Genomic DNA, 56739 nt, shown 5'->3' with positions numbered 1-56739 from the left:
CGTCGCCGGGGGTGACCATGTCGGCGCACTCGCCGTCGGGGCCGGTGACCTCGGGGATCGCGCCGGCGCGGGAGACGATCAGCGGGGTGGCGCAGGCCATCAGCTCGGCGGTGGGCAGCGAGAAGCCCTCGTAGAACGACGGCACGCAGGCCGCCTCGGCCGAGCCCATCAGCTCGACGAGCTCGTCCTGGCTGACGCCGTGGACGAAGCGCACGGAGTCGCCGATGGAGAGCCGCTCGATGAGCTGCTCGGTGCGCCCGCCCGGCTTGGGCTTGGTGACGAGCACCAGCTCGACGTCGCGCTCGGTGCGCAGCTTCGCGAACGCCTCGAGCAGCGTCGCGATGCCCTTCATCGGGGCGTCCGCGCTGGCCATCGCCATGATGCGCCCCGGCACGCGGGGCCGGTCGGCCGGCGGCGGCACGAAGGCGTCGTCGACGCCGAGCAGGATGGTCTGCATCCGGGCGGGGTCGACGCCGAAGTCGGTGGCGATGTCGCGGCGGCTGGTCTCCGAGGGCGTCATGATACGGCGCGCGGCCCGGGCGACGCGGCCCTGCATGCGCAGGAAGCCGTACCAGCGGCGCAGCGTGATCTTGCGCCACGGGTTGCGGGTGGCGGCGAGGTCGATGCGGCGGTCGAAGGTGATCGGGTGGTGCAGCGTGGTGATCAGCGGCATCGTCTGCTCGACGTCGAGCATGCCGTAGCCGAGCACCTGGTTGTCGTGGGCGACGTCGAACTCCTCGCGGCGCTCGCGCAGCAGCCGCGCGACGCGCGTGGAGAACGTCTTCGGCTCGGGGAACCCGGCCGCGCACATCGTCGCGAACTCCTCGACGTCGACGCGGTCGCGGAACTCGCGCAGGTGCGGCACGCGGAACGGGTCGGGCTCGCGGTAGAGGTCGAGGCTCTCGACCTTGGTGAGGCCGACGCCCTCGTCGAGCTCGGGGTAGGGCTGACCGGAGAAGACCTCGACGGAGTGCCCGAGGGCGACGAGCTCGCGGCTGAGGTGCCGGATGTAGATGCCCTGCCCCCCGCAGTGCGGCTTGGAGCGATAGGACAGCAGGGCGATCCGCATGCGGGCTGGATCCTCCAGAGGTCGTGTGGCGGACGAGGACGGACCCGGAGCAGGTCCGACCGAGGTGGAACGCGTTCCTATTATGGACCAGTCTTCGCTAGCCTAGTGGCGACATCTGCGAGGTCGGCCACCGGCGTCCGTCCTGCGGGCGGCCCGGTTCGCCCGCCTGGCACTTCTCAGCCATCACCAGACCCGACCAGCATCCTGACCTCGTAACGGAGCATCGTGAGTCCCTCCCGCACCCCCGGCACCACCGCGGACGCCGCCAGCGCCGCGCCGGCCCCGAGCGCCGACGACCTCGGCTCGACGGCCCAGCGCGAGCGCCGCAAGCGCATCCTCGACGCCACCATCGCCCTCGCCTCCGAGGGCGGCTTCGACGCCGTCCAGATGCGCGCCGTCGCCGAGCGGGCCGACGTCGCCCTCGGCACGCTCTACCGCTACTTCCCCTCCAAGATCCACCTGCTCGTCTCCGCCCTCGGACGTGAGTTCGAGAAGGCCGAGGTGGGCCTGCGCGACAAGCCGGTGCCCGGCGCCAACGCCGCCGAGCGGGTCATCAACATCCTCAAGATGCTCAGCCGCGGCCTGCAGGCCGACCCGCACCTCACCGAGGCGCTGACGCGCGCGTTCATGTTCGCCGACTCCTCGGCCACCGCGGAGATCCACCGCGTCGGCATGTCGATGACCGCCATGCTCAGCCGCGCCCTGCACCCCGACCTCACCGACGTCGGCGACCTCACCGACGAGGACGTCGCGATCACCAAGGTCATCGGCGACGTCTGGCTCTCCGCCCTGGTCGGCTGGGTCACCGGACGCTCCTCGGCCGCCGACACCGGCAACCAGATCGAGGTCGCCGTCACCCTGCTGCTGCGCGACTGAGCGCGCGTCGCTCCAGGCCTACTCCAGGAACGCCGCCGTGGTGCCGCCGAGCTCCATCGGCGGCAGCCCGAGCTTGCGGTGGTCCCAGGAGCGGACGCGCTCGGGCACCAGGCGGATCGCCGCGCGGTTGTGCGCCATGACCTCCACGATCGGGCGCATCTCCTCGGTGTAGGGGCCGTTGCAGCGCTCGAAGATGTCGACGCACACCCGCCAGACGACGTCCTCGTCCTCGACGACCTCCGCGCGTCCCTCGATGGCGACGCCGCGCAGCTGGTCGTAGGTGTGCCCGGCCTCGACGAGGAACGAGCAGCGCGGGTCGCGTCGGACGTTGAGGGTCTTCTGGGCCTTCTTCTTGGTCTCGAACCAGATCTCCTGCTCCAGCACGGCGTACCACATGCCGACGAGGTGGATCTGGCCCTGCGGGCCGAGGGTGCCGAGGGTCGAGGAGCGCTGCTGGCGCAGGAACTCCCAGACCTCGGCGTCGTCCATGACGACCTGCGAGCGCTGGTTCGCCACGGCGCTCAGCCGCCGAACGCGTGGGTCGCGGTGACGCCGCCGTCGACGGCGAGCTCGGCGCCGTTCACGTAGGCCGACTCGTCGCTGGCGAGGAAGACGTAGACCGGGGCGATGTCGCCGGGGGTGCCGACGCGCCGCAGCGGCACCTTCGAGGCGCCGAACTCCATGGCGGCGTCGCCTCCGTGCACGCGGGTCATGGGGGTGTCGATCATGCCGGGGTGCACGGAGTTGACCCGGATGCCCTTCGGTCCGAGCTCCATGGCCGCGCACTTGGTCATGCCGCGGATGGCCCACTTGGTGGCGGCGTAGGCGGTGCAGCCGGCCATGCCGGCCAGGCCTTCTACCGAGGAGGCGTTGATGATCGAGCCGCCTCCGTTCTTGCGCATCGTGCGGGCCACGGCCTGCATGCCCAGGAAGGTGCCCATCTGGTTGATCCGCCACAGCAGCTCGACCTCGGCGGCGTCGTGCCGCTCGATGTCACCGAAGCGGAGGATGCCGGCGTTGTTGGCCAGCACGCTCACTGGGCCGAAGCGCTCCTCGGTGGTGGCCACGAGCGAGGTCCAGGACCCCGCGTCGCTGACGTCGTGGTGCACGAAGTGGGCCGCGTGCCCCAGCTCCTCGGCCAGCGCCTGGCCCTGCTCCTTCGCGACGTCGGCCAGCACGACGCCGGCGCCCTCGGCGACGAAGGCCCGCGCGATCTCCGCACCCTGCCCCATCGCCGCACCGGTGACGATCGCGACCTTGCCGGCCAGCCGGCCACGGTCGTCCTTCTGCCGGGTCATCTCCTGCTCCATCCCCTCACACGCTCAGCTTCATGATCGAGTCGGCGGCGAACCCCTCGGCGAGCTCGCGGCCCTCGAAGAACCCGCCGAGCTGCCGGTCGAGGTCGTCGGCGGTCCAGGCCTCGCCGGCGGCGTCGAAGCGCTGCTCGACGACGGGCGCGGCGACCAGGGCCACCATGCCGCCGTAGACGACGAAGACCTGCCCGGTGACGTTGTCGGCGGCCGGGGAGGCCAGCCACGCCACCAGCGGTGCCACGTGCTCGGGCGAGTACGGGTCGATCGCCAGGCCCGAGGTGTCCTCGCCGAAGACCTGCGCGGTCATCGCGGTGCGGGCGCGTGGGCAGATGGCGTTCGCGCGGACGCCGATGCGCTCGAGGCCGCGGGCCGTCGAGAGGGTCAGCGCGGCGATGCCGGCCTTGGCGGCGGCGTAGTTGGCCTGGCCCGGCGAGCCGCCGAGGAAGGCCTCGGAGGCGGTGTTGATCACCCGGCCGTAGACCGGGCCGCCCTCGGACTTCGAGCGCTCGCGCCAGTACGACGCGGCGTTGCGCGAGAGCAGGAAGTGGCCGCGCAGGTGCACGCGGACGACGGCGTCCCACTCCTCGTCGGACATGTTGAAGAGCATCCGGTCGCGGGTCATGCCGGCGTTGTTGACGACGACGTCGAGCGAGCCGAGGCCCACCGCGGCGGCCACCATGGCATCGGCGGTGCTGCGCTCGGCGACGTCGCCCTCGACGACGACGGCCTCGCCGCCGCGCGAGCGGATCTCCTCGGCGGCCTCGTCGGCCGCGCCGGGCAGGTCGTTGAGGACGACGCGGGCGCCGGCGTCGGCCAGCGCGAGGGCCTCGGCACGGCCCAGGCCCGCGCCGGCACCCGTGACGACGGCGACCAGGCCGTCGAGCGAGGTGGTCATCGGGGGATCAGTCCTCCAGCCGGATCGCCGCGCGCGGGCAGGCCGCGACGGCCTGCCGCACCGACTCGAGCGTCTCGGGCGTGGTCTCCTCGGCCTTGACGACGAGGTAGTCGTCGTCGTCGAGCTCGAAGACCTCGGGGGCGAGCGCCTCGCAGAGCGCGTTGGACTCGCACAGGTCGAAGTCGACCGTGATCCTCATGGTGTCCTCCTCGGGGACATGGGACTCAGCCACCCTCGCTGGAGTGGCCCGGGAAGACCTTCGCGGTCGGGTCGATCGCGACGGTGGCGTTGTTGACGGCGGTGGCGGCCTCGCCGAAGCCGACGGCGATGAGGCGGACCTTGCCGGGGTACTCGGTGATGTCGCCGGCGGCGAAGACCCGCGCGAGGTTCGTGCGCATCGCGGAGTCGACCACGACGTGCCGCTTGTGCACCTCGATCCCCCACTGCTGGATCGGGCCGAGATCGGCGACGAACCCGAGCGCGGCGACCAGCGCCTGGCAGGGCAGCGTGGTGGTCTCGCCGTCGACGACGACGTCGACCTCCTCGAGGTGCTCGGCACCGCGCAGCTCGGCGACCTCGGCGCGGGTGATGATGCGCGTGCGCGAGGCCGTGACCTCCTCGACGGTGCGCGCGTGGGCACGGAAGGCGTCGCGGCGGTGCACCAGCGTGACCGAGGCGGCCACCGGCTCGAGGTGCAGCGCCCAGTCGAAGGCGCTGTCGCCGCCGCCGACGATGACGACGTCCTTGCCGGCGTAGGGCGCGAAGCTGGGGACGAAGAACTCCAGGCCGCGGCCCAGCCAGCCCTCGCCGGCGGGGAGCGGGCGGGGGCTGAACTTGCCGATGCCCGCGGTGATGAGCACGGCGCCGGCCCGGATCTCGGTGCCGTCGTCGAGGGTGACGGTGACGCCGTCGGCGTCCTCGACGAGGTCGCGGGCGGTGCGGTCGAGGAAGTAGTCGGGCTTGGCGGTGGCGGCCTGTGCCACCAGGCCCTCGACGAGGTCGCGGCCCTTCACCGACGGGAAGCCGGCGACGTCGAGGATCTGCTTCTCGGGGTACATGGCCGTGATCTGGCCGCCGAGCTCGGGGAGGGAGTCGACGACGGCCACGCGGTGGCCGCGGAACCCCGCGTAGTAGGCCGCGTAGAGGCCGGTGGGACCGGCGCCGATGATGAGGAGGTCCGCTGTGGTCTGGGTCACGGCGGGGATCCTTCCTGCACCGATGGGTGGCGGCAAGGGACCGCGCGCCGTCGCGAGACGGGCGGCCCCGTAACTGGAACGTGTTCTAGTTACGGGGCGACGCTAGGGCACGACGGGCGCCGTGTCCACCGTTCCGATCAGGTGCGTCAGCGCACCTTGACGCGGGTCCACGAGCCCGCGGTGCGCGACTCCCCCACGTAGGCGGCGGTGACGACGCGGCCGCGCCAGCTGCGCGGCACCCGCACCGTCGCGGCACCGCTGCGCAGGACGCGGCTGGTCATCAGCCGGCTGCCGATCCGCACGGCCACCTTGCCGCGAGCGGCCTGGCCGAACTGGCGCCGGACGGTGACCTTGAGCGTCCCGCCGCGCACGGTGGCTCGCGTGATCGACGCCTGACGGTCGACGCGGAAGGTGCCGATCAGCGGCGACTGCGAGGACGGCAGCGTGCAGGTCATCGGGGCCAGGCCCAGCCCGGAGATCGGAGTGAGGGCGAAGGTCTGCGGCAGCCGGATCGGGTAGCGCCCCGGCGCCGGCGCCGTGAAGCCGCCGACCTGGCCCGACACCGGGACGCTGAGGTCGCCGGAGGCCGGGAGGGTCGTCGTCCCGGCGGTCAGGCCGTTGAGCGGCAGGACGGTCGAGCCCGCCCGCAGCACGAAGTCGGTGAGGGAGACGCCGACGCCGTCCAGGCCGAGGCCGGAGAGGAAGCTCAGCAGCGCCGCGGGCAGCGAGGTGACGGCGTCGACCGACACCAGGTCGCTGGGCACGATCGCACCGGTCGGGAACCGGCGGGTCAGGGCGGTGGTGTCGACGGCCACCGGCACGTCGACGGAGCCGATGAGGGTGTCGCAGCGATAGGTCGCTCCGGCGTCGGCGGCCTGGGCGCCGGACGCGGCGCCGAGCAGCAGGCCGGTGCCCAGCAGCGTGGTGGCCAGGGCCGCGGCGAGCGAGGTCCTGAGGGGTCGCGGGGTCGTTCGGGGGGTGGTCGTCATGACCGGCTCCTTGCATCCTGCACGGGATCCTCGGGCGGATCCTGGGGGGTCGTGCCGACGGCCGCGGGGGACGAGCCGTCCCTGCTCCTGTCGGCCGGCCGGGCGCGGATCGGAGGAGAACCGGCCGACGAGATCAGGGAGCGGGGCTGGAGCCGAGGCTCGCGCTGGGGCTGGAGCTGGGGCTGGAGCTCGGGCTCGCGCTGGGGCTCGACCTCGGGACGACGTAGACCAGGCGGCCGTCGGCCAGCCGGTAGACCGTGCCGACCCGCTCCCCCGTGCCCACCACCTGCGAGCCCGTGGGCGGGACGTCGCCGGTGACGCCGCCGGGCGGCACCGTGACCTGCGCGTCCTGGCCGGTGCGGGCCGGGGAGTCGACGCCGCCGGCGAGCGCGCCGGTGAGGTCGAGCGAGGTGAGCGCGGCCAGCAGGAAGCCGACCGAGAGCACGATCCCGAGGTCGAAGAGGTTCACCAGTCCGTCGAGCGGGTCGCCGGCGCCGTCGCGTCGGCTGCGCGCCCGCGGGGTCACGCGGATCATGCGGGCTCCTCGGCGGGCTCCACCGCGGGCTGGGCCCGCGGCGGCAGGGGCGGGGCCTCGTCGGCGGTCAGGACGGCGGCGACGAACTCCAGGTCCGACCAGTCCTGGCCGTAGAGCCGCTCGCGCACCAGCGACACCGCGAAGGCGATCGCGCCCACGCCCAGGCCGATCACGGTGACCGAGAACGCGGTGCGCAGGTTCTCCGCGAGCGTGGCGACGTCGCCGCTGGCCAGGCCCTCCAAGGCCGGCGAGAGCGGGATGAGGGTGCCCATCAGGCCCAGCGCCGGACCGAAGCGCACCAGCAGGCGGGTGCGACCCAGACGGCGCTGGGCGTCGAGGTCGAGGTCGGCGAGCTCCTTGGCGAGCACGGGCTCGGCGGCGCTCGGACCCGCCACCGCCGCGAAGGTCTCGACGACCGCGGCCATCCGGGCGGTCCGGGCCAGCGGTGCGAGCGCGGCCGCCGCGGCCTCGCGGTCGTCGGCCTCGAGGTGCGCGCGGGCCTCGACGGCGCAGCCGGCCACCGTCACCAGGCGTCCGGGACGGCGCCGCCACAGCTCGGCGGCGAACGCGCCGAGCTCGACGAGCGTGGCCAGGACGGCCGCCACCGCCAGGACGAGCACCGGGCCCTCCAGGCTCGCGGCGACGTCGTAGACGAACTGGTGGACGCCGTCCATCAGGGCTGCTCCTTCACGGGCTGGCGCGGATGCCGGCGCAGCACGCCGGCGGTCTCCCGCAGGACCCCGAGCCCGATCAGGCCCAGGACGATCATCAGGTGCGCCACCCACGGCGGCAGGAGGAGCGCCGAGCCCACCGTGCGCGGCACCTCGGCGGCGGTGGGCGCGGCGGCCGGCTGCGCGCCGAGCAGGACGCCGGTGACGCGGTACTGCTGCGGCCCGGTGGGCGTCGCCGAGGGAGTGCGGACCAGCGGGATCTCCCCACCCGCGCTCAGCGCGGAGAGCTGCCGGCCGCTCGGCGCGGTCGGGACGCTCGCCAGCCGCCCGAGGGGTCGGCCGCCGCCCGTCACGACGCCGCGCGGACCGCCGACCGAGGGCTGGCCGGTGGGGTGCGTGCTCGGCTGGTCCGTGGGCTGGTCGCTGGGCTGGTCGCTGGGCTGGGTGCTGGGCGGCGCGCTCGGAGTCGGGGTCGGCGTCGGGGTCGGCGTGGCGGCGTCGACCTCGACGCTCACCGGGGCGGCCCGGCCCCAGGAGCCGTCGGGGCCCCGCACCTGCAGGCCGATCGGATAGCTGCCCGCCTTGGCCCAGGAGTGCTCCACCGAGAGGCCGCTGGCCTCGGATCCGTCGCCGAGGGTCCACGCCGCGGTGAGGCCGGACGGCGCATCGGCGACGTCGGCCTTCAGGGTGTAGGAGTCGGGCGCGGTGCGCGTGGGGGCGACGTCGACGTCGAGGAGGCGCCCGGAGGTGTGCAGCACGATCGTGAGGGCGCCGGTGGTCTGCTCGAAGCCCTGCCGGTTGGCGTCGGGCGAGAGGTTCGCGTCGTCGCCGCCGCGCAGCGGACGGACGTAGGTGACCCCACCCGGCTGGGCGGAGACCGCGGGCAGGAGGCCTGAGGCGAACCCGCCCGTGAGCTCGCCGCGCCCGAGCGGGTGGACGACGCCGTCGGGTCCGGAGACCTCGGCCCAGGTGACGGCGCCGGGCGAGGGTCCACCGGCGGCGGCCAGCAGCGCCCGCACCGAGACCCAGCCGTCGCCGCCGGCCGAGCGCTGCGCGCCCGACTCCTCGCGCAGCGTGTAGGGGGCGCCGGAGACGTCCTGGAGCGCGGGATCGGCCAGCTCTGCGGCGGTGAAGGTGCGCGTCGGTCCGCCCACCACCCGCAGCACGACCGACCCCGGCGTGGCCGCCGGCGCGGGCGCGGCGCCCAGCGGCATCAGCAGCAGCGCCCCGACGAGGGTCAGGAGCGCGGCAGCGGCGCGCGACGGCGTCAGCCCGAGACGGATCACCGGGCAGTTCTACCTGGCCGGTCCACATCCGCGCAGACCGATGGCGGCATCGACGGCTCGCTTCACCCGATGTTCACCTGCACGGGCGACCTCACAGCGGATGCAGCGCGACCTCGCTGGCCTTGACCACCAGATGCACCGCGAGCCCGGGCACCAGGCCGAGGTCGGCGACGGCGCCGGCGGTGACGTCGGCGCTGAGGCTGCCGCCCTCGGGCCGCGCGTCGTGCGGTTGGGCGACGACGCGGACGAGGTCGCCGTGGGGGTCCAGCCGCAGCACCCGCGCGGCGATCACCGTGCGCGGGCTCCCGCCAGGGGGGTCGAGGTGCACGGCGACGGCGCGCGGGGCGAACACCGCGACCGCCCGCTCGCCGGGCGCCGGCGCGGGACCGCCCGGCGCGGGCGTCGCGTGGACGTGCAGGGCGCCGTCGCGCACGCCGTCCTCGGTGGCCACGCCCGCGACGAGGTTGAGCCCGGCCAGCCGGGCGGCGAAGGCGCTGCGCGGGCGCTGCAGCACCTCGCGGGCCGGACCGTCCTCGACGATCCGGCCGGCCTCGAGGACGACCAGGCGGTCGGCGAGGGTCAGCACGTCGAGGACGTCGTGGGTCACCAGCACCGCGGTGCGCTCGGCGAGCACGCGGCGCAGCACCTGGCGGATCTCGGGGGCCACCGAGACGTCGAGGGCCGCGAGCGGCTCGTCGAGCAGCAGGAGGTCGGGGTCGGCGGCCAGGGCCCGGGCCAGCGCGACCCGCTGGGCCTGCCCGCCGCTGACCTCGCGCGGACGTCGCGCCTCGAGCTGATCGACGCCGACCTCCCGCAGCCAGGTGCGCGCACGCTCGCGGGCCGCCGCTCGGCCGGCGCCGGCGTGCCGGGGGCCGAAGGCGACGTTCTCCAGCACGCTCAGGTGCGGAAAGAGCAGCGGGTCCTGCGCCAGCAGCCCGACCCGACGCGCGTGCGCCGGGAGCCCCGCCACCTCGCGCTCGCCCAGCCGCACCGAGCAGCCGTCGGGCCGCAGCAGGCCGGCGGCGGTCTCGAGCAGCGTCGACTTGCCGGCGCCGTTCGCGCCGACGATCGCGACGGTCTCCCCCGGCGCGACCTCGAGCAGCAGGTCGACGTCGCGCTCGGGCACGCGCACCTCGGCGCGCAGCGATGGCGCGGCGCTCACACCGTGCTCCGTCCGGGCCGCGCCACGGCGATCACGACCACCGCGACGACCACGAGCACCAGCGCGAGCGCCACCGCGGCGTCGGGGTCGGTGACCCGCTCGAGGTAGATCTGGATGGGCAGCGTGGTGGTCGTGCCCTGCAGGGAGCCGGCGAAGGTGATGGTGGCGCCGAACTCCCCCAGCGCCCGGGCGAAGGACAGCACCGCCCCACCCAGCAGCCCCGGCAGCACCAGCGGCACGGTGATGCGCCGGAAGACCGCTCCGGGTCGCGCGCCGAGCGTCGCGGCGACCACCTCGTGGCGCTCCCCCGCGGTGCGCAGCGCACCCTCGAGCGAGATGACGAGGTAGGGCAGGGCGACGAAGGTCTGGGCCATCACCACGGCGGTGGTGGTGAAGGCGACCTCGACGCCGAGCACCTCCAGGCTCGAGCCGAGCAGGCCGCGGCGTCCGAAGGTGTAGAGCAGCGCGAGGCCGCTGACCACGGGCGGCACCACCAGCGGCAGCAGCACCAGCGAGCGCAGCGCGTCGAGCCCGCGCACGCGACCGCGGGCCAGCACGGTGGCCATGGGCACGCCGAGCACGACGCACAGCAGCGTGCTGATCGCGCTGGTGCGCAGGCTCAGCCACAGCGCGTCGAGCGCGGACTCCGAGGTGACCAGCGAGCCCAGACGCGTCCACTCGACGCGCGTGAGCATCGCTCCGAGCGGCAGCAGCAGGAACAGCGTGCCGAGGGCCGCCGGAGCCCACAGCCAGCCGGGGACGGCGCTGCGGGCTCGGGCGTCGCTCACGGGGGCGAGACTACGGTCAGCCGAGGATCAGCCGAGGATCAGCCGGTGATCACGGCGCGCCGAAGCCGGCGTCGGCGAGGACCTCCTGGCCCTCGGCGCCGCGCACGAACGCGACGAACGCCTGTGCCACCGTCGCGCGGTCCCCCGCGCCGGACAGGACGCTGATCGGATAGGTGTTCACGGCGTCGGCCGACTCCGGGAACGGCACGCCCTCCACTGCGTCGCCCGCGCCCTTGACGTCGGTGACGTAGACCAGGCCGGCGTCGGCCTCGCCCGAGGTGACCTTGCCGAGCACGTCGGTGACCGACTGCTCCTCGCTGACCGGCGTGATCGAGACGCCCGCGGCCTTCTCGACCTTCTCGGCCGCGGCCCCGCAGGGGACCTCGGGGGCGCAGAGCACGACCTTGACCCCCGTGCGGGCGAGGTCGGAGAGGTCCGCGATCCTGGCCGGGTTGTCCGGCGGCACGGCGATCTCGAGGGTGTTGGTGGCGAAGTCCTCGGGGTCGGTGGCATCGGCGCCCACCTTGTCCATGTTCTTCTGATCCGCCGAGGCGAACACGTCGGCGGGCGCACCGGAGGCGATCTGCTCGACGAGGTCGGAGGATCCGCCGAAGCTGAAGCGCACCGTGACGCCGGGGTTGGCCTTCTCGAACCGCTGGCCCAGCTCGGTGAACGAGCTCGTCAGCGACGCCGCGGCGAACACGGTGAGCGTCACCTGCTTCTGCGAGCCCGCGGAGCCGGAGTCCCCGGAGTCGTCGGAGCCGCCGCAGGCGGCGAGCCCTCCGGCGAGCAGCAGGGCTGCGGCGGCGGCCAGGACCCGGCGGGCGGGACGGGCGGGGCGGACGGGCGTGCGGCTCATGGGCGCTCCACGACGACGTTGGTGGACTTGACGGAGGCGAGGGCTCGCACGCCGGGAGCCAGGCCGAGCTCCTCGGTGGCCTCCCTGCTCATCAGCGAGACCAGGCGGTAGGGACCGCAGGCCAGCTCGACCTGGGCCATGACCGAGTCGGAGACGACGCGGGTGACGATGCCGGGCAGCCGGTTGCGCGCGCTCACGGCTCCGGCCCGGGGCACCGAGCCCGGGTCGGAGAGCAGCGAGGAGGCGAAGGCCGCGAGGGTCTCGCCCTCGACGACCGTGCGTCCCTCCCGCTCGACGGCGGCCAGGCGGCCGGCGTCGATCCAGCGGCGGACGGTGTCGTCGCTGACGCCGAGGATCTCGGCGGCCTCGGACGCGCGGTAGTCGGGCATGGACCCCAACCTAGCCGCATCTGCGGCATGAATGCGGCTATCTCACCCGCAGGTGCGGCGCACGGCGCCAGATCCCGCCCGAAGGTCACGGAATGATCACGGGGAGGTCACGACCACCGTGACCTCCCCGCGGGCGAGGGGGCGCCCCCACGTCAGTCGCGCCCTCGCGTGGAGCACCGTAGGCGGGTCGTGTGTCACGGATGTTTCGTCGAGGGCCGCTGAGGCGCGCCTCACTCCCAGAACACGCGATCGACGACGCCCGACGCCTGCCGGGTCAGCCGCAGGTGGTCGTCGAGCATCTCCTCGGTCGCGCCCGCGGCGTAGCCCAGGATCCGCGCCACGGCGGCGCGCTCGCGCGGGTCGCCGGGCAGCTGGTCCGACGGCTTGCCGCGCACCAGCGTCACGGCGTTGCGCACCCGGCTCACGTGACGCCACGCGTCGGCGAGCAGGGCGGCGTCGTCGGGCGCGATCAGGTCGGCGTCGAGCGCGGCCTCGAGGGCCGGGAGGGTGCGCGGCGTCCGCAGCCCGGCCACCTCGCCGGCATGCCGCAGCTGCAGCAGCTGGACGCTCCACTCGATGTCGGCCAGCCCGCCGCGGCCGAGCTTGAGATGGGTGGAGCGGTCGGCGCCGCGGGGCAGCCGCTCCTCGTCGACGCGGGCCTTGATCCGGCGGATCTCGCGGACGTCGGCCTCCGAGATCCCGCGCTCGGGGTAGCGCAGCGGGTCGATGAGGGCGGTGAACCGCTCGCGCAGGTCGGCGTCGCCGACGACGGCGTCGGCCCGCAGGAGCGCCTGGGCCTCCCACACCTGCGACCACTTGGCGTAGTAGGCGGCATAGGCGTCCAGGGTGCGCACCAGCGGCCCCTGCTTGCCCTCCGGGCGCAGGTCGGCGTCGACGACGAGGGCGGGATCGGCACCCGGCAGGGCCAGCTGGCGTCGCAGCTCGTGGGCGACCGCCTGCGCGTACCCGGCCGCCACCTGCGGCTCGACGCCGGGCCGCGCCTCGTGGACGAAGAGCACGTCGGCGTCGCTGCCGTAGGAGAGCTCGAAGCCGCCGTAGCGGCCCATCGCCACCACCGCCATCCGCGCCGGGACGGCCGCGAGGCCCCGCTGGGCGCGGACCTGCTCCCCCACGACCTCCAGGCTGGCCTCGAGGGTGGCGTCGGTGAGGCGGGAGAGGCCGGCGCCGATGTCGGCGACGTCGGTGAGGCCGAGCAGATCGCCGGTGGCGATGCGGAACAGCTCGCGACGCCGCACCGCGCGCAGGGCGCGCACGGCGCGCTCGGGATCGCCGCGCCGCCCGGCCGCCGCCCGCATCTCCTCCAGCACGCCCTCGGCGTCCAGCGGCGCCAGCGAGCCGGCGAGGAGTCGCACGCCCTGCGGCTCGCGCTCGAGGAGCGCGGTGGCGTACCGCGAGCGCGAGAGCAGCGCGGCCAGCCGCTCGGCCACCTGGCCCTCGTCGCGCAGCATCTGGAGGTACCAGTGGGTGTCGCCCAGGCTCTCGCTGATGCGCCGGAAGCCGAAGAGCGCGGCGTCGGGGTCGGGGCCGTCGGCGAACCACTGCAGCATCACCGGCAGCAGGGTGCGCTGGATGCTCGTGGTGCGGCTGACCCCGCCGGTGAGCGCCTCGAGGTGCCGCAGGGCGGCCTGCGGGTCGTGGTAGCCCAGCGCCGAGAGCCGCTCGGCGGCGGCCTCCAGGGAGAGCCGGGCGTCGGGGCCGGGGATGCGGGCGACCGCGGCCAGCAGCGGCCGGAAGAACAGCTTCTGGTGCAGCCGGCGCACCTCGCGACGCTGGTCGGCCCACGCCTTCTCCAACGCGGCCGCGGAGTCCTTGGCGAAGCCCATCGAGCGGCCGAGCCGGCGCAGGTCGTCCTCGTCGCGCGGCACGACGTGGGTGCGACGCAGGCCGAAGAGCTGGATGCGGTGCTCGAGGGTGCGCAGGAAGGCGTAGGCGCGGTGCAGGGCCTCGCCGTCCTCACGGCCGACGTACCCGCCGCGGGTCAGCTCGGCCAGCGCGCTGAGCGTGGTGGGCGCGCGCAGGCTCTCGTCGGCGCGCCCGTGCACGAGCTGGAGCAGCTGGACGGCGAACTCGACGTCGCGCAGGCCGCCCTCGCCGAGCTTGAGCTGGCGGTCGGCGTCCTTGGCGATGTGCTCGACGACGCGGCGGCGCATCGCCTGGGTCTCCTCCACGAAGCCCTCGCGCTCGGCGGCACGCCACACCAGCGGGGCCAGCGCCTCGCAGTACGCGCGCCCCAGGGCGAGGTCGCCCGCGGCGGGGCGGGCCTTGAGCAGGGCCTGGAACTCCCAGGTGCTGGCCCACCGCTCGTAGTAGCCGACGTGGCTGGCCAGGGTGCGCACCAGCGGTCCCGCCTTGCCCTCCGGACGCAGGGCGGCGTCGACCTGCCAGATCTCGCCCTCGCGCGTGGGCTCGGAGCAGATCCGGATGACGTGGCTGGCCAGCTGGGTGGCGCAGCGGTGCGCGGCGGCGTCGTCGAGCGGGGGCTCGCAGGCCCGCGGCTCGTGGACGAAGACGACGTCGACGTCGGAGACGTAGTTGAGCTCGTGGCCGCCGCACTTGCCCAGCGCGATGACCGCGAGCCGGACGCCGGCGGCCGCCGCGCCCACGCGCAGCCGGGCGATGGCCAGCGCCGCCTCGAGGGTGCCGACGGCGAGGTCGGAGAGCTCGGCGGCGACGTCGTCGACGCCGACGTGGTGGGCGAGGTCGCGCGAGGCCAGCCGCAGCAGCAGGCGTCGGTACTCCACCCGCAGGGCGTCGACGGCGTCGTGGTCGGCGAGGTCCCCGAGCCGTCCGGCCACCGGCTCGTCGGCGTCCGGGTCGGCGCCCACGACCTCGAGCAGGCACGCCCGCAGCCACGCGCGGCTGGGCCGGGTGCTGCCGAGGGCGGGATCGGTGAGCTCGCGCCAGTGCCGCGGATGGCGGTGCAGGTGCCGGCCCAGCGCCTCGCTGGCCCCCAGGACGCTGAGCAGCCGCATCGCGGTGCCCTCGTCGTCGACGACGGCGGCCGTGAGCGCGGCGCCCTCCCCCGGCTCGGCCTCCTCGGCGGCCCCGCGCAGCGCGACGAAGGCCGCCAGCGCGCGGTCGGGGTCGGCCGTGCGCCCCAGCAGCGCCAGCAGCGGCTCGGCGGCCTCGCCCAGGCCGTCGAGAAGCGGGAGCGCGGCGTCGGAGTCGACGAAGCCCAGCCGCAGCAGCTGGGTCTTGGTGGTGCCGCGCCGGCTCGTCGGGCTCATCCGGCGCGGCGCGCTCGTCGGGCGGCGGCCAGCGCGGCCAGGCGCGCGGCGAGGGGCGCCCACTCCTGCGCGAGCTCGTCCTGCGCCTGGGCCACCTCAGCGCGCCACGGCTCGGTGCCGGGCCAGCCGTCGAACACCGCGGCGTCGGCCTCCGGGTGACACTGCACGCCCCACGCCGAGGGCGCGTAGCGCACCGCCTGCACCTCGCCGCCCGGCCCGGTGGCCAGGCGCACGGCGCCCGGAGGCAGCACCTCGACGACGTCGTCGTTGAAGTGGACCGCCGAGGTGGCGGGCAGTGCGCCCAGCAGGGCGTCCTGCGCGCGATCCGGCTCCCAGCCGACCGGCACGACGCCGCTCTGGCGGCCGCGCGGGTTGCGCACGACCCGGCCGCCGAGCGCCGAGGCGATCAGCTGGTGGCCCAGGCACACGCCGAGCAGCGGGACGCCGTCGGCCACCGCCGCGCGCACCAGCGCCTTGGTGGGCCCCAGCCAGGCGTGCTCGGCGTCGTCGTCGGCGCCCATCGCGCCCCCGAGCACCACCACGGCGTCGTGCCCGGCGAGGGCGGCGTCGCCCGCGGGGATGGGGTCGCCCCGATGGCCGCGTCGCACGTCGAGCTCGCACCCGGCCGCCTCGAGCCCGCGCCCCAGCAGGGCCGGCGGACAGGCGTCCTCGTGCTGGACGACCAGGACGGTGGGAGTGGTCACCGGCGTCAGATGATCGGGAGCATCCGGTCGCGCTCGAACGCCGAGACCTGGCCGCGGTACTCGTCCCACTCGGCGCGCTTGTTGCGCAGGAGGAAGTCGAAGACCTGCTCGCCGAGGGTCTCGGCCAGCAGCTCGGACTCCTCGGCCACGGCGATCGCCTCGTTGAGGTTGCGCGGCAGCGGCTTGATGCCCAGCGCCGTGCGCTCGCGCTCGGTGAGCGACCAGACGTCGTCCTCGGCCTCGGCCGGCAGCTCGTACTCGTGCTCGATGCCCTTCAGACCGGCGGCGAGCACCGCGGCGAAGGCGAGGTAGGGGTTGCAGGCGGCGTCGACGGTGCGCAGCTCGACGCGGGTCGACTGGCCCTTCATCGGCTTGTACATCGGGACCCGGATCATCGCCGACCGGTTGTTGTGGCCCCAGCAGATGTAGGACGGCGCCTCGCCGCCGAACATCATCCGCTTGTAGGAGTTGACCCACTGGTTGGTGACCACGGAGATCTCGTTGGCGTGACGCAGGACGCCCGCGATGAAGCGGCGGCCGATCTTCGAGAGCTGGTACTCCGCGCCGGCCTCGTAGAAGGCGTTCTCGTCGCCCTCGAAGAGGCTGACGTGGGTGTGCATGCCCGAGCCCGGGTGGGTCGTGAAGGGCTTGGGCATGAAGCTGGCCCAGATGCCCTGGCTCAGCGCGACCTCCCGGATGACGGTGCGGAAGGTCATGATGTTGTCGGCGGTGGAGAGCGCGTCGGCGTAGCGCAGGTCGATCTCCTGCTGGCCCGGGCCGGCCTCGTGGTGGCTGAACTCCACCGAGATGCCCATCGCCTCGAGCATCGTGATGGCCTCGCGACGGAAGTCGGCGCCCTCGGACTGCGCGGTGTGGTCGAAGTAGCCCGAGCGGTCGACCGGCACGGGCTCCTCGCCGGCACCCGGCATGTCCTTGAACAGGTAGAACTCGATCTCGGGGTGGGTGTAGAAGGTGAAGCCCTGCTCCGCGGCCTTGCCGAGCGTCCGCTTCAGCACGTGGCGCGGGTCGGCGAAGGACGGCGAGCCGTCGGGCATCTCGATGTCGCAGAACATGCGCGCCGTGGCCGGGCCGTCGCCGCTGCGCCAGGGCAGGATCTGGAAGGTCGCCGGATCCGGCTTGGCCAGCATGTCGGCCTCGAAGACCCGGGCGAAGCCCTCGATGGCCGAGCCGTCGAAGCCGATGCCCTCCGAGAACGCGCCCTCGAGCTCGGCCGGCGCGACCGCGACCGACTTCAGCGAGCCGAGCACGTCGGTGAACCACAGCCGCACGAAGCGGACGTCACGCTCCTCGAGAGCGCGGAGAACGAAGTCTTCCTGCTTGCCCATGCTGCGAACCCTAGCGGTGCCGCGAGGCGCCCAGGACGGTCAGGCTCGGGTCAGCCTCCGGCGCGCACGCGCAGCAGCGTGCCGCTGCGGTGGACCAGCATGGCCGTGGCGCTCTCGGTGGTGATCACCAGGCGCAGCAGGCCGGTGCCGCAGTCGCTGCGCAGGCTGCTGGCGACGCCGCGCCAGCTGGGCAGGTGGTGGAGGTGGCGGTCGATGCGGACCCGCTGGTCGACCAGGGCCACGGCGCGGCCGCAGGTGCCGCCGCCCTGCTGGGTCAGCAGCACCCGGACCCGCGCCGCGGAGGCGGTGCGGCGCGCCATCGCGTAGGTGCACGCGTTGCGGCCGGTGACGTCGTCGTGACTGCCGCTCTCGGAGGTGCAGGAGGTCAGGTAGGTCGAGAGCGCCATCTGGAAGCCCGAGCGCAGCCCGCTCACCGGGACGGCCGCGACGGTGAGCGAGCGCCCCTTCGTGATCGCAGGGCTCGCGAGGTCCGGGCGGAAGTCCTCGCTCACGCCCTGTCCCGCACGGCTCACCCGCAGCTGCGCGGCGTCGCCGAGGAAGATGGCGTTGGTGTTGCCGCCGTAGCGCGTCGGACGCGGACGGCCGGTGCGGATGGCGATCTCGCAGTACTGGGCGCCCCCGACGCGGGCCGCGTAGACGAAGCCCGGCTGCAGCAGCGCGGTCTGGCCGCGGGCGATGTTGCGGGCGATGGTCATGGTGCGCCGGACCTTGTCGCCGGTGCTCCAGCAGACCGCGGAGGTGACCGCGACGAGGTGGGAGTCGCTGGCCTTGGCCGAGACGCGCAGTGGCAGGGTGCCCTCGACGACGACGGGCTCGCCGCGCCTGGCGGAGAAGCCGACGGTGAAGATGGTGCCGCGGCCGTTGCGCCAGGCCGCCCACGAGCGGCGGGAGGGCTCGGTGTCGATGACGTAGCCGCTGCTGGCCCGGCCGACGCTGGAGGCCTCCTGCGCGGGGATGGCGGTGCGGCTCACCGCGGCCTGCGCCGGCAGCGTCGTGGCGATGAGCGCGGTGATCACCACCGCGCCGAGTGCCGCCATCGCGCGACGCGTGCGCGTCGTCGCTCGTGCCTGCTCCTGCGCGCGCCGGACGGCGCCGCTCCCCTGCTCCACGTCCCGAGTCCTCCACGGCTCACAGCTCATCGACGCGGTCCCTCACCGCGCCGAGCGCTCGTTCTATCAGGAGAGCCCCGCGAGCACCCAGCTTTCGCGGTGGAACCACACCGGGGTGTGACCCCTCTCGCACGACGTGCGAGGGAGCCACACCCCGGTGCGGTTCGCCGACGACCTCAGCAGGCGACGGCCTCCTGGGTGTAGACGACGCCGTTGTAGGTCTTCTGCGAGGTGCCGATGAAGGGCTGGCTGACGGCCGCGAACGCGCGCGGGGCGACGACCTTCTCGCCCTGCGGGCTGTAGCCGGTGGTGCGACCGACCTTGACCGCGACGGTCAGGGCCGACTCCGCGGTGCCGGCGAAGCAGACGTGCGCGGCCTTGCCCGCGGCCGCCTGGGTGGCGCTCACCGGCGAGCCGACGCCGATGCCGCTGTAGTGCAGGGCGATCAGCGGCTGGGCCTCGAGAGCGCCGGCGAACGGGGCGTCGACGCTCATCACGAGGCCGCGGGTGCGGGCGGTCGGCACGGCGAAGACGGCGGTGCCCTCGACGACCTTCTGGGGCTCCGCGCTCCAGGCGGAGGACGCCGGGGTGCCCTTGGTCCACGAGGTCAGGCCGATCTCGCAGCCCTCACAGCCGGTGACCTCGAGGGTCAGCGTGGTCGTGGGGGCGGCGGCCGCGCGGGCCGCGGCGGGGGTCTTCTCGTGGGCGGCCGAGGCGCCGAGGGCGGACGGCGCGACGGTGGCGGCCAGACCCAGGGCGGGGGTCAGGACGGCGGCGAGGACGGCGCCACGAGAGCGTTACAGCGACATGGTGGTTCTGCTTTCTCCGAGAGGGCCCCGATGGGGCCGAATGGGGTTGAGGGCAGGGCCGTCCCGCCGAGGCGGCACGTCGGCGCACCGGACGTCCTCGTCCAGGCACGCCACGGGCGCCCGCCAGGGAGGACGGGCGCCCGCGTGCGGGGGGAGGTCCGAGCGTGGCTCGGGCCTCGGGGTCGTTCAGCAGGGGACGGCGGCGTCCTGCGTGGCGAGCTGGCCGTGGAAGGCGCGCTGCGTGCCGCCGATCCACGGCTCGGTGACCGAGGTGAAGGCCACGGGGGTGACGATGGGGTCGCCCGGGGGGTTGGTGGCCGGGATGCGGACCACGGTGATCGGGAGCGTCAGGGTCTTCTCCGCGGTGCCCGCGAAGCAGCCGGTGCCACCGCGGGCGGCCTTGGCCTGGGTCGCGGTCACCGGCGAGCCGACCTGGCGGCCGCTGTAGCGGAAGGCGACGACCGGCACCGCTCCGACGCCGCCGTCCCACGGGGCGTCGACGGTGATGCTGAGGCCGTAGGTGGCGGCGGTGGGCACCGTCCAGGAGGCCTTGCCGTCGACGACCTTCTGGGCCGAGCTGTTGTAGACGCCGGTGCGGTGCTCGAGCTCCTGGTGGAGCTGGAGGGTGCAGCCGTCGCAGCCGGTGACGGCCAGCGTCACCTTGGTGGTGGCGCCGGACGCGGCGGCGCTGGAGCTGCTCGTCGCGGAGGCGGCGGCTCCCGACGCCGAGGTCGCGGCGGTGGCCGCGAGGCCGAGAGCGGGAGCGAGGGCCGCGACGGCGAGGGCCGGCGCGAGGGAGCGGAGCTGAGGCATGAGGAGGTCCTCCCGAGAGGGTCCGGCATGGGCGCCGAGCCGTTCACCAGCAAAGACGCCGCCTGATCGGATTCGGTTGCACCGATCGTCGAGGAATTCCCGCGGATGCTCGGGCTCAGTCCTCGGGCAGGCGGTTGCGCTCGATCTCGGCGACGGTGGGACGTCCCTGGTTGCAGAAGACGTCCATCTCGACCGAGCGGTCGCCGCGGCCGAAGATCGCGTCGACGTCGTCGTCGGGCCCCGGCTCGAAGCTCACCACCCGCCACCCGGACGCCGGGGTGGCGCGCACCCCGCGGGCGTAGGCGCCCTGGCACTCCACGACGAACGTGCCGAACTCCCCGCCCAGCGAGCGACGCACGACGTCGGCGTCCGCGTCCGGGCTCGGGGCCGGGGCGCCGAGCTGCGCCTCGCGGACGGCCTCGTTGTCGCCGATCGGCCCACGGTCGCGGAAGCCCGCTCCGAGGCCCGCGACCGCGACGACGCCGACGGTCACCGCGAGCGCGGCGGCGAGGAGCCAGGCGAGGATCAGGCCGAGCGAGCGGCGGGAGGGCTGGATGGGCAGGGTGGGCATGACCCCAGGGTGCCGTCCTCGCAGGCTGCGCGCCGCCAAGGGAGGGTTAAGGCGCGGCTAAGGTCCGCGGCGGCAGGTTCGAGACCGCTCCCCCGGCGGCTAGGTTCGCCCCGTGCCCCAGGTGCTGGTGATCGAGGACGACCCGCGGATCCGACCGCTGCTGATGCGCTCGCTCGGCGAGCGCGGCTACGCCGTCGCGTCCGCGGCCACCGGCATGCAGGGGCTCAGCATGGCCGTCGAGCAGCGTCCTGACTGCGTGATCCTCGACCTCGGCCTGCCCGACGTCGACGGCACGCAGGTGCTGACGATGCTGCGCGCCGTCAGCGACGTGCCGGTGATCGTGGCCAGCGCCCGCGACGACGACCCGTCGCTGGTGGGCTGTCTCGACGCCGGCGCCGACGACTACGTCGTCAAGCCGTACACGACCGCGCAGCTGGAGGCGCGGATCCGGGCGGTGATGCGCCGCACCGGCGGGCTGCGCGAGCGCACGCCGCGGCTGGAGGTCGACGGCCTCGTCCTCGACCCCGCCGCCCGCCTCGCCACCCTCGACGGCACGCCCCTCGACCTCGCGCCGCGCGAGTTCGACCTCCTGCGCTACCTCGCCGAGCGCCCCGGCGAGGTCGTCACCAAGCGCGAGCTGCTCAGCGAGGTCTGGCAGCAGGCCTGGGGCGGCTCGGACAAGACGATCGACGTCCACCTGTCCTGGCTGCGCCGCAAGCTCGGCGAGACCGCCGCCGAGCCGCGCTTCCTGCACACGGTGCGCGGCGTCGGCGTCCGGCTCGGCGCCCCGCCCTCGGGAGCCTGAGTGCGGCGCGACCTCATCGCGACCGTCGCCGCCGCCGTGGCGATGGTGCTGCTGGCGATGCTCGTGCCCCTCGGCGTGCTGCTGCGCTCCTACGCGCTGGAGGACCGGATCTCCCGGGCGGCGCTCGAGGTGCAGGCCACCGAGACGGTCGTCAGCGGCCAGGACAAGGGCACCGTCGCGGTCTACCTGGAGCGGATCAACGACCACTCCGGCACCGCCACCACCGTGCTCTACCCCGACGGCACCGCCGTCGGACCCGACCCCGGCGAGGACGCCCGGGTGCGCGAGGCCCGCCAGAACGGCCAGGCGCGCCTCGACGACGTCGACGGGGGCGCGGAGCTGCTCGTCCCGGTGTCGCTCGGCGGCAGCACCGCCGGCTCGGACCGGACCCCGGTGGTCCGGGTCCGCGTCACCGAGCCGGGCCTGGAGTCCGGCATCCTGCGGGTCTGGGTGGTGCTGCTCGTGCTCGGCCTGGTGCTGCTGGTCGGCGCGCTCGTGCTGGCCGACCGCATCGGACGCGGCTTCGTCCAGCCGATTCGCCGGCTGGCCGCCTACGCCGGCGCGCTCGGCGACGCCGCCCGTCCCGAGGCCCCCGTCGCCGCTGGGCCGTCGGAGGTGCGCGAGCTGCAGGCCGCCCTGGTGCGGCTCGTCGAGCGCATCGACGCGCTGCGCGAGCGCGAGCGGCGCCAGGTCTCCGACCTCTCCCACCGGCTGCGCACCCCCGTGACCGCGCTGCGCCTGCGCATCGAGGGCGTCGCCGACCCCGACGAGCGCGCCCGGCTGGCCGCCGACCTCGACGACCTCGAGGCGATGGTCGACCACGTCGTCCGGCAGGCCCGGCGCACCGAGCGCGAGGGCCTCGTCGTCGGCTGCGACCTCCTCGCCGTCGCCCGCGAGCGCACCGACTTCTGGTCCGCCCTCGCCGAGGACCAGGGCCGACCGCTACGCCTGGACGCCGACCTCGCCGAGGCACCGGTGCCCGTCGACGCCGCCGAGCTCGCCGGAGTCCTCGACGTGCTGCTCGACAACGTCTTCACCCACACCCCCGACGGCACCGCCGCCGTGGTCACCGTGCTCCGCGAGGCCGGCGAGGTGGTGCTCCGCGTCGACGACGCCGGCCCCGGCCTTCCACCCGATCTGGACGCCCGCGCCCGCGGCGCCTCCGGCGCCGGCTCCACCGGCCTCGGACTCTCCATCGCCGACGCCTGCGCCGCCGACTCCTCCGGCTCCCTCCGCCTCTCCACCTCTCCGCTCGGTGGGGCTCGGGTGGAGCTGGTGTGGGGGGCAGGTGCGCCGGCAATTACCCGGCTGACCGGGTAACTGTCTGCTTGGCACGCGAAATGTCGCGTGCCAAGCAGACAAGTCGCGTGCCAAGTCACTGCGGATAGAGCGCGCGACGCATGCGTGCCACCGTCGCCTCCGGTCGACTGAGGTCGGCGCTGACGAAGCGAAGACAGCGCCAGCCCTTCAGCTCCCGGACGAGATCCTCACGGTCCTTCTCCTCGACGACCACCTGGGTGGCGTCCATCCCGGGCCGCAGCGGCTTCTGGTACTTGATGACGCCGTCGTACTCGGCCCACACCTTCCGCTCGGCCCAGGCCTCGTCGAGGTAGGCCACGATCTGGCCGGTGTGGTCGCGGACGGGCACCTGCAGCTGCGGCTCCGGGATGCCGTAGCGCCACCAGAGCAGGAAGAGACGGCTCTCACCGACGCTCTCGCACCCGGGGCGAGCGAGGCGCCGGACGAGCTGGCCGTCGAAGGAGCCGGGCCACGAGTCGGTGTCGACGAAGGCGTCATGGAGCTCCTCGACCGTCAGCAGACGCCGATGGATGAGCTCGTTGGCCATCACCACGGCCGCCTCCAACGAGCCGATCGTCGTGCACTCGGCGACCGCACGCGCGGGCGTCGTGACCGGCACCCCGTCACGCTCGACGACGTGCTCGGGCACGAGCAGCCCTCGGTGCTGCACGACGCCGGCCGATCGGCGTCCAGCCCGAAGGTCGAGCCGCGTCAGGTGGACCCTCGACAGGTCGTGGCCCCATCCCGAGGCCCCGTGCTCGAGGGCGGCGCTGAGATGCGAGAGGACCGCGTCGCTGTCGGAGCGCTCGAGCGTGGCTCTGGCCCGCAGCCGGTGACGATCCTGCTCGGAGAGCTCGGCCCAGAGGGGGCCGCCGACGTATGCGCCCTGGCGGATGCGGACCAGCTCCCCCGTGCTGAGCAGTCGCATCAGAGCACTGCTGGTCATGCCGAGATCAGCGAGCTCGCCGCGGCGTTGGAAGAGGCGCGGCTGGAGGGATCGGGGCGGGGTGACGAGGAGTCGACGCTGCATGCGGACCACCGTCGTCGTCGGATGGCACCTGACGGGAGGGGGCTGAGTGGATCTGGGGAGGACGTGGAAGAGGGTCGGCCTGTGGACGACTCCCGCCCCTGGCCGGCGGCGCCTGACTCGCCGGCCGAGGTGACTTGGCACGCGAACTGTCTGCTTGGCACGCGACATTTCGCGTGCCAAGGAGACAGTTACCCGGCCAGCCGGGTAATTGCCGGCGAACCCCGGCTCAGACCCGCACCGACGCACCACACGCGACGGAGGAGCCCGAGCGCTGGGCGGTGAAGCGGAAGGTGTCGGCGCCGGAGGTGTTCGGGCGCCAGCGGTCGAGCTCGAGCTCGCCGTCGGAGTCGGCGCGGAGCACCTGGTTGGCGACGACGCGGCCGTCGTGGCGCAGGACGACGCGCCAGGAGGTGCCGGGGCGCAGGCCGTCGACGTCGACGGAGACGTCGTAGCCGCGGCCCTCGCGGTCGACCTCGAGGGTGTAGTCGCCGGTGCTGCACAGGCCGCGGCGCTCGGTGTCGGCGGAGGCGGGTCCGGCGACGAGGACGGCGGCGGTGCCCGCGCCGGCGACGAGGGCGGCGGCGGTGGTGGCGACGAGGATCTTCTTCACGGCTGTCTCCTGGTGAGGTGGTGTGGACCTGATGAGGAGACGTTCCCGCGGCGGGCGCTAACCGGGCGCGAGCGCTGGGCTAAGACCCGGCAAAGGTGAGCGGCACCCGCGCGAGGTCGGCCAGCCAGGCGGCGGCGGAGGCGTCGGAGGGCATCCGCCAGTCGCCGCGGGGCGACATCGTGCCGCCGGCGCTGACCTTCGGGCCGTTGGGCAGGGCCGAGCGCTTGAACTGGCTGGCGAAGAAGCGGCGGACGAAGACCTCCAGCCACGACGCGATGACCGGCAGGTCGTAGGCCACGCGGCGGTCCTCGGGCAGTCCCGCGGGCCACGCGCCGGCCTCGGCGTCGCGCCAGGCGTGCCAGGCCAGGAAGGCGATCCGGCTGGGCGCCATGCCGTGGCGCAGCACGTGGAAGAGGGTGAAGTCCTGCAGGGCGTAGGGGCCGACGGTGTCCTCGGTGGCCTGCGGCCGCTCGCCCTCGCGGGTCGGGACGAGCTCGGGGGTGATCTCGAGCGCGAGGATCTCGTGCAGCAGGGCGGCGGCGTCGGCGTCGACCTCGCCGCTGTCGGCGACCCACCGGATGAGGTGCTGGATCAGGGTCTTCGGGACGCCGGCGTTGACGTTGTAGTGCGACATCTGGTCGCCGACGCCGTAGGTGCACCAGCCCAGCGCGAGCTCGGAGAGGTCGCCGGTGCCGACGACGATGCCGCCGCGGTGGTTGGCCAGGCGGAAGAGGTAGTCGTAGCGCAGGCCGGCCTGCACGTTCTCGAAGGTGACGTCGTAGTCGTCGGCGCCGGCGGCGTAGGGGTGGCCGAGGTCGGCGAGCATCTGCTCGGCGGCGGGCCGGATGTCGACGGTCTCGAAGGTGACGCCGAGGCTCTCGGCCAGGCGCGTGGCGTAGGAGCGGGTGACGTCGGTGGTGGCGAAGCCCGGCATGGTGAAGGCGTGGACGTCGCTGCGGGGGCGGCCGAGGCGGTCCATCGCGCGCACCGCGACGAGCAGGGCGTGGGTGGAGTCCAGGCCGCCGCTGACGCCGATGACGGCCTTCGGCGAGCCGATCGCGCGCAGCCGCTGCTCGAGGCCGGCCACCTGGATGCTGTAGGCCTCGTAGCAGTCGAGCGCGAGGCGGGCGGGGTCGTCGGGCACGAAGGGGAACCGGTCGACGTGACGCCGCAGCCCGACGTCGCCGGACGGTGCGCCGAGGGTGAAGGGCACGGTGCGAATCGTGGAGACCCGCGCGTCATGCGTGCGGCGGTTGTCGTCGAAGGTGCCCTGGCGCATGCGCTCCTGGCGCACCCGCACGAGGTCGACGTCGGCGACGGTGCGACGGGAGCCGGAGGGGAACCGCTCGCCCTCGGCGAGCAGGTCCCCGCACTCGTAGACCAGCGTCTGGCCGTCCCAGGAGAGGTCGGTGGTCGACTCCCCCTCGCCGGCGGCGGCGTAGACGTAGGCGGCGCTGCAGCGGGCGCTGGCGCTGCGCACCAGCAGCCGGCGGTCCTCGGCGCGGGCCACGGTGATGGGGCTGCCGGAGAGGTTGGCCAGCACCGTGGCGCCGGCCAGCGCGGCCTCGGCCGAGGGCGGGATCGGCACCCACATGTCCTCGCAGACCTCGACGTGCAGGCGCAGGTCGGGCAGGTCGTCGGCGACGAAGACGAGGTCGGGACCGAAGGGCAGGTCGCGGCCGGCCTCGCCGAGGCCGGGGATCGTGACGGTCTGGCCGCGCCGGTCGTCGCCGGGGGCGAAGTGGCGGCGCTCGTAGAACTCGCGGTAGGTCGGGAGGCTCGACTTCGGGGCGATGCCGAGGATGCGTCCGCGGTGCACGACCACCGCGCAGTTCAGGACCCGCGTGCCGACCCGCAGCGGAGCGCCGACGACGGCCACGGGCAGCAGGTCCCGAGATGCCTCGACGAGCCCGGCCAGCGCGGCGAGGACGCCGTCGAGCAGGACGTCCTGCAGCAGGAGGTCCTCGATGGCGTACCCGGAGAGGCACAGCTCGGGCAGGACGGCGACGGCGACGGCGTCGTCGTGGCAGGCGCGGAGCTCCTCCAGCACGGTGGCGAGGTTGCGCGCCGGGTCGGCGACGGCGACGGGCACGGTGCAGGCCGCCACGCGGGCGAAGCCCTGGGCGTAGGCGGAGAAGAAGTCCACGCAGCGCAGTCTAGGGAGCGCCCGCACTAGCCTGCGCTGCATGCCGCGCCTGCTCCTGGTCCACCACGCGCCGACGCCCAGCACCCGGGCGCTGGCCGACGCCGTGCTCGCGGGCGCCCGGCACCCCGATCTCGCGGCGCTGGTCGAGCCCGGCGACGACGCCCTGGAGGTCGTCGAGCGGGCCGCGCTGGAGGCCGACGCCGACGACGTGCTGACCGCGGACGCCGTGCTGCTCGGCACCCCGGCGAACCTCGGCTACATGTCGGGGGCGCTCAAGCACTTCTTCGACTCGGTGTTCCTCACCGTCGGCGGCGCGCTCGACGCCGACGGCGCGCCGGCGGGCGGCCGTCAGGTGCGGCGCCCCTACGGCCTGTGGGTGCACGGGCGGTACGACGTCACGGGCGCGGTGCGGGCGGTGACGTCGATCGTCGGCGCGCTGGGCTGGGTGCAGGCGGCGCCGGTGCTCGACCTGCTCGGCGACGTCGAGGACGACGCCCTTGCCGCGGCCGGCGAGCTCGGAGCGACGCTCGCCGCGCACGCGCTGAGTGGATGACCTCGTACGACCCTCAGAATGGTAACGATTCGGTAACGACCGCTTCGGTGGCGCCTCCTCCCGCCGATCCCGGACCGCATGACCCACCGGGGAACCACCGTCGTCGCGCGCCCGCGGCACCGCGCGCGTCGTGCCGCGCTCAGCCTCACCACCACGCTGGCGCTGGTCGCCACCTCGCTGGGCGTGCTCCTCGCGCTGCCCACGCCGGCCCAGGCGGCCGACCGCGGCTTCACCGAGCGGTTCAGCGTCAACGACACCGGTGACATCACGATGGTGGGCAACACGGTGATGACCTGCGCGGAGGGCACCCCGGGCTGCCTCACCGCGCAGAACGCCGGTCCCCGCACCACGCAGAACGCGAGCGTCAACAACAACGCGTTCGCGATGACCTACGTGGACGTCGACTCGAACCCCGACACCTTCGACTCCAGCACCTCCAGTCTCGCGCTGCCCGACGGCGCTCAGGTGCTCTTCGCCGGGCTGTACTGGGGTGGCGAGGTCGAGGCCGGCGCGAACGGCCTGGCCGCTCCCGACCGCGACGCCCGCGGCCGCGTGCTGCTGCAGACCCCCGGCTCGGACTCCTACCGCAAGGTCGAGGCCTCCACCGTCGACGACGGCCTGATCATCTACCAGGGCTTCGCCGACGTGACCTCGCAGGTGCAGGCCGCAGGCAACGGCGCGTACACGGTGGCCAACGTCCAGACCGCCACCGGCAACGACCGCCTCGGCGGCTGGTCGCTCGTGGTCGCCTACCACGACCCCACCCAGCCCGCGCGCAACCTCACGGTGTTCGACGGCCTCACCTCCATCGACGGCACGAACCCCGGGTCGATCACCGTCGACGGCTTCCAGACGCCCACCTCGGGCCCCGTGCGCAGCACCGTCGGCTTCGTCACCTACGAGGGCGACCTCGGCCTCGTCGGCGACTCCGCGAGCCTCAACGGCCTGACCCTGGCCGACTCCCAGCACCCATCGACGAACTTCTTCGACTCCCGCAGCAGCCGCGACGGCGTGCTCGCCACCGACGGCACCCCGGCCTACACCAACGGCCTGGGCTACGAGCACGCGATGCTCACCGTCGGCAACACCTTCATCGGCAACGACGACACCAGCGCGACGATCCGGCTCACGACCGCCGGCGACGTCTACGCGCCCGGCGTGGTCACCTTCGCCACCGAGCTCTACTCCCCCGACGTCACCCAGACCACGACGGTCGAGGACCTCAACGGCGGTGTGATCGAGCAGGGCGACCGCCTGCGCTACACCGTCTCCGGCACGAACGCCGGCCAGGACGGCGCCGCCCAGCTCCTCGTGCGCGACCCCGTGCCCGCCGACACCACCTACGTCCCCGGCAGCCTGCGGGTCGCCCCCACCGACGGCGACCTCGTGGCCTCCTCCGACGCCGCGGGCGACGACCTCGGCGAGTACGAGGCGGGCGCGAACCGCATCGTCGCCCGCCTCGGCGACGGCGCCACCGGCACCGCCGGCGGCGTCCTGGCCTCGGGCGGGAGCTACCGCCTGACCTTCGACGTCACCGTCAACGGACCGCAGCCCGCGATCGCCGACCAGACCACGCTCACCAACCGCGCGACCGCCACCTACGTCGCGGCCACGCTCGGCACGCCCTTCACGGTCCTCAGCAGCGTCGACGCGATCGTCGCCGCCCCGGACCTGCGCATCGCCAAGTCCCACACCGGCAGCCTCGTGCGCGGCGCGAACGTCACCTACCGACTCGCGGTCCGCAACGTCGGCCACGCCGGCACCCAGGGCACCGTGAGGGTCACCGACGCCCTGCCGAGCGGACTGACCTACGTCGACGCCAGCGGCATCGACTGGACCTGCGGCCACGCGCCGGTCAGCGGGGTCGACACCGTCACCTGCACCACCACCGACCGGCTCGAGCCCGGCGGCACCTACCCGCCGGTGCTGGTGACCACCCGCGTCGCCGACCCGGCCCCGGCCGCGGTCGCGAACACCGGCACGGTCACCGGCGGCGGCGACGGCGTCCCGGACGACAACTCCGACACCGACACCTCGACGCCGGTCTCCGTCACCGACCTCGCTCTGACCAAGACCGCCACGCCCACGACCATCCCGGTCGGCGGCACCTCGGTCTTCGACCTCAAGGTCACCAACAACGGCCCCTCGGCGTCGTCGGGCTCCACCGTCGTCGACACCCTGCCCGCCGGGCTGGTCTTCGTCAGCGCCGACTCCGCCTGCTCCGCCGACGCCACCAGCACCCAGGTCACCTGCGCCGTGGGCCCGCTGGCCGTCGGCGCCAGCACCACCGTGCACGTGACGGCGAGGGCCGCGCTCGGCACGGCCGGCAGCAGCCTCACCAACACCGCGACGGTGACGGCCCAGCAGCCCGACCCCGACCCGGTCGCGAACACCGCGAGGTCGACCGTCGCGGTGAGGCCGGTCGACCTCGCGGTCACCGACCGCGTCGAGGGCTCGCCGGCCACCCTGACCGCCGGCTCGACCTACACCTGGCTGCTCGACGCCTCGAACCTCGGCGGCTCCCCCGCCGCGGACTCGGTGCTGCGCTTCAACCTGCCGGCCTCCGTCAGCGTGGCGGCGTCCTCGCTGGACCAGCGCTGCGCGCTCGACCCCGCCACCGACGCCACGCGCCTGGTCTGCCAGCTCGGCACGCTCGCGCCCGGGTCGGCCGCCTCGCAGATCCGGGTCACCGGCACCGTCGCGTCCTCGGCCACCGCCCCGGCGACGATCGACTCGACGGCCACCGTGGCCACCAGCGAGCCGGAGACCGACCTGTCGAACAACACGGCCTCGACGTCGACGCCCGTCGCCGCGGTGGTCGTGGTGCCGAAGATCGCCGGCCTCTCGGTCACCAAGACCGTCGACAAGCCGACCGCCCACGCCGGCGACGTCCTCACCTGGACGATCACGGCCGCCAACTCCGGCCCGGCCGCCGCGGCCGGCGTCGTGCTCACCGACCGGCTCCCGGCCGGGGTGACGGTCACCGGCATCGGCAACGCCGTCGGCGCCCCGTCGGCCTGCACCCGCACCTCGACGACGATCACCTGCCCGCTGGGCACGATCGCCGTCGGCGCGAAGAAGGTCGTCACGGTGCGGGCCACCGTCGACCCGATCTCGAGCACCGACACCGGATCGCACACCCTGCTGACCGCCGACGTCGAGTCGAAGGTCACCGTCCCGGCGGGAGCCACCGCCCAGGGCACCGCCGCGTGCCCGAGCGGCTACACCGCCGTGGACGGCTCAGTGCGCCTCGACGCGATCGACACCCGGTACGGAAGCCTCACCGACGCCCTCGTCCTCGCCAGCGGCCCGACCGCCGACGGCGCCGGGTGGACCGGCAAGGTCAAGAACCCGACCCGCACGAGCGTCCAGGCCAGCGTGCTGGCCGTGTGCCTCGGCACGTCGACGAGCACCCGCGAGACGCGTCCGCACTCGCTCGGCGGCTCCAGCACCCCGAAGGCCAGCCTGACCTGGACCACCGGCACCCGCAGCAGCGGTCTCGACTGCCCCGCGGGCGCCCTGCCCGTCGCGCCGTCGTGGTCGCTGGGCGGCACCGGCCGGGTGCGCGTCAGCCAGCCGGGCACCACCGACTGGGGCTTCGTGGCCGACGTGCCGAGCGGCACCTCGAGCTACACCGCCGGCCTGGGCGTGCGCTGCCTGAGCCCGAGCCTCGAGGCCCGCGACGGCCACGACCACCTGCTGCGCACCAAGTCGATCGGCGGCACCTTCAAGGTGGCCCCCGGCCGCACGGTCACGGCCTCCCTCACCTGCGCGACCGGGTCGGCCGACCTCGTCGGCTCCTGGGGCGGCGACAGCGGACTGGCCTTCCTCGGCGAGGACACCCTCGACGCCGGGCGCACCTTCCGCTTCGCCAACATGACGTCGTCCTACCTCGACGCCCGGGTCGGCCTGCGGTGCGTGGAGTCCAAGACGAGCACCGGCTATCGCACGGCGACCCTGGTCAACACCGCCACGGTCACCACCACGAGCCCCGACGCCACCACCGCCGACGACACCGCCACGGCCACCACCGTCGTCGACGACTCCGACTCCGCCGGCAGCGGCGGGGGCGGCGGGAGCTGGGGCGGAGGCGGCTGCGGCCGCGTCGTCGCCGGCTCGCGCGACGGCAGCCGGCTGAGCCTGCACGTCACCAGCGACCGCGCCCGCACGGCGCGGGTGCGGGTCTACGCCGCCTCCGGCGCGCACCGCGGCGACCTCCTGGCCAGCACGACGGTGCGGCTGGCCTCGGGGCCGCAGCAGCTCGCGGTGCCGGTGGCCGACGTCGCCCGCCGCGCGGTCCGCGACGACCGGATCACGCGGGTGCGCGTCGAGCTGCGCCTGCCCGACGGCCGCACCCAGACCCGGACGGTGACGCTGCGCTGACGCGGGACTGACGCCGCGCAGGGCCCGCGCAGCACCCGGGTCCGGTCCGCCTCGACTGCGGACCGGACCCACCGCCCGGCTACCCTTCGGGGCGTGGAGGAGAGGAACCAGCACGACGACGCCGTCGTCGCCGCGACCCCTCGTCCTCGTCCCCGCAGGAGCCGGGCGTCAACCGTCACGGCCGTGGTCGTGGGCCTGGTGACTCTCGTGACCCTGCTCGCCGGCTGCAGCCAGGAGCAGGGCAGCAACACCGATCCCGACCAGGTCGACGCCGTCACGGCGCCGAAGGTGGGCCTGTGCCGCCAGCTGCAGCCCGCCGACCTCGAGCTCCCCGTCAACGCCTCGCGCACCGTGTCGTGCAGCGGGAGGCACACCGCGGTCACCATCGCCGTCGGCCAGGTGCCCGGCAGCCTCGCCGAGGACGGCCCCGACTCCCCCGCGCTGATCGGCTGGGCCTCGCGCACCTGCACCAAGCAGTTCGCCTCGCACGTCGGCGCCGAGGAGTCCACCGGCATGCGCACGGTGCTCGGCTGGACCTGGTTCCGCCCCTCGCAGAAGGCCTGGGACGACGGTGCCCGCTGGTACCGCTGCGACCTCGTCGGCGGCAGCGCCGACAGCCCGGCGCTGCTGCGCCTCCCGGCCCAGACCCGCGGCCTGCTCGCCGGCGTCCCCGGCGACGACTGGATGGCCTGCGCCCGCGGCACCTCGGTGCAGCGCGGCTCCAAGGTCCCCTGCACCCGCACCCACGACTGGCGTGCGGTCTCCACGATCAAGCTCGGCGAGCCGCGCGACCCCTACCCCGGCGACGACGTCTCGCAGCGCCGCACCCGGCAGTTCTGCGCCGACTCCGTGGCCGCTTGGCTGCGCTACCCGGCCTCCTACGACTACGCCTTCACCTGGTTCGGTCAGGCGGAGTGGGAGCGGGGCAACCGGCGCGCGATCTGCTGGGCCAAGACCACTCACTAGCCAGCCACCAGCCAGCCCGGAGTCACCGTGCCACCCATCCGTCCACTCGTCCCGCTCGTGCCCGCCCTCGTGCTGGGGCTGGTCCTGACCGCCTGCGGCGGCGGGGACGACGGCGGCGGAGCGGCCCAGCCGGCCCCCTCGGGCTCGGGCTCCGCCTCCTCGGGTGCCTCCGCGGGCGCCTCCGCCCGCGCGAGCGCCTCCCCGAAGCCCACCCCGCCGCCCCGGCCCGCGGTGTCGGTGTGCCGGGCGCTGACCTACCAGCGGGCGATCGCCGCGAGCGACGACACCCGCACGGTCACCTGCTCGCGCCCGCACACGGCGGTGACGATCGGCGTCGGACGGCTGCCGCGCTCGGGCGGCTCAGGCGGCTCGGTGCTCGACCCCACCGGCGAGGAGGCCCAGGGCCGCATCGCCGCGGGCTGCGCGCGGGCCCAGACCCGCTACCTCGGCGGCGACGCCGCCGACCGCGACCTCTCGATGCTCCACGTCGTGTGGTTCGTGCCCACCGCCGAGCAGCTCGACGCCGGCGCCTCCTGGTACCGCTGCGACGTCATCGCCCTGGCCGGCGACAAGCGGCTGGCGCGCATCTCCGGCGGCCTGCGCGGCATCCTGGACGACGCGAAGGCCCGCGAGCCGTACGCCGTCTGCGGCACCGCGCAGCCCGGCACCTCGGGCTTCGAGCGGGTCGCGTGCTCGCAGAAGCACTCCTGGCGCGCGATCGACACCGTGGCCCTCAAGGCCCGCAGCGGCGGCGCCTACCCCGGCGAGGCCGCGGCCAAGGCCGCGGGCCAGGACCGCTGCGAGAGCGTCGCGAAGGAGCAGGCCGACAACCCGCTGCGGTTCCAGTGGGGCTATGAGTGGCCGACCGCGGCCCAGTGGGACGCCGGCCAGCGCGTCGGCCTGTGCTGGACCACGGCCTGAGCGGTCCGGCCTGAGCGGTCCGGCTCAGAAGCCCAGGCGGCGCAGCTGACGCGGGTCGCGCTGCCAGTCCTTGGCGACCTTGACGCGCAGGTCGAGGTAGACCGGCGTGCCCAGGATGGCCTCGATCTGGCCGCGGGCGTTGCGGCCGACCTCCTTGAGGCGCGAGCCCTGGTGACCGATGACGATGCCCTTCTGGGAGTCGCGCTCGACGAAGAGGCTGGCGTGGATGTCGAGGAGCGGCTTGTCCTCGGGACGGTCCTCGCGCAGGCCCATCTCCTCCACGACGACGGCGATGGAGTGCGGCAGCTCGTCGCGGACGCCGTCGAGCGCGGCCTCGCGGATGAGCTCGGCGGCGATGGTCTCCTCGGGGCTGTCGGTGAGGTCGCCGTCGGGGTAGAGCGGCGGGCCCTCGGGCATGCGGGCGACGAGGAGCTCGGTCAGCAGGTCGATCTGATCGTCGCCCACCGAGCTGACGGGCACGATCTCGGCCCACTCGGTGCCGGTCTCCTCGCCCAGGCGTGCGATGTCGAGCAGGTGCTCGGCGATCCGCTCGGGCGAGGCGAGGTCGGTCTTGGTGGCCACGGCGATCTTCACGGTGCGCCGCACCTTGGCCAGCTCGGTGACGAGGAAGCGGTCGCCGGGGCCGATGCGCTCGTTGCTCGGGAAGCACACGGCGACGACGTCGACCTCGGCCCAGGTGGTCTTCACCAGGTCGTTGAGCCGCTCGCCGAGCAGGGTGCGCGGACGGTGGAGGCCGGGGGTGTCGACGAGCACCAGCTGGGCCTCGGGCCGGTGGACGATGCCGCGCACCACGGTGCGGGTGGTCTGCGGCTTGTCGCTGGTGATGGCGACCTTCGTGCCCACCAGGGCGTTGGTGAGCGTGGACTTGCCGGCGTTGGGGCGGCCGACGAAGCAGGCGAACCCGCTGCGGAAGCCCTCGGGGACCCCCGTCGTGCCAGACAGGCCAGGGAGCTCGGTCACGGCGCGTCGGCCTCCTTGCGGGCCTGCTCGTAGTCGGCCCAGATCTCGGCCTGCGACTTGCCGGCCAGCGTGCCCGCGCGCCAGATGGGCGCGGGGTCGACGGCGCGGGGCTGGCGTCCGGCCACCCCGCGCCAGTAGCCCATGACGTCGAAGCCGGTGGCGGGCAGCCGGACCTCGCGCATCAGGTGCTTGCGGATGGCGCGCATCTGCGCGGACTCCCCCGCCATCCAGAAGTAGCCGGGGCCCTCGGGGAGCGTGAGCCCCTCGACGACCTCGGCGAGGCGGCTCGCGCCGTCGCCGGGCTGCGGGAGCCAGGTGACGGCGTCGGCGGCCAGACCGGCGGGCAGGTAGCCCTCGGGGATCTCGGGCACCTCCACCCACAGGCGCGGCGCGAGGTGCCCGGGCGCGGACTCCGCGATCCGGGCCATCGCCGGGAGCGCGGTGAGGTCGCCGACGAGCACCAGCCAGCCGGCGTCCTCGGGCAGCGCGAAGGAGCCCTTCGGCTCGGTGACCGTGACGGTCTCCCCCACCACGACGCCCGGCTCGTCGGCGCCGTCGGCGGCCAGACCGCGCTGGGCCCACTCGGTGACCAGCCCGACGTCGTGGACCACGACGTCGAGCACCAGCGCGGCGCCGTCCCAGGAGCGCACGGTGTAGTAGCGGCTCTGGAACTGGCCGGGGACGGTCAGGCCGACCCACTCGTCGGGCACGCCGGTGGAGGCGAAGCCCTCGGCGAGCGCGGGCCCGCCGAGGGTGAGTCGCAGCAGGTGCGGGGAGAGTCGCTCACGACGCAGGACCTGCGCCTCGAAGGTCCTGGCCCGGGTGCTCACTCAGCGCAGGGTAGTCACCACGAGGGGCGCAGGGGGAATCCGTCGTTCCCCTCCTCGTCGGTGCGCACCGCCAGCACCTGGTGGAGCTGGATCTCGTTGCGCTCGAAGGCGATGCGGCTGCCGGCCATGTAGAGGCCCCAGACGCGGGCGGTGCCCTCGCCGACCTCGGCGACCGCGGCGTCCCAGTTCTCGACCAGGTTGCGGCACCACTCGCGCAGCGTCATGGCGTAGTGACGACGCAGGTTCTCCTCGTGCATGACCTCGAAGCCGACGTCCTGGGCGGCGGTGATGATCGTGCCGGAGCCGGTGAGCTCGCCGTCGGGGAAGACGTAGCGGTCGATGAACTGACCGGTGGCCTCGGGACGGTTGTGGGGGCGGGTGATGCAGTGGTTGAGCAGCCGGCCCTCCGGACGCAGCCGGTCGCGCAGGAAGGAGAAGTAGGCGGGGTACTGCTTGATGCCGATGTGCTCGGTGAGGCCGATGGAGCTGACGGCGTCGAAGTCGCCCTCGAGGACGTCGCGGTAGTCGCTGTGGCGCACCTCGACGAGGTCGCCGAGGCCCTCGCGGTCGGTGGCGGCCTTGGCCCACTCGGCCTGCTCGCGGCTCAGGGTGACGCCGAGCGCCCGGACGCCGTAGTGCTTCGCTGCGTGGCGCACCATGCCGCCCCAGCCGCAGCCGACGTCGAGCAGACGCTGGCCGGGCTGGAGGTCGAGCTTGCGGCACACGAGGTCGAACTTCTCGGCCTGCGCCTCCTCGAGGCTGGCCTGCTCGTCGGGGAAGACGGCGCAGGTGTAGGCCATGGAGGGGCCCAGGACGAGCTCGTAGAAGGCGTTGGAGACGTCGTAGTGGTGGTGGATCGCCTCGGCATCGCGGGTCAGGGAGTGCCGCACGCCCTCGATCGTGCGCCGCCAGCGCGGCAGGTGCTCCTGCGGCGGCGGGGCCGGCGGACGCAGGTGCGAGACGCCGAGCCCGCGCACCAGGCCGATCGCCTCGCCGACGCTCGGCACCCGGAAGCGCAGGTTGCTCTGCAGCAGCTGCATGGCCTCGTAGGGGTCGCCGGGGTGGACGCCGTGGACCTGGAGGTCGCCGGAGACGTAGGCCCGGGCCATGCCGAGGTCGCCCGGGGCGGTGAGCAGGTAGGAGAGGCCCCGGGGGGAGGTCAGCTCCAGGGTGATGTCGGCGTCGGACGGGCCGGCCGCCGAGCCGTCGTAGGCCTCGAAGCGCACGGGCATGCCCTCGCGCAGGAGCGAGGCCACGGCGTCGCCGATGCTGATGTCTGGCTTGTTGAGAAGGGTCACTTCCGCTTCACCGCCTTGTCGTAGAGGGAGGTCAGCCGGGCGTCGGGGTCGTGGGTGGCCTTGACCCGGCTCAGGTGGGGGCCGTCGTAGAGCGCGTCGAAGGTGGCGCGGTCGTAGAAGGCCTCGGAGTAGAGGGACTTGTGGCCGCCGAGGCCGTGCACGAACTCCTCGATGGCGCGGTTGGTGGGGCCCTCGTCGGCATCGGGGCCGACGTGGACGGTGCCCCAGAAGCCGACGTTGACGTAGGTCTCGCCCGGCTCGAGCGGGTAGACCGGCCAGCGGCCGCCGGCCTCGGTGCCGAGCGAGACGAGCGGGCACAGCCAGACCGGACGCATGCCGACCTCGCGGTCGAACCAGTCGAGGAACTCCCCCAGCCGCTCGAGGGGCACCTCGACGTCCTGGACGACGCGCTCGCGGCGGGGCCGCCCTGCGCGGCGGTCGAGCCGCTCGACGATGCCGTAGCGCTCGTCGAGGCCGACGAGGCGGTGGTAGACGTCCGAGCGGCGCCACCGGCGCGGCCACAGCCGCCGCACGGTGGGGTTCTGGACGCCGAAGGCGCCCGAGCACCAGAACCAGTCGGTGTCCCAGCGCCAGAGGTAGTCCTCGAGCGTGAGGAGGTCCGCGGGCCGCTCGGCGATGCTGCGGTAGAAGATCTGCTGGCCGGCGTAGTCCGAGGGCACGGCCGGCGTGCCGTCTTCCAGCCGCGGCTCGTCGGTCCAGGTGGCCAGGGTGAGGTAGAGCTCGCCGGGCTCGAAGGCGGTGCCGTCGAGGCCGTCGACGCGGACGCCGTCGTGCTCGCCGGTGCGCACGATCGCCGCGATCGCGGCGGTGAGCGAGGCCGCGTCGGAGAAGCGCACGTGGCGCAGCGCGGCGTAGGCCGGCACCGCCTCGAGGCGGATGCGCAGGCGCGTGGCGTAGCCGAGGCTGCCGTAGGAGTTGGGGAAGGCGTCGAAGAGCTCGTCCCCGGGTCGCACGGTGACGACCTCGCCGGCGCCGGTGAAGACGTCCATCTCCTCGACCGACTCGTGCGGCAGGCCGTTGCGGAAGCTGGTGGACTCGATGCCCAGGCCGGTGACGGCGCCGCCGAGGGTGATCGTGCGCAGCTGCGGGACGACGTACGGGATCAGGCCGTGGGCGAGGGTCGCCGCGGCGAGGTCCTCGTAGGTGCACATGCCCTGCACCTCCGCGGTGCGGGCGATGGGGTCGACCTCGATGACGCCGTCGAGCCCGCTGACGTCCAGGCCCGGCGCGGTGGTGGCGCTGCGCGGACGGAAGAGGTTCGAGGTGCGCTTCGCGAGCCTGACCGGCTCGCCCACCGGGATGGCTGCGTACGAGGCCCGGAGCCTCGCGACGGCCTGCTCGTGGGCGGCCCAGCCACCCGTCGCCGACCGGTTCCTCACACCGCTCTGCGTCACCCGCCGCACGCTACTCCTGGCATGTTCCAGCGTCGTGTCGGGACGTGGGGCATGCCCGTGAGGGTGAGGCGGAGAGGGTCTCCGGTGGCGGCGGCGATGCCGGGGATCAGGCGGTGCGGGTCTCCAGGACGGTGCCGCGCTGGTCGCCGCGGTGGACGACGACGGCGTCGCCGCCCAGCTCGCGCACAGCGGCGAGGTCGGCGTCGACGAGCGCGCCCTCGGTGAGGACGACCGCGGCCTCGAGGCCCTGGGAGCCCGACGCCACCGCCATCGCCACGCACACGCCCAGCGCCGAGACCCGCAGCGAGGGCAGGTCGACGGTGGCCGCGGCGTAGGTGCGGCCGTCGGAGTCGCGCACCGCGGCGCCCTCGGCGGCGCCGGTGCGGGCGCGGGTGGCGCGGGCGAGCGTGACGAGCTTGCGGTCCTCGGCGGAGAGCTCGGGGCGCTCGGGGCGCTCAGCGGTGTCGGTCATCGGGGGCCTCCTCGGGGGCGGTGGTCTCCTCGGCGTCCCCGCGCGCGGCCAGGGGCGCGACGAGGACCGAGCTGATCTTGTTGCGGCGGCCGGCGGTGCCCTCGGCGGTGAACCGCAGGCCGTGGGCCTCGACGCTGGACCCGGCGATGGGCACCAGGCCCAGATGCTTGGCCATCAGGCCGCCGACGGAGTCGACGTCCTCCTCCTCGACGTCGAAGCCGACGATCTCCTCGAGGTCGTCGACCGGGTAGCGCGAGGGCACCCGGAAGACGCCGTCGCCGAGCTCCTCGACCTCGACGCCCTCGGCGTCGTACTCGTCGGTGATCTCGCCGACGATCTCCTCCAGGACGTCCTCGATGGTGACCAGACCGGCCGTGCCTCCGTACTCGTCGACGACGATCGCCAGGTGCTGGCGGCGGGCCTGCATCTCCTTGAGGAGGTCGTCGACGGGCTTGGACTCCGGCACCCAGTAGGCCGGGCGCATCACCGACTCCACGCGCTCGACGAGCTCGACCTCGGGCGCCTCGAAGTCGCGGCGCACGAGGTCCTTGAGGTAGGCGACGCCGACGACGACGTCGAGGTCGTCGTCGACGACCGGCATGCGGGAGAAGCCCGAGCGCAGGAACAGCGAGGTGGTCTGGCGCAGGTTCTTGTGGCGGTCGACGAACACGACGTCGCCGCGCGGCACCATCACCTCGCGGGCGGTGGTGTCGCCGAGCTCGAAGACCGAGTGGATCATCCGGCGCTCCTCGGACTCGATCACCGCCGTGGCCTCGGCGAGGTCGACGAGCTCACGCAGCTCGGTCTCGGTGGCGAACGGGCCCTCACGGAAGCCGCGGCCCGGCGTGATCGCGTTGCCGATGACGATGAGCAGGCGCGGCAGCGGACCGAGCACGCCGGTGAGCACCATGAGGGGCCCCGCGGCCAGGACACCGACGGTCTCGGAGTGCTGACGGCCCAGGGTGCGCGGGCCGACGCCGATGATCACGAACGACACCACCAGCATGACGCCGACGGTCGTCAGCACGCTGGCCCACCAGGCGCCGTCGTAGGCGGCGTCGACCTGGTAGGCGACGAGCACGATCGCGCTGATCTCGCACAGCAGGCGCAGGAACAGCGCGGTGTTGAGGTGCGGGACGGGATCCTCGAGGAAGCGCAGCAGCCGCACCGATCCGGCCCGGCCCTCGCCGCGCAGCTCGACGGCGCGGGCGTGGGAGAACGACGCGAGCGCCGCCTCGGCGGCCGAGAGGACGCCGGCCAGCATGACGAGGCCGGCCGCGGTCACCAGCAGCCAGGCGTCGCCGGGGCTCACCGCTCGCGCCAGGCGGCCAGGAGCTGGTCCTGGAGCCCGAACATCTCCCGGTGCTCCTCCGGCTCGGCGTGGTCGTAGCCGAGCAGGTGGAGGATGCCGTGCGTGGTGAGCAGCTCGATCTCGGCGGTGTAGCCGTGGCCGGCGGTCTCGCCCTGGCGCCGCGCGACGTCGGGGCAGAGCACGAGGTCGCCGAGGACGCCCTCCTCGGGCTCCTCGTCGACCAGCCCGGGCCGCAGCTCGTCCATGGGGAAGGCCAGGACGTCGGTGGGGCCCTCCTTCTCCATCCACCTCTCGTTGAGCTCGGCGATGGTGGCCTCGTCGACGGCCTTGATGCACAGCTCGGCGAGCGGGTGGACGTGCATGCGGTCCATGACGAAGCGCGCCAGCTGCTGCAGGGCGCGCTCGTCGAGCTCGGCGCCGGACTCGTTGAGGATCTCGATGCTCATCGCGGCGTCGTCGCCCGTCTCGCTCATCGGCCGCCTCGGCCGTGCTGGGTGCCGGCGGCCTGGGGCGCGCGGGCGTCGAACTCGTCGTAGGCCGCGACGATGCGGCCCACGAGGCGGTGCCGGACGACGTCGCCGGAGGTGAGCCGGTGGAAGGCGATGTCGTCGACGCCGTCGAGGATGTCCTCGATGACCCGCAGGCCCGACTTCTGGCCGTTGGGCAGGTCGACCTGGGTGACGTCGCCGGTGACGACGATCTTCGAGCCGAAGCCCAGGCGGGTCAGGAACATCTTCATCTGCTCCGGCGAGGTGTTCTGCGCCTCGTCGAGGATGATGAAGGAGTCGTTGAGGGTGCGTCCGCGCATGTAGGCCAGCGGGGCGACCTCGATCGTGCCGGCGGCCAGCAGCTTGGGGATCGTCTCGGGGTCGACCATGTCGTGCAGGGCGTCGTAGAGCGGCCGCAGGTAGGGGTCGATCTTCTCGCTGAGCGTGCCGGGCAGGTAGCCCAGGTGCTCGCCGGCCTCGACGGCCGGGCGGGTGAGGATGATCCGGTTGACCTGCTTGGACTGCAGCGCCTGCACGGCCTTGGCCATCGCGAGGTAGGTCTTGCCGGTGCCCGCGGGGCCGATGCCGAAGGTGATGGTGTGGGTGTCGATCGACTCCACGTAGCGCTTCTGGTTCAGCGTCTTGGGGCGGATCGAGCGGCCGCGGTTGCTGAGGATGTTGAGGCTCAGCACGTCGGCGGGACGCTCGTTGGTCTCCGCGCGCAGCATCGTGTGGACGCGCTCGACGGTCTCGGAGGTGAGCCCCTGGCCGGTGCGCAGGATCGTGACGAGCTCGTCGAGGAGCCGCTCGGCCAGGGCCAGCTCGCCCGGCTCTCCCCGCAGCGTGATGCGGTTGCCGCGGACGTGGACCTCGGCGTCGAAGGCGCCCTCGATGATGCCGAGGTGCTCGTCGCCGGGGCCGAGGAGGCTGACCATGTCGATGCTGGTGGGCACGACCACGGTGTGTCGGGTCTGGTGGGCGGGGGTGATCGCGGTGCGGTTGTCGGTCATGGATGCCCGAGCGGGCGCCTCTCCTTCGTCGAGGACGGTCGCCCCCATGCTACGACCCGCCCGGGGGACCGTCCCAGCGAGTTCTCGCGCGCGGGAGGCCTCCGACCCACGACAATGCGGATCGTGGACGACGGTGGGGGGCTGCGCAGCGGTGCCGGGCGCGCCCTGCCCGTGCTCGCCATCGGGGGCCTGACGACGGTCGCGACGCTGCTCGCCGACCTCGTCGTGCGGCCCGTGCCCGTCGACCTCGGCGCGGTCCTGGCCGTGCCGCTGCAGGCGGTGGTGGCGGTGCTCGTGCTGCGCGGCACCCGTCCGCTGGCCCACCCGCGCCCCCTGCGCATGGAGGGCGTCGAGGACCTCGTCCGGCTCACCACGACCGCCGTCGCCGTCGCCCTCGCCGGGCTGGCCGTCGTCGGCCTCGTCGACCGGCCGGGCGCCTCCGCGCTGGCGTCCCTGGCCACCGCGCACGCCGCTGCGACCCTGGCGGTGCTCGCGCCCGCGGTGGTGCGACGCCGCGACGACGCCTGCACCGGCACCTCGGAGGAGCTCGCGCTGCAGGTGGTGGCCCTGACGGCCACGCTCGCCTGGGTCTTCCACCCCGGCCAGGGCCTGCCCGTCGGCTTCGCTCCCCTGCTGGCCCTCGGCTGGGCCGCCGCCCGGCTGGGCCTGCGGGTGGTGGCCGTCGAGCTCGCGGTGCTGACCGCCACCGCGATCGTCGCGACCAGCCGCGGCTGGGGCCCGTTCGGCGACGCCCTCAGCGACAGCGTGGCCGCTCCGCACCGCGAGACCCTCGCCCAGGTGACGGTCTTCGTCCAGGCCCTGCTGTGCCTCTCCCTCTCCCAGGCCACCCAGCAGCGCACCCGCCTGCTCAACCGGGTCCAGGCCGACGAGCGCCGCTACCGCCGCAGCTTCCAGCAGTCGGTCGTGGGCCAGCTGCTGCTGCGTCCCGACGACGGCGTCCTCGTGGTCACCGACCTCAACGACGCCGGCGTCGCCCTCCTCGGCCGCTCGCGCGAGCAGGTGCTCGCCACCCGGCTCGACCAGCACCTCACCGGACGCGCCGGCACCACGCTGGCCCCCGCCCTCGCCGCCGCGATGACCACCGCCCGCGGCCCGCGCGAAGGCCTGCGGCTGCGCCTGGGGGTCGCCGCTCGCCCCGAGGTCCGCGTCGAGCTGGCGCTCACCCGGGTCTCCAGCCCCTCCGAGCCCGAGCTGTACGCCGCCCAGCTGCTCGACGTCACCAGCGAGGCCGAGGCCAGCCGCCGACTCGAGGACGCCGAGAAGCTCACCAGCGCGACGCTCGACACCACCGCCTGCGTCGTCCTGGTCACCGACCTCGACGGCCGCATCGTCCGCGTCAACGCGGCCACCACGGCGCTCACCGGCTACCGCACCGACGAGCTCATCGGCACGCCCCTGTGGCGCACGACCCTCGCCCCGGAGGACACCTCCGACCTCGAGGCGCTCTTCCTGTGGCCCAACCGCGACGGCACCCCGGTGGTGCGCGAGAGCGACGTCGTCACCCGGTCGGGCGACCGGCGACGGCTGGTGTGGACCAGCAACCTGGTGCGCGACGACCAGGGCCTCCCCGCCTACGCCGTCATGACCGGCATCGACGTCACCTCCGAGCGCTCGGCCTCCGAGCTGGTCACCCACCTCCTCCAGGCGCCGCTGACCACCGCGCTCGTCGGCGTCGACGGCGCCGGACTCATCACCGTGTTCAACCCCGGCGCCCAGCGTCTGCTCGGCCTCGAGGGCCACGACCGCATCGGGCGGCCCTTCGCCGACCTCTTCGACCGCGCGCAGCTGCTGGAGCGCACCGGCACCTCGAGCCCGCGCGACGCCGTCGCCTTCCTCGCCGCCGTCACCGCCGACGGGCAGGAGCTGCCCGCGCAGGACTGGACGTGGGTCAAGCGCGACGGCAGCCGGCTGGAGGTCTCGATGTCGCTGAGCCTCATCGACCCCGGCCAGGGCCCGGGCGCCGGCAGCCTGCTGTGCGTGGCGCGCGACGTCACCGAGCAGCGTCGCAGCCAGCAGGCGCTGGTCGCCGCGCTCGAGCGCGAGCGCACCGCCGTCGAGCGGCTCTCGGCCCTCGACGACGCCAAGAACGAGTTCGTCTCGACGGTCTCCCACGAGCTGCGCACGCCGGTCACCAGCATCCTCGGCTACACCGAGATGCTCCTCGAGGACTCCCCCACCGCGCTGGACGAGGAGCAGGAGCGGCTGCTGCGGATCATCGCGCGCAACGGCACCCGCCTCATCGACCTGTGCAACGACCTGCTGACCCTCAGCGGCCTCGACGCCGGCACCATCGACTGGCGTGCCGAGGAGGTCGACCTCACCGCGCTCCTGCGCACCGCCGCCGAGGCCGTCGGCCCGCTCGTCGCCGACCGCGAGCTGCACTTCGACGTCGAGACGCCCGCCGCGCCCGTGCTCGTCGCCGGCGACGGCTCCCAGCTCGAGCGGGTGCTCCTCAACCTGCTCTCGAACGCCGTGAAGTTCACCGAGGACGGCGGCCTGGTGCGCGCCAGCGTCGCGGTCGACGCGCAGGACCGCGCCGTCGTCACGGTGCGCGACACCGGCATCGGCATCCCGGCCGAGGAGCAGGACCGTCTGTTCCAGCGGTTCTTCCGCAGCACCACCGCCCAGCGTCACGCCATCCAGGGAACCGGGCTGGGCCTCTCGATCGTGCGCGCGATCGTCGAGGCGCACGGCGGCTCGGTGCGGGTGCGCTCGGCGCACCAGGAGGGCAGCACCTTCACGGTGCTGCTCCCCCTGGCGCGGCGCTGAGGCTCCGGCTCCCGCGCGTCAGGCGCGGTTGACCGCGCTCAGCACGGCCTTGAGCGAGGCGGTGACGATGTTGGCGTCGACGCCCACGCCCCAGAAGATGCGGTCGCGCACCGAGCACTCGACGTAGGCGGCGGCGACGGCGTCGCCACCGGCGGACAGCGCGTGCTCGGCGTAGTCGAGCACGCGCACGTCGAAGTCCTGCTCGAGGCTGTTGAGCGCGTTGACGAAGGCCGCGATCGGGCCGTTGCCGGTGCTCTGCAGCGTGCGCCGCTCGCCCTCGACGAGGAGGTCGACGGTGAGGGCGTCCTTCTCCCCCGCCGCGGCGGAGGTGTGCACGGAGTCCAGGCGCAGCGGCGCCTCGCGGTCGAGGTACTCGGCGCGGAAGATCGACCAGATCTCCTCGGGCGTGACCTCGCCGCCCTGGGCGTCGGTGTGCTGCTGGATGACGCGGCTGAACTCGATCTGGGCGCGCCGGGGCAGGTCGAGCTTGTGCTCGGCCTTGAGCACGTAGGCCACGCCGCCCTTGCCGGACTGGCTGTTGACGCGGATGACGGCCTCGTAGGAGCGGCCGACGTCCTTGGGGTCGATCGGCAGGTACGGCACCGCCCAGGTGTGCTCGTCGACCGGCACCCCGGCCGCGGCGGCGTCGCGCTCGAGGGCCTCGAAGCCCTTCTTGATGGCGTCCTGGTGGGAGCCGGAGAAGGCGGTGTAGACGAGGTCGCCGCCGTAGGGGTGGCGCTCGGCGACGGGCAGCTGGTTGCAGTACTCGACCGTGCGGCGGATCTCGTCGATGTCGCTGAAGTCGATCTGCGGGTCGATGCCCTGGGTGAGGAGGTTCAGCCCCAGGGTGACCAGGCAGACGTTGCCGGTGCGCTCGCCGTTGCCGAACAGGCAGCCCTCGATGCGGTCGCCGCCGGCCAGGTAGCCCAGCTCCGCGGCCGCGACGGCGGTGCCGCGGTCGTTGTGCGGGTGCAGGGACAGCACGACGTGCTCGCGGTAGGCGAGGTTGCGGTCCATCCACTCGATGGAGTCGGCGTAGACGTTGGGCGTCGCCTCCTCGACCGTGGCGGGCAGGTTGATGATGACCGGCCGCTCGGCCGTGGGCTCGAAGACGTCCATGACCGCGTTGCAGACGCGGACCGCGAACTCCAGCTCGGTGCCGGTGTAGCTCTCGGGGCTGTACTCGTAGAAGACCGTGGTGTCGGGGATGGTCTCCTCGTACTTCCTGCACAGCCGCGCGCCCTGGACGGCGATGTCGAGGATGCCGTCCATGTCGAGGCCGAAGACCACGCGACGCTGCAGCGTCGAGGTGGAGTTGTAGAGGTGGACGATGGCCTGCTTCGCGCCGGTCAGCGACTCGTAGGTGCGCGCGATCAGCTCCTCGCGGGCCTGGGTCAGCACCTGGATGACGACGTCGTCGGGGATGTGCCCGCCCTCGATCAGCTCGCGGACGAAGTCGAAGTCGGTCTGGCTGGCGCTGGGGAAGCCGACCTCGATCTCCTTGTAGCCCATGGCGACCAGCAGCTTGAACATCTTCAGCTTGCGGGCCGGGCTCATGGGGTCGATGAGGGCCTGGTTGCCGTCACGCAGGTCGACCGCGCACCAGCGCGGCGCCTTCGTCATCTGCTGGTCGGGCCAGGTGCGGTCGGACAGGACGACGGGGATGAAGGGCGCGTAGCGGCCGAAGGGCATGCCGGAGGGCTGCTGGGGGTTGTCGGCCGGGTTGGAACGGATGCTGCTCACGGGACTCTCTCCTGCGGATGGATGCGGTGCCGGCGCATGACGGACTCCGCAGCGAGGAGGTCGGCGGATCAGACCTCGCTGCGGCAGCGAAGGAGGAGCAGGCGCATCATGACGTCCTCACCATAGCCCACCGTCGCGGACCACCGGGGCCGATGATCAGTGGGCGGCCTCGTGCCAGCTGCGGCCGGTGCCGACGGAGACGTCGAGCGGCACCGTGAGGGACGCCGCCGCCCCCATGCGCTCGCGGACGACGGCCTCCAGGGCCTCGCGCTCCCCCTCGGCGACCTCGAGCACGAGCTCGTCGTGCACCTGCAGCAGCAGCCGTGAGCGCAGGCCCTGGGTCTCGAGGGCCTCCTGGACGCCGAGCATCGCGATCTTGATGAGGTCGGCGGCCGAGCCCTGGATGGGCGCGTTGAGCGCCATCCGCTCGGCCATCTCCCGGCGCTGGCGGTTGTCGCTGGTGAGGTCGGGCAGGTAGCGACGCCGGCCCTTGATGGTCTCGGTGAAGCCGCTGCGACGGGCCTCGTCGACGATGCCGCCGAGGTAGTCGCGCACCCCGCCGAAGGTCTCGAAGTACTCCTCCATCAGGCCGCGGGCCTCGCCCGGCTCGATGCCCAGCTGCTGGGAGAGGCCGAAGGCCGAGAGCCCGTAGGCCAGGCCGTAGTTCATCGCCTTGATCTTGGCCCGCTGCTCGACGCCCACGGAGTCGGCCGGGACGTCGAAGACCCGGGCGGCGGTGAGGGAGTGGAAGTCGCTGCCGGAGCGGAAGGCCTCGATGAGCAGGGCGTCCTCGGAGAGGTGGGCCATGATCCGCATCTCGATCTGGCTGTAGTCGGCCGTCATGAGCGACTCGTGACGCTCGCCGACGACGAAGCCCTCGCGGATGCGGCGGCCCTCCTCGGTGCGGATCGGGATGTTCTGCAGGTTCGGCTCGGTGCTGGAGAGGCGGCCGGTGGCAGCGATGGTCTGGTTGAACGTGGTGTGGATGCGGCCGTCGGGCGCCACCGACTTCAGCAGCCCCTCGATGGTCTGGCGCAGCCGGGTGACGTCGCGGTGGCGCAGCAGGTGCAGCAGGAACGGGTGCTCGGTCTTGGCGTAGAGCGCCTGCAGCGCGTCGGCATCGGTGGTGTAGCCGGTCTTGGTGCGCTTGGTCTTGGGCATGTCGAGCTCGTCGAAGAGCACGACCTGCAGCTGCTTGGGCGAGCCGAGGTTGATCTCCTTGCCGATGACGGCGTAGGCCTCCTCGGCGGCCGAGCGCACCTCGGTGGCGAAGTGCTCCTCCAGGCCGGAGAGGTAGTCGGTGTCGACGGCGATGCCGGTCTGCTCCATGCGGGCCAACAGGTGCACCAGCGGCAGCTCGACCTCGCCGAGCAGGGCGGTGCCGCCGTGCTCCTCGACGGCGGTCTCGAGCGCCTCGGCGAGGTCGACGACGGCCCGGGCGCGCAGCATGCCGGCGTCGGCGGCGCCGGAGCCGTCGTCGAAGAGCTGGCCCTGGTCGGCGTCGGCGTCCTCGCGCAGCTCGCGGCGCAGGTAGCGGACGGTGAGGTCGGCGAGGTCGTAGGAGCGCTGGTCGGGGCGCACGAGGTAGGCGGCCAGGGCGGTGTCGCTGCGCAGGCCGTCGAGCGCCCAGCCGTGGGCGGCCAGGGCGAGGATCGGGCCCTTGGCGTCGTGGAGGGCCTTGGGGCGGGCGGGGTCGGCCAGCCACGCGGCGAGCGCGGCGTCGTCGTCGGGGCCGAGCTCGGCGACGTCGAGGTGGGCGGCGGTGCCGCCGGCCGTGGCGAAGGAGAGGGCCTCGACGCGACCGGTGCCGGCGCCCCAGGCGCCACGGACGTGGAGGCCGACGAGCTCGGTGCCGAGGTCGTCGAGGAACGCCGCGACCTCCCCGGGCGCGAGCACCCGGCCGGCGAGCTCGAAGCCGCCCTCGGCGACGTCCTCCTCGCTGGAGAGGGTCTCGAAGAGGCGATCGCGCAGCACCCGGAACTCCAGGGAGTCGAAGAGGGTGTGCACCTCCTGGCGGTCCCACGGCCGCAGGGCGAGGTCGTCGGGGCCGAGCTCGAGGTCGAGGTCGCGCACCAGGGCGTTGAGGCGCCGGTTGCGGATGACGTCGGCGAGGTGGGCGCGCAGGTTGTCGCCGGCCTTGCCGGTGACCTTGTCGGCGTGGGTGATGAGGTTGTCGAGGCCGTCGTAGGTGGCCAGCCACTTCGCGGCCGTCTTCGGGCCGACCCCGGGGATGCCCGGCAGGTTGTCGGAGTCCTCCCCCACGAGCGCCGCGAGCTCGGGGTAGCGGCCGGGAGGGACGCCGTACTTCGCCTCGACGGCCTCGGGGGTCATCCGCGCGAGGTCGCTGACGCCGCGCATCGGGTAGAGCACGGTGCTGTGCTCGGTGACCAGCTGGAGGGAGTCGCGGTCGCCGGTGAGCACGAGGACGTCCATGTCGGCGGCCAGCGCCTGGGTGACGAGGGTGGCGATGATGTCGTCGGCCTCGTAGCCGTCCTTCTTCAGGAAGGGGACGCGCAGGGCGTCGAGCACCTCCTCGATCAGCGGCAGCTGGCTGGAGAACTCGCCGGGCGTCTTGTTGCGCTTGGCCTTGTACTCGGCGTACTCCTCCAGGCGGAAGGTCTGACGCGAGACGTCGAAGGCCACCGCGAGGTGGGTGGGCTGCTCGTCGCGCAGCACGTTGATGAGCATCGAGGTGAAGCCGTAGACGGCGTTGGTGTGCTGCCCGGTGCTGGTGGAGAAGTTCTCGACCGGCAGCGCGAAGAACGCGCGGTAGGCCAGCGAGTGGCCGTCGAGGAGGAGCAGGCGGGAGCGGCCGGAGGACGTCGAATCGGTCACCCGGCGACTCTAGCCATCGCCGCCGACCATTACGTTGGCGCCATGAGCGAGGAGCGCGAGGCGCTGATCCAGGAGATGTCGAGCCGCATGGGCGCGCTCAACGAGCGGATGGGCATCGAGCTGGTCGAGGTCACCCCCGACCGGATCGTCGCCACCATGCCCGTCGTCGGCAACACCCAGCCCTACGGCCTGCTCCACGGCGGCGCGTCGGTGGTGCTCGCCGAGACCCTCGGCTCGATCGGGTCGGCGATCCACGCCCACCCCGACCGCCTCGCCGTCGGCGTCGACATCAACGCCACCCACCACCGCTCCGAGGTCGACGGCGTCGTCACCGGCGTCGCGACCCCCGCCCACCGCGGCAAGGCCAGCGCGACCTGGGAGGTCGTCATCAGCAACGCCGCCGGTCAGCGGGTGTGCACCGCGCGGATCACCTGCTCGCTGATCCCCGCGGAGAAGCTGGCGCGCTGACCCGCGGCGGACCTGCGCCGGGCGTCAGTCCTGCTCGGCCTCGGCGGCGCGCCGCATCGAGCGACGCGCGGCCAGCAGCGAGCCGAGCTGGCGACCACCGGCGAGCCGCTCGGCCGCCGGGCGCTGCGCCTCGATCTTGGCGCGCATGAGCTGGGTGGGCGCGACCCGCACGGTGACCTGCGGGGCGAAGCCGAGGCGGGCCATGAAGCGGTTGGCGTCGCGCGAGCCCGAGGTGGCCTCGCTGAGGACGTGGCCGATGCCGAGCTCCTCGGCGTAGGACGCCGCGGCCTCCATCAGGGTGCGGCCGACGCCGTGGCGCCGGAAGGACGGCAGCACGTGCGGCGAGAGCGCCTGGACGACCGGCTCGAGGTTGATCGGGCTGACGGTCGTGACCCGCAGGAAGACGGCGCCGGCGGGCTCGCCGTCGTACTCGGCGATGACCACGCGCTGCTCCGGGGAGACGCAGGCCTGCTTGAGGACGACCTCGAGATCGGCCACCTGGTCCTGGCGATCGGCCCGCCGCAGGGCGTCGGACCACAGGTCGACGAGGAAGTGGGCGTCCTCGACCCGAGCGGGACGCAACGAGACCAGCGCGCGGCTCATCGACCCTGCCTCTCCGGGCGCGCACGCGCCCGACCTGGTGGGCCCCTGCGCCGGCCCGCCGTCTGGAGGTGAGACTACGCTCTCCGCCGGGCCGAGGGAGAGGGGACGCCCATGATCGCGGGCATCGGCACGCTCACCAACGTGGCCACCGTCCTGGTCGGCTCCGGCGTGGGCCTCGCCCTGGGCCACCGGCTCCCCCAGCGCACCCGCGGCGTCGTCACCGACGGGCTCGGCCTGGTCACGCTCCTCATCGCCGCGCTCTCCGCGACGGCGGTCACCTCCGCGGCCCTCGCCGACCGGGTCGGCGGCGACGCTCCGGTCCTGATCGTCCTGGGATCGCTGCTGATCGGCGGGATCGTCGGCTCGCTGCTGCGCCTGGAGGATCGCGTCGAGCTCCTCGGCGGGTGGCTGCAGCGCCGCCTCGCCGGCGACGCCGCCGCCTCGGAGCAGCGTCAGCGCTTCGTCGAGGGCTTCGTGGTGTCCTCGCTGGTGTTCTGCACCGGGCCGTTGACCATCCTCGGCTCGCTCAACGACGGGCTGGGCAACGGCGCCGACCAGCTCTACTTGAAGTCGGCGCTCGACGGGTTCGCCGCCGTCGCCTTCGCCGCGTCCTTCGGCGTCGGGGTGGCCGCCAGCGCGATCACGGTCGTCGTCGTGCAGGGCGGCCTGACGCTGGTGGGCCTGGCCCTCGGCGACGTCCTCCCCCAGGCGCACCTCGACGCCGTCACCGCCGTCGGCGGCCTGCTGCTCGTCGGCGTCGCGCTCCGGCTGCTGCGGATCCGGGAGGTCCCCGTCGCCGACCTGCTCCCGGCGCTCCTGGTGGCCCCGGCGCTGGTGGCGCTCGTGGCTCGTCTGCACTGATGCAGAACCGTGACACGCGCACACGCCCCGAGGTCTAGGGTGCAGCCATGCTGACTCGTCCCACGCACCGGGCAGCCCTCGTCGCTGCCGTCCTGACCAGCTTGTCCTTGTCCCTCACGGCCTGCGGAGGCGGCGACTCGGACTCGACCGCATCGGGCGCGAGCAAGGGCCTGGGGCTGATCTCGGGCGGCACCCTGACGGTGTGCTCGGACGTGCCCTACCCGCCCTTCGAGGACTTCGACAAGAGCGCTCCGACCGGCTTCAAGGGGTTCGACGTCGACATCGTCTCGGCCGTCGCGAAGAAGCTCGACGTCAAGCTCACGATCAAGGACTCCTCCTTCGACGCCCTGCAGAGCGGCCTGGCCCTCAACTCCGGCCAGTGCGACCTGGCCGCGAGCGCCATGACGATCACCCCGGAGCGCGAGAAGCGCATCGGCTTCAGCACCGGCTACTACGACTCCGAGCAGTCGCTGCTCGTTCCGGCCGACTCCTCGATCGCGGCGATCGGCGACCTCGCCGGCAAGAAGGTCGGCGTCCAGAAGGGCACCACCGGCCAGACCTACACCCAGGACAACGCGCCGGACGCCAAGATCGTCGTCTTCCCGAGCGACGGCGAGATGTACGCCGCGCTGAAGGCCGGCCAGGTCGACGCGCTCCTGCAGGACCTCCCGGTCAACCTCGACCACCAGAACGACCCCAAGCAGCAGGGCAAGTTCAAGGTCGTCGAGAAGTACGACACCGGCGAGAAGTACGGGCTGGCGATGAAGAAGTCGAACACCGCCCTGGTCAAGGCGGTGGACGAGGCTCTCGCGACGCTCAGGTCCGACGGCGACTACCAGAAGATCTACGACACCTACTTCTCCACCAACTGAGGTGCGACGCTCCACGCAGCGCCGCGTGCGGGACGGCAGCCTGTACGCCGTCCTTCTCGCGGTGGTGGTCCTCGCGGCCTTCTCCGCCGACTGGCAGGCCATCCGGCTGAACTTCCTCGACGGGGAGACCGCGCGGGCCCTGTGGCCCGACATCGTCCTCACCGCGGCGGTCAACACGGTCAAGTACACCGTGATGGCCTTCGTCGGCGGCTTCGTGCTGGCGCTCGCGCTGGCGCTGATGCGGCTCTCCACGCTCGGGCCCTACCGCTGGATCGCGACGGCCTACATCGAGTTCTTCCGCGGGCTGCCCGCCCTCGTCGTCATCATCCTGCTCGCCCTGGGAGTGCCGCTCGCCTTCCAGTGGACGCCGCCCGGCGGCACCACGGGCGCGGGCATCCTCGCCCTCATCATGGTGTCGTCGGCATACATGGCCGAGACCCTGCGGGCCGGCATCCAAGCGGTGCCGAAGGGACAGTCCGAGGCCGCGGCGTCGCTGGGCATGAACGGATGGTGGACGATGATCTCGATCACGCTGCCGCAGGCGATCAGGATCGTCATCCCGCCCCTGACCAACGAGTTCATCCTGCTGGTCAAGGACACCTCGTTGCTCAGCGTGGTGGGCTTCCAGCAGAACCAGCAGGAGCTCACATCGTTCGGACAGGCGGGTCTCTCGACCTACTCCAACTCGACGCCGCTCATCGCGATCGCGCTGGTCTACCTCGTGATCGCCGTCCCGCTCACCCAGCTCGTGGCCTACCTCGAGCGTCGCCAGCAGAGGGCCTCTCGATGAACGCGACCCCCGCCATCCAGGTCGAGCAGCTCCACAAGCACTACGGGCGCAACGAGGTGCTCAAGGGCATCGACTTCCGCGTCGACCCCGGCCAGGTGGTGTGCGTCATCGGGCCGTCGGGGTCGGGCAAGTCGACGCTCCTGCGCTGCGTGAACCGACTGGAGGAGCCGACCTCGGGTCGCATCCTCGTCGAGGGCATCGACATCTGCGACCCCGAGACCGACCTCGACGCCGTGCGCAGCCGCATCGGCATGGTCTTCCAGCAGTTCAACCTCTTCCCTCACATGAGCGTGCTGCGCAACCTGTGCATCGCCCAGCGCCGCGTCCGGGGCCGCTCGAAGGAGGAGGCCGTCGCCATCGCCCGGCGCAACCTGGCCAAGGTCGGCCTGGCGGGGAAGGAAGACGCCTATCCCGCGCACCTCTCCGGCGGTCAGCAGCAGCGGGTCGCGATCGCGCGGGCGCTGTCGATGGACCCCGACATGATGCTCTTCGACGAGCCGACCTCCGCGCTCGACCCCGAGCTCGTCGGCGACGTCCTGGCCACCATGAAGGAGCTCGCGTCCGAGGGCATGACGATGATGGTCGTGACCCACGAGATGGGCTTCGCCCGCGAGGTGGGCGACCGCCTGGTGTTCATGGACGGCGGCGTGATCGTCGAGGAGGGCGACCCCCGCACCGTGCTGGGCGACCCCCAGCACGAGCGCACGCGCTCGTTCCTCTCCAAGGTGCTCTGAGCGCGCGGGCTTCCGCCCGAGCGACGCGGAACGGCCCTCCCCGCCGATGGCGGGGAGGGCCGTTCGTCGCGTCGTGTCGTGAATCCTCAGACGTCGCCGCCTAGGTAGGCCGCCTTGACGGCCGGATCCGCCGCGAGGTCCGCGCCCTTGCCGGTGCGCACGATCGAGCCGGTCTCGAGGATGTGGGCCTCGTCGGAGCGCTTGAGCGCCTGGGCGGCGTTCTGCTCCACCAGCAGCACCGTGGTCCCCTGGGCGTTGATCTCGGTGATGATCGAGAAGATCTGCTGGATCAGCTTCGGCGCCAGTCCCATCGACGGCTCGTCCAGCAGCAGCAGGCGAGGCCGCGACATGAGCGCCCTGCCGATGGCCAGCATCTGCTGCTCACCGCCCGACATGCTGCCCGCCGCCTGCTTCTGCCGCTCCTGCAGGCGCGGGAAGAGCGTGAACACGCGCTCGACGTCCTCAGCGTAGGCCGCCGACCGACGGTCCTTGCGCAGGTAGGCGCCCATGTCGAGGTTCTCCAGCACCGTCATGCCCGGGAAGCAGCCGCGACCCTCGGGCGACTGGCTGATGCCCCGCTTGACGCGCTCGTACGGCGCCAGGTGGGTGATGTCCTCCCCCTCGAACCGGACGGAGCCGGCGCGGACCTTGCGCAGGCCCGACAGGGTCTTCATGGTCGTCGTCTTGCCGGCGCCGTTGGCGCCGACCAGTGAGGTGACCGTTCCCTCCGGCACCCCGAACGTGATGTCGCGGATGGCCTCGATGTGCCCGTAGTTGACACATAGGCCGTCGACCTCAAGAAGCATCTTCTTCCTCCACGCCCAGGTAGGCGGCGATGACCGCCGGGTTGTCTCGGATCTCCTCGGGGCGTCCCTCCGCGATCTTGCGTCCGAACTCCAGCACCACGATCCGGTCGGTCACGCCCATCACCAGCCGCATGTCGTGCTCGATGAGCAGCACCGTGTAGCCGGCGTCGCGGACCTTTCGAATGAGCTCCATGAGCCGCACCTTCTCGGCGGGGTTGAATCCCGCGGCGGGCTCGTCGAGGCACAGCAGCTTCGGGCCGGTGGCCATCGCCCGGGCGATCTCGAGCCGCCGCTGGTCGCCGTAGGACAGGTTCGCGGCGAGCTCGTCGTCGCGAGCCGTGATGCCCACCAGCGCGAGCAGCTCCTTGGCACGGGCCGTCTGCTCGGCCTCGGCGCGACGGTGACGCGGAAGGCGGAACAGCGCGTCGACGAAGCGCACCTTGCTGTGGGTGTCGGACCCGACCATGACGTTCTCGAGCACCGTCATCGACTTGAACAGCCGGATGTTCTGGAACGTGCGGGCGATCCCGAGCCGCGTGATCTTGTGCCGCTTCATCCGGCCGAGGGGCTGACCGTTGAACCGCACCGTGCCCGACGTCGCCTGGTAGACGCCGGTCATCACGTTGAAGCAGGTGGTCTTGCCAGCGCCGTTCGGGCCGATGAGACCGAGGATCTCGCCCTCGCGGATGTCGAAGCTGACGCCGTCGAGCGCGGTCAGTCCGCCGAATCGGATGGTGACGTCGTCGACCTCCAAGATGGCGGGCCGCGTGCTCGCGTCCGCCCCCGAGGGCGCGGTCTGGGGGGTGGTGTTCTCAGCCACGGGCGCTTCCCTCCAGCTCGCCCTCTTCGAGGGCGTCGATCTCGATCTCGGCCGCCCTGGCCCGGCGGGCCCGGCGCGGCGGCAGCAGGCCCTGCGGGCGCCAGATGGCCAGGACCATCAGCGCGAGGCCGAAGACGAGGTAGCGGTAGTCGTCGAGCTGCCGGAAGCGCTCCGGCAGATAGGCGACGAGCACGCCACCTATCATCGCGCCCCACCGGTTGCCGGAGCCGCCGACGATCACGGCGGCGACGAACAGCATGGAGTACAGGAGGGGGAAGCTGTCAGGGCTGATGTACCCGCTCTGTCCGCTCGCGAGGAACGATCCGGCGAGACCACCGATCGCCGCGCCGAGCGCGAAGGCCATCAGCTTGTACTTGAAGGTCGGGACGCCCATCAGCTCGGCGGCGTCCTCGTCCTCGCGCGTGGCCTCCCACGCGCGCCCGATGCGGCTCGCCTTGATCATCCGGTCAGCCAGCAGGACCACGAGCAGCGCCGTGATCACCAGCCAGTAGTAGGGGATCGCGTCGACCGCGCCGAAGGTGAGGAACGCCGTCTTCCGATCGGGGTCGATGCTCGGCACGATCCCGTCCCACTGCAGCGCCGGGATCTTGAACAGGCCGCCCTGGTCGAACGGCGGGGTCGGCGCGGCGCCGATGTTGGTCGGGTGCGGGATGTCGCGGATGCCGCGCGAGGCGCCGAGCCACTCGATGTTCTTGGCGCTGATCCGGATGATCTCGCCGAACCCGAGGGTCACGATGGCCAGGTAGTCGCCGCGCACCCGCAGGGTCGGGGCGCCGAGGATGACGCCGGTGACCATCGTGACCGCGACCGCGACCGGGAGCACCAGGTAGAACGGCCAGTGGCCGTGCTGCGAGGTGAGCACGCCCACCGCGTAGGCGCCGGTGGCGTAGAAGCCCACGTACCCGAGGTCGAGCAGGCCGGCGTAGCCGATGACGATGTTGAGGCCTACCGCGACGAGGGCGAAGATCGCTGCGAGGTACATGACCCCGCCGAAGTCGCTGTCCGGGGTGGTGATGACCGGCAGGCGCAGCAGCGGCAGCGCGTACACGAACAGCACGAGCAGCGCTCCGAGGAGCATCTTGGCCAGCAGGGGCAGTCGGCTCAGGGCGGTCAGCCGGGCGTCCCACCAGTCGCCCACGCGCAGGAGCATGGTCCGTCCGCCGTTCATCACGCACGCGCCTTTCCGAGCGCCTCGCCGAGCAGACCCGACGGGCGCACCAGGAGGATCAGGACGAGGAGCACGAAGGCGGTCACGTCACGCCAGTCGTTGCCGAAGACGGCGGCACCCCAGCTCTCGATGACGCCGAGCACCAAGCCGCCGAGCAGGGCACCGCGCAGGTTGCCGATGCCGCCCATGACGGCCGCCGTGAAGGCCTTCACGCCGAGGAGGAAGCCGGCGCTCTGCTTGGTGGCGCCGATCTTCATCATGTAAAGGGTCGCCGCGGCGCCGGCCATCAGGCCTCCGATGAGGAAGGTGATCTGCACGACCCGCGTCGGGTTGACGCCCATCAGCGAGGCGGACTCGGGGTCCTGGGCGGTCGCGCGGATGCCGCGCCCCAGCTTCGTGCGCCGCACGAACTGGTCGAGCGCCACCATCATGGCGATCGCTGCGACGACGATGACCAGGTCGACGTCGCTGACACCGTAGCCACCGATGTGGAAGAGCGTGTGCGGCTCGATGGTCACAGGGTTGGTGTAGACGTCACGCGCCTTCTCCGGCGAGACGTAGTTGGCCAGGTCGTCGTCGAGTCCGAACCAGCCGGCGAAGCGATCGCGCAGGCCCATCGCCTCGGAGAGCGCGAAGGAGGCGCCGATGGCCGAGATCAGCGCGATGAGCTTGGGGGCGTTCTTCTTGATCAGCGGACGGTAGGCGACCCTCTCGAGGAGCAGTGCGACCAGCCCGGAGACGGCCATCGCCACCACGAGCGCGACGAGCAGGAGAGGCGCGGAACGCCCGAGCGACCAAGAGGCGTCCGCCGTTCCGTGGAAGAAGACGAACACCCAGGCCACGGCGAAGGTCCCGAACATGAAGACCTCGGAATGGGCGAAGTTGATGAGCTGCAGGACGCCGTACACCATCGTGTACCCGAGGGCGATCAGCGCGTAGATCGCGCCGAACACCAGCCCGCCTGCCGTGAAGCTGAGGAAGCCGTCGAGGCTGCCGAACAGCGCTCCGAAGTCCAACGAGATACCTTCCGCCGATCGTGATGGTCGCGGTCGGGGCCCGT

52 protein-coding genes (1 of these 52 cut by a window edge) are annotated in these 56739 nt (G+C 73.4%); 13 read left to right on the top strand and 39 right to left on the bottom strand.

Annotated features, from left to right (window positions below):
* Positions 1–1069, bottom strand: the 5' portion of a protein-coding gene (locus ACZDWJ_RS08495) for a glycosyltransferase family 4 protein (RefSeq protein ID WP_463520504.1). 227 nt of this gene lie to the left of the window's left edge; 1069 of the gene's 1296 nt are visible here — the first part of the coding sequence; it begins with the start codon at positions 1067–1069; the stop codon falls past the left edge of the window.
* Between the two features lie 225 nt (positions 1070–1294).
* On the opposite strand from ACZDWJ_RS08495, the gene ACZDWJ_RS08490 reads away from it, so the two are divergent.
* On the top strand, positions 1295–1945 hold the full coding sequence (locus ACZDWJ_RS08490) for a TetR family transcriptional regulator (protein ID WP_463520503.1): 651 nt from the start codon (positions 1295–1297) through the stop codon (positions 1943–1945).
* Positions 1946–1963: 18 nt separating this feature from the next.
* On the opposite strand, the gene ACZDWJ_RS08485 is transcribed toward ACZDWJ_RS08490, so the two are convergent.
* The 20 genes from ACZDWJ_RS08485 to ACZDWJ_RS08390 form a co-directional block, all read right to left on the bottom strand.
* Complete coding sequence (locus ACZDWJ_RS08485) at positions 1964–2461, bottom strand: pyridoxamine 5'-phosphate oxidase family protein (RefSeq protein WP_463520502.1); 498 nt, start codon at positions 2459–2461, stop codon at positions 1964–1966.
* Between the two features lie 5 nt (positions 2462–2466).
* Entirely contained in the window at positions 2467–3243 is a 777-nt protein-coding gene (locus ACZDWJ_RS08480; RefSeq protein WP_463520501.1) for a glucose 1-dehydrogenase, read from the bottom strand.
* Between the two features lie 16 nt (positions 3244–3259).
* Positions 3260–4153, bottom strand: coding sequence for a 3-oxoacyl-ACP reductase (locus tag ACZDWJ_RS08475; RefSeq protein ID WP_463520500.1), 894 nt, complete (start codon positions 4151–4153; stop codon positions 3260–3262).
* A 7-nt stretch (positions 4154–4160) separates the two neighbouring features.
* Positions 4161–4352, bottom strand: a complete 192-nt coding sequence (locus ACZDWJ_RS08470) for a ferredoxin (RefSeq protein ID WP_463520499.1) — start codon at positions 4350–4352, stop codon at positions 4161–4163.
* A 25-nt stretch (positions 4353–4377) separates the two neighbouring features.
* Positions 4378–5349 carry an NAD(P)/FAD-dependent oxidoreductase gene (locus ACZDWJ_RS08465; protein WP_463520498.1) on the bottom strand — a complete coding sequence of 324 codons (972 nt, stop codon included), beginning with the start codon at positions 5347–5349 and terminating at the stop codon, positions 4378–4380.
* A 146-nt stretch (positions 5350–5495) separates the two neighbouring features.
* The gene (locus ACZDWJ_RS08460; RefSeq protein WP_463520497.1) at positions 5496–6338 is read right to left on the bottom strand and encodes a hypothetical protein; all 843 of its coding nucleotides are present in this window, start codon (positions 6336–6338) and stop codon (positions 5496–5498) included.
* Between the two features lie 133 nt (positions 6339–6471).
* Positions 6472–6873: a DUF2149 domain-containing protein gene (locus ACZDWJ_RS08455; protein WP_463520496.1), complete on the bottom strand. Its 402-nt coding sequence runs from the start codon at positions 6871–6873 to the stop codon at positions 6472–6474.
* Positions 6870–7547: a MotA/TolQ/ExbB proton channel family protein gene (locus tag ACZDWJ_RS08450; RefSeq protein ID WP_463520495.1), complete on the bottom strand. Its 678-nt coding sequence runs from the start codon at positions 7545–7547 to the stop codon at positions 6870–6872. Before ACZDWJ_RS08450 ends, ACZDWJ_RS08455 begins: the two co-directional genes overlap by 4 nt.
* Complete coding sequence (locus ACZDWJ_RS08445; RefSeq protein WP_463520494.1) at positions 7547–8830, bottom strand: PKD domain-containing protein; 1284 nt, start codon at positions 8828–8830, stop codon at positions 7547–7549. Before ACZDWJ_RS08445 ends, ACZDWJ_RS08450 begins: the two co-directional genes overlap by 1 nt.
* A gap of 91 nt (positions 8831–8921) precedes the next feature.
* Entirely contained in the window at positions 8922–9992 is a 1071-nt protein-coding gene (locus ACZDWJ_RS08440; RefSeq protein ID WP_463520493.1) for a sulfate/molybdate ABC transporter ATP-binding protein, read from the bottom strand.
* Entirely contained in the window at positions 9989–10780 is a 792-nt protein-coding gene (locus ACZDWJ_RS08435) for an ABC transporter permease (protein WP_463520492.1), read from the bottom strand. The genes ACZDWJ_RS08440 and ACZDWJ_RS08435 overlap by 4 nt, the downstream gene beginning before the upstream one ends.
* Positions 10781–10829: 49 nt before the next feature.
* On the bottom strand, positions 10830–11639 hold the full coding sequence (gene modA, locus ACZDWJ_RS08430; RefSeq protein WP_463520491.1) for a molybdate ABC transporter substrate-binding protein: 810 nt from the start codon (positions 11637–11639) through the stop codon (positions 10830–10832).
* Positions 11636–12028, bottom strand: coding sequence for a TOBE domain-containing protein (locus tag ACZDWJ_RS08425; RefSeq protein ID WP_463520490.1), 393 nt, complete (start codon positions 12026–12028; stop codon positions 11636–11638). The genes modA and ACZDWJ_RS08425 overlap by 4 nt, the downstream gene beginning before the upstream one ends.
* Positions 12029–12258: 230 nt before the next feature.
* Positions 12259–15276 (bottom strand): bifunctional [glutamine synthetase] adenylyltransferase/[glutamine synthetase]-adenylyl-L-tyrosine phosphorylase, encoded by a 3018-nt coding sequence (locus ACZDWJ_RS08420; RefSeq protein WP_463520489.1) that lies wholly within the window; start codon positions 15274–15276, stop codon positions 12259–12261.
* Positions 15273–15980 carry a type 1 glutamine amidotransferase gene (locus ACZDWJ_RS08415; protein ID WP_463520488.1) on the bottom strand — a complete coding sequence of 236 codons (708 nt, stop codon included), beginning with the start codon at positions 15978–15980 and terminating at the stop codon, positions 15273–15275. Before ACZDWJ_RS08415 ends, ACZDWJ_RS08420 begins: the two co-directional genes overlap by 4 nt.
* A gap of 5 nt (positions 15981–15985) precedes the next feature.
* Positions 15986–17326 (bottom strand): type I glutamate--ammonia ligase, encoded by a 1341-nt coding sequence (gene glnA, locus ACZDWJ_RS08410; RefSeq protein ID WP_463520487.1) that lies wholly within the window; start codon positions 17324–17326, stop codon positions 15986–15988.
* Between the two features lie 50 nt (positions 17327–17376).
* A complete protein-coding gene (locus tag ACZDWJ_RS08405) occupies positions 17377–18456 on the bottom strand; it encodes a hypothetical protein (RefSeq protein WP_463520486.1) in 1080 nt (359 codons plus the stop codon).
* A 176-nt stretch (positions 18457–18632) separates the two neighbouring features.
* Positions 18633–18980 (bottom strand): hypothetical protein, encoded by a 348-nt coding sequence (locus tag ACZDWJ_RS08400; protein ID WP_463520485.1) that lies wholly within the window; start codon positions 18978–18980, stop codon positions 18633–18635.
* A gap of 471 nt (positions 18981–19451) precedes the next feature.
* Positions 19452–20078, bottom strand: coding sequence for a hypothetical protein (locus tag ACZDWJ_RS08395; RefSeq protein WP_463520484.1), 627 nt, complete (start codon positions 20076–20078; stop codon positions 19452–19454).
* Positions 20079–20193: 115 nt separating this feature from the next.
* Positions 20194–20649 (bottom strand): hypothetical protein, encoded by a 456-nt coding sequence (locus tag ACZDWJ_RS08390; RefSeq protein WP_463520483.1) that lies wholly within the window; start codon positions 20647–20649, stop codon positions 20194–20196.
* A 112-nt stretch (positions 20650–20761) separates the two neighbouring features.
* Between ACZDWJ_RS08390 and ACZDWJ_RS08385 the strand changes: the two genes are divergently transcribed.
* Both ACZDWJ_RS08385 and ACZDWJ_RS08380 read left to right on the top strand, forming a co-directional pair.
* Positions 20762–21454 carry a response regulator transcription factor gene (locus tag ACZDWJ_RS08385; protein WP_463520482.1) on the top strand — a complete coding sequence of 231 codons (693 nt, stop codon included), beginning with the start codon at positions 20762–20764 and terminating at the stop codon, positions 21452–21454.
* Entirely contained in the window at positions 21455–22774 is a 1320-nt protein-coding gene (locus ACZDWJ_RS08380; RefSeq protein ID WP_463520481.1) for a sensor histidine kinase, read from the top strand.
* A gap of 55 nt (positions 22775–22829) precedes the next feature.
* Here ACZDWJ_RS08380 and ACZDWJ_RS08375 read toward each other — a convergent pair whose 3' ends face one another.
* The 3 genes from ACZDWJ_RS08375 to ACZDWJ_RS08365 all read right to left on the bottom strand — a co-directional run bounded on the left by ACZDWJ_RS08375 (position 22830) and on the right by ACZDWJ_RS08365 (position 26581).
* Positions 22830–23783: a hypothetical protein gene (locus ACZDWJ_RS08375; protein WP_463520480.1), complete on the bottom strand. Its 954-nt coding sequence runs from the start codon at positions 23781–23783 to the stop codon at positions 22830–22832.
* Between the two features lie 226 nt (positions 23784–24009).
* A complete protein-coding gene (locus ACZDWJ_RS08370) occupies positions 24010–24393 on the bottom strand; it encodes a hypothetical protein (protein ID WP_463520479.1) in 384 nt (127 codons plus the stop codon).
* Between the two features lie 79 nt (positions 24394–24472).
* Positions 24473–26581, bottom strand: coding sequence for an NAD(+) synthase (locus ACZDWJ_RS08365; RefSeq protein WP_463520478.1), 2109 nt, complete (start codon positions 26579–26581; stop codon positions 24473–24475).
* Between ACZDWJ_RS08365 and ACZDWJ_RS08360 the strand changes: the two genes are divergently transcribed.
* From ACZDWJ_RS08360 to ACZDWJ_RS08345, 4 genes are all read left to right on the top strand, one after another.
* Positions 26580–27092 carry an NAD(P)H-dependent oxidoreductase gene (locus tag ACZDWJ_RS08360; protein ID WP_463520477.1) on the top strand — a complete coding sequence of 171 codons (513 nt, stop codon included), beginning with the start codon at positions 26580–26582 and terminating at the stop codon, positions 27090–27092. The two genes, ACZDWJ_RS08365 and ACZDWJ_RS08360, sit on opposite strands and share 2 nt — an antisense overlap.
* Before the next feature lie 78 nt (positions 27093–27170).
* Positions 27171–31475 (top strand): hypothetical protein, encoded by a 4305-nt coding sequence (locus ACZDWJ_RS08355; protein WP_463520476.1) that lies wholly within the window; start codon positions 27171–27173, stop codon positions 31473–31475.
* A gap of 207 nt (positions 31476–31682) precedes the next feature.
* Positions 31683–32441, top strand: coding sequence for a septum formation family protein (locus ACZDWJ_RS08350; RefSeq protein WP_463520475.1), 759 nt, complete (start codon positions 31683–31685; stop codon positions 32439–32441).
* A 57-nt stretch (positions 32442–32498) separates the two neighbouring features.
* A complete protein-coding gene (locus tag ACZDWJ_RS08345; protein WP_463520474.1) occupies positions 32499–33362 on the top strand; it encodes a septum formation family protein in 864 nt (287 codons plus the stop codon).
* Between the two features lie 24 nt (positions 33363–33386).
* Here the strand turns inward: ACZDWJ_RS08345 and era are convergent, their stop codons facing one another.
* The 8 genes from era to ACZDWJ_RS08305 all read right to left on the bottom strand — a co-directional run bounded on the left by era (position 33387) and on the right by ACZDWJ_RS08305 (position 41168).
* Positions 33387–34343, bottom strand: coding sequence for a GTPase Era (gene era / locus ACZDWJ_RS08340; protein ID WP_463520473.1), 957 nt, complete (start codon positions 34341–34343; stop codon positions 33387–33389).
* On the bottom strand, positions 34340–35173 hold the full coding sequence (locus ACZDWJ_RS08335) for a siderophore-interacting protein (protein ID WP_463520472.1): 834 nt from the start codon (positions 35171–35173) through the stop codon (positions 34340–34342). The genes era and ACZDWJ_RS08335 overlap by 4 nt, the downstream gene beginning before the upstream one ends.
* Before the next feature lie 14 nt (positions 35174–35187).
* Positions 35188–36471 (bottom strand): class I SAM-dependent methyltransferase, encoded by a 1284-nt coding sequence (locus tag ACZDWJ_RS08330; protein ID WP_463520471.1) that lies wholly within the window; start codon positions 36469–36471, stop codon positions 35188–35190.
* Entirely contained in the window at positions 36468–37787 is a 1320-nt protein-coding gene (locus ACZDWJ_RS08325; protein WP_463520470.1) for an FAD-binding oxidoreductase, read from the bottom strand. Before ACZDWJ_RS08325 ends, ACZDWJ_RS08330 begins: the two co-directional genes overlap by 4 nt.
* Before the next feature lie 205 nt (positions 37788–37992).
* The gene (locus ACZDWJ_RS08320) at positions 37993–38358 is read right to left on the bottom strand and encodes a cytidine deaminase (protein ID WP_463520469.1); all 366 of its coding nucleotides are present in this window, start codon (positions 38356–38358) and stop codon (positions 37993–37995) included.
* Entirely contained in the window at positions 38342–39622 is a 1281-nt protein-coding gene (locus ACZDWJ_RS08315) for a hemolysin family protein (protein WP_463520514.1), read from the bottom strand. The genes ACZDWJ_RS08320 and ACZDWJ_RS08315 overlap by 17 nt, the downstream gene beginning before the upstream one ends.
* A gap of 44 nt (positions 39623–39666) precedes the next feature.
* A complete protein-coding gene (gene ybeY / locus ACZDWJ_RS08310; protein ID WP_463520513.1) occupies positions 39667–40116 on the bottom strand; it encodes an rRNA maturation RNase YbeY in 450 nt (149 codons plus the stop codon).
* A gap of 23 nt (positions 40117–40139) precedes the next feature.
* The gene (locus ACZDWJ_RS08305) at positions 40140–41168 is read right to left on the bottom strand and encodes a PhoH family protein (protein ID WP_463520468.1); all 1029 of its coding nucleotides are present in this window, start codon (positions 41166–41168) and stop codon (positions 40140–40142) included.
* Between the two features lie 123 nt (positions 41169–41291).
* Here ACZDWJ_RS08305 and ACZDWJ_RS08300 point away from each other — a divergent pair, with 123 nt between their 5' ends.
* Positions 41292–43958, top strand: a complete 2667-nt coding sequence (locus ACZDWJ_RS08300; protein ID WP_463520467.1) for an ATP-binding protein — start codon at positions 41292–41294, stop codon at positions 43956–43958.
* Between the two features lie 18 nt (positions 43959–43976).
* Here the strand turns inward: ACZDWJ_RS08300 and leuA are convergent, their stop codons facing one another.
* Both leuA and polA read right to left on the bottom strand, forming a co-directional pair.
* Positions 43977–45650, bottom strand: a complete 1674-nt coding sequence (gene leuA / locus ACZDWJ_RS08295) for a 2-isopropylmalate synthase (protein WP_463520512.1) — start codon at positions 45648–45650, stop codon at positions 43977–43979.
* Between the two features lie 207 nt (positions 45651–45857).
* Positions 45858–48536, bottom strand: coding sequence for a DNA polymerase I (polA, locus tag ACZDWJ_RS08290; RefSeq protein ID WP_463520466.1), 2679 nt, complete (start codon positions 48534–48536; stop codon positions 45858–45860).
* A gap of 42 nt (positions 48537–48578) precedes the next feature.
* Here polA and ACZDWJ_RS08285 point away from each other — a divergent pair, with 42 nt between their 5' ends.
* On the top strand, positions 48579–49004 hold the full coding sequence (locus tag ACZDWJ_RS08285) for a PaaI family thioesterase (protein WP_463520465.1): 426 nt from the start codon (positions 48579–48581) through the stop codon (positions 49002–49004).
* 24 nt (positions 49005–49028) lie between these two features.
* On the opposite strand, the gene ACZDWJ_RS08280 is transcribed toward ACZDWJ_RS08285, so the two are convergent.
* A complete protein-coding gene (locus ACZDWJ_RS08280) occupies positions 49029–49607 on the bottom strand; it encodes a GNAT family N-acetyltransferase (RefSeq protein WP_463520464.1) in 579 nt (192 codons plus the stop codon).
* 111 nt (positions 49608–49718) lie between these two features.
* Here ACZDWJ_RS08280 and ACZDWJ_RS08275 point away from each other — a divergent pair, with 111 nt between their 5' ends.
* The 4 genes from ACZDWJ_RS08275 (at position 49719) to ACZDWJ_RS08260 (ending at position 52864) form a co-directional block, all read left to right on the top strand.
* Positions 49719–50468: a DUF554 domain-containing protein gene (locus ACZDWJ_RS08275; protein WP_463520463.1), complete on the top strand. Its 750-nt coding sequence runs from the start codon at positions 49719–49721 to the stop codon at positions 50466–50468.
* Between the two features lie 101 nt (positions 50469–50569).
* Positions 50570–51340 (top strand): ABC transporter substrate-binding protein, encoded by a 771-nt coding sequence (locus tag ACZDWJ_RS08270; protein ID WP_463520462.1) that lies wholly within the window; start codon positions 50570–50572, stop codon positions 51338–51340.
* 25 nt (positions 51341–51365) lie between these two features.
* Positions 51366–52130 carry an amino acid ABC transporter permease gene (locus tag ACZDWJ_RS08265; protein ID WP_463520461.1) on the top strand — a complete coding sequence of 255 codons (765 nt, stop codon included), beginning with the start codon at positions 51366–51368 and terminating at the stop codon, positions 52128–52130.
* A complete protein-coding gene (locus ACZDWJ_RS08260; RefSeq protein WP_463520460.1) occupies positions 52127–52864 on the top strand; it encodes an amino acid ABC transporter ATP-binding protein in 738 nt (245 codons plus the stop codon). The genes ACZDWJ_RS08265 and ACZDWJ_RS08260 overlap by 4 nt, the downstream gene beginning before the upstream one ends.
* 86 nt (positions 52865–52950) lie before the next feature.
* Here the strand turns inward: ACZDWJ_RS08260 and ACZDWJ_RS08255 are convergent, their stop codons facing one another.
* The 4 genes from ACZDWJ_RS08255 to ACZDWJ_RS08240 are packed head-to-tail and all read right to left on the bottom strand — an operon-like array spanning position 52951 to position 56695.
* On the bottom strand, positions 52951–53670 hold the full coding sequence (locus tag ACZDWJ_RS08255) for an ABC transporter ATP-binding protein (protein ID WP_463520459.1): 720 nt from the start codon (positions 53668–53670) through the stop codon (positions 52951–52953).
* A complete protein-coding gene (locus tag ACZDWJ_RS08250) occupies positions 53660–54490 on the bottom strand; it encodes an ABC transporter ATP-binding protein (RefSeq protein ID WP_463520458.1) in 831 nt (276 codons plus the stop codon). Before ACZDWJ_RS08250 ends, ACZDWJ_RS08255 begins: the two co-directional genes overlap by 11 nt.
* A complete protein-coding gene (locus ACZDWJ_RS08245; protein WP_463520457.1) occupies positions 54483–55679 on the bottom strand; it encodes a branched-chain amino acid ABC transporter permease in 1197 nt (398 codons plus the stop codon). The genes ACZDWJ_RS08250 and ACZDWJ_RS08245 overlap by 8 nt, the downstream gene beginning before the upstream one ends.
* Positions 55679–56695, bottom strand: a complete 1017-nt coding sequence (locus ACZDWJ_RS08240; protein ID WP_463520456.1) for a branched-chain amino acid ABC transporter permease — start codon at positions 56693–56695, stop codon at positions 55679–55681. Before ACZDWJ_RS08240 ends, ACZDWJ_RS08245 begins: the two co-directional genes overlap by 1 nt.
* Positions 56696–56739: the final 44 nt, after the last annotated feature.

The sequence above is a fragment of the Nocardioides sp. B129/18 genome (assembly GCF_055282735.1).
Note: the sequence above shows the minus strand (reverse complement) of the source record. Positions and strands in the feature narration are given on the sequence as shown.

Excerpts from the sequence above, each read along its gene's own strand:
- leuA (WP_463520512.1), bottom strand. The coding sequence starts at position 45,650 with ATGCCCTTCGGCCGCTACGCGCCCTTCATCCCCGTCGTCCTGTCCGAC.
- ACZDWJ_RS08280 (WP_463520464.1), bottom strand. The coding sequence starts at position 49,607 with ATGAGCCGCGCGCTGGTCTCGTTGCGTCCCGCTCGGGTCGAGGACGCC.
- ACZDWJ_RS08365 (WP_463520478.1), bottom strand. The coding sequence starts at position 26,581 with ATGCAGCGCAGGCTAGTGCGGGCGCTCCCTAGACTGCGCTGCGTGGAC.
- ACZDWJ_RS08470 (WP_463520499.1), bottom strand. The coding sequence starts at position 4,352 with ATGAGGATCACGGTCGACTTCGACCTGTGCGAGTCCAACGCGCTCTGC.
- ACZDWJ_RS08305 (WP_463520468.1), bottom strand. The coding sequence starts at position 41,168 with ATGACCGACAACCGCACCGCGATCACCCCCGCCCACCAGACCCGACAC.
- ACZDWJ_RS08460 (WP_463520497.1), bottom strand. The coding sequence starts at position 6,338 with ATGACGACCACCCCCCGAACGACCCCGCGACCCCTCAGGACCTCGCTC.
- ACZDWJ_RS08480 (WP_463520501.1), bottom strand. The coding sequence starts at position 3,243 with ATGACCCGGCAGAAGGACGACCGTGGCCGGCTGGCCGGCAAGGTCGCG.
- ACZDWJ_RS08390 (WP_463520483.1), bottom strand. The coding sequence starts at position 20,649 with ATGCCCACCCTGCCCATCCAGCCCTCCCGCCGCTCGCTCGGCCTGATC.
- ACZDWJ_RS08425 (WP_463520490.1), bottom strand. The coding sequence starts at position 12,028 with ATGCCCGACTACCGCGCGTCCGAGGCCGCCGAGATCCTCGGCGTCAGC.
- ACZDWJ_RS08245 (WP_463520457.1), bottom strand. The coding sequence starts at position 55,679 with ATGAACGGCGGACGGACCATGCTCCTGCGCGTGGGCGACTGGTGGGAC.
- modA (WP_463520491.1), bottom strand. The coding sequence starts at position 11,639 with ATGAGCCGCACGCCCGTCCGCCCCGCCCGTCCCGCCCGCCGGGTCCTG.
- ACZDWJ_RS08455 (WP_463520496.1), bottom strand. The coding sequence starts at position 6,873 with ATGATCCGCGTGACCCCGCGGGCGCGCAGCCGACGCGACGGCGCCGGC.
- ACZDWJ_RS08275 (WP_463520463.1), top strand. The coding sequence starts at position 49,719 with ATGATCGCGGGCATCGGCACGCTCACCAACGTGGCCACCGTCCTGGTC.
- ACZDWJ_RS08285 (WP_463520465.1), top strand. The coding sequence starts at position 48,579 with ATGAGCGAGGAGCGCGAGGCGCTGATCCAGGAGATGTCGAGCCGCATG.
- ACZDWJ_RS08320 (WP_463520469.1), bottom strand. The coding sequence starts at position 38,358 with ATGACCGACACCGCTGAGCGCCCCGAGCGCCCCGAGCTCTCCGCCGAG.
- ACZDWJ_RS08355 (WP_463520476.1), top strand. The coding sequence starts at position 27,171 with ATGACCCACCGGGGAACCACCGTCGTCGCGCGCCCGCGGCACCGCGCG.
- ACZDWJ_RS08375 (WP_463520480.1), bottom strand. The coding sequence starts at position 23,783 with ATGCAGCGTCGACTCCTCGTCACCCCGCCCCGATCCCTCCAGCCGCGC.
- ACZDWJ_RS08315 (WP_463520514.1), bottom strand. The coding sequence starts at position 39,622 with ATGCTGGCCGGCGTCCTCTCGGCCGCCGAGGCGGCGCTCGCGTCGTTC.
- ACZDWJ_RS08420 (WP_463520489.1), bottom strand. The coding sequence starts at position 15,276 with ATGAGCCCGACGAGCCGGCGCGGCACCACCAAGACCCAGCTGCTGCGG.
- ACZDWJ_RS08450 (WP_463520495.1), bottom strand. The coding sequence starts at position 7,547 with ATGGACGGCGTCCACCAGTTCGTCTACGACGTCGCCGCGAGCCTGGAG.
- ACZDWJ_RS08395 (WP_463520484.1), bottom strand. The coding sequence starts at position 20,078 with ATGCCTCAGCTCCGCTCCCTCGCGCCGGCCCTCGCCGTCGCGGCCCTC.
- ACZDWJ_RS08360 (WP_463520477.1), top strand. The coding sequence starts at position 26,580 with ATGCCGCGCCTGCTCCTGGTCCACCACGCGCCGACGCCCAGCACCCGG.
- ACZDWJ_RS08475 (WP_463520500.1), bottom strand. The coding sequence starts at position 4,153 with ATGACCACCTCGCTCGACGGCCTGGTCGCCGTCGTCACGGGTGCCGGC.
- glnA (WP_463520487.1), bottom strand. The coding sequence starts at position 17,326 with ATGGGCAAGCAGGAAGACTTCGTTCTCCGCGCTCTCGAGGAGCGTGAC.
- ACZDWJ_RS08260 (WP_463520460.1), top strand. The coding sequence starts at position 52,127 with ATGAACGCGACCCCCGCCATCCAGGTCGAGCAGCTCCACAAGCACTAC.
- ybeY (WP_463520513.1), bottom strand. The coding sequence starts at position 40,116 with ATGAGCATCGAGATCCTCAACGAGTCCGGCGCCGAGCTCGACGAGCGC.
- ACZDWJ_RS08255 (WP_463520459.1), bottom strand. The coding sequence starts at position 53,670 with ATGCTTCTTGAGGTCGACGGCCTATGTGTCAACTACGGGCACATCGAG.